A 56,276-nucleotide genomic window follows, 5' to 3' on the forward strand; every position below is an offset into this window, starting at 1 on the left:
TCTCCAAAATCAGCTTTGAATCCGATTTGCGCTCTTTTGGGAATCCCAATCCTTAAATCATCACCACGACCTAGCGAGGCACCCTTGCCTTGACGAGGAAATGCACCATAAATCAGTGGGAGGAAGGAGAACCGATGATGCCGGTGCTTGAAGCAAAGGCGATCCATACATCCATCGAGCGAGACTGGAAGCAGGTCTATGACTTCGCTTCCAAGCCTGAGAACATGGCGCGGTGGGCATCGGGCCTTGGCAGCGGCCTACAGAATGCGGGAGACCATTGGTTGGTGGATGGCGGCCCGCTCGGTGAAATCACGGTTCGCTTCTCCCCTCAGAATGAGCACGGAATCGTCGATCACTGGGTTGAGATGCCGTCCGGCATGATCGTCTACAATGCCTTTCGCATCGTTCAGAACGGCGACGGTGCAGAGGCCATATTCCTGGTCACGAGACTGCCCGGCATGTCGGAGGAACAATTCGAACAGGATTCTCGCCATGTCGAGACCGATCTCGGCAATCTGAAGCGGATCATGGAAGCAGAGATCAGCGCTTGATGCTGTGCTTGATGTTCCAGCGGTCGTGATACCAAAGCCACTGCTCAGGATGCTGCCGCACCCAGCTTTCCACCTTGTCGTTTAGCAGCTGACCCGTTGCCTGAACATCGACGGCCCCTGTAGCCGTGCGTGGGATCTCGATCCGCGGTTCGATCTCCAGACGGTAGCGATTGTCCGCCAAACGGATGCAGCGAGCGGGGTAGACCTCGCAATCGAACTGACGAACGAGCTTCGCCAACAGCGGGTTTGTCTGCACCGGATTGCCGAAGAAGCGTGTCATCAGGCCCTTCTGGAACTTCTGGTCCACCAGAACACCGATGCCTTTTCCCGCCTCCAATTGGCGCGCGAGCGCAAAGGAGGAACCCGCATGGGACGGCACAAGCTTGCCCATGCGCGCCGAGCGGAAGTTGAACACTTTTTCCGCAATGTATGGATTGTTCGGCGGACGGAACATCACTGTCACATTCAGGCCGAAGCCGGCACCTGCCACGGGAAGCAGTTCAAAATTTCCGGTATGCGCCGTGAAGACAATGAACGGGCGCGGATTATCCCGAAGATCCAGAAACAGCGGAATACCCGATACCTCGATCCGTCCCGGCTTTTCCGCTGCAGGATCGAAGTCAAACAATCGATCGAGGAAGACGTACTCGGCAGCGAGCCTGCCCATATGGCCCCAGCTCGCCAGCGCGATCTCAAGTCGCTCTTCCTCGGATTTTTCGGGAAAGGCATTGGCAAGGTTCACCAGCATCAGCTTATGGCGACCGGTCATCGGACCGATCTTGCGAACCAGCCAATCGGCAAAGCGAATGGCAGGATCCGCAGGCAGAAGCTTCAGCAGATTGAGAAAGCCGAACGTGATCTGCGCCAGAAACCACTGACGAAACTTCCGTGCGGCCAGCACAATCCGGGTGATGAACATCTTCACCGGATCAATCCATCCGCAACACGATTTTCCCGAAGATCTGGCGGCCTTCCATGCGCTCCAGCGCCTTGTCGATCTCGTCGAACGTCACTTCGGTATCAATCACCGGATGCACGATACCCCGCGCCATCTTCTGCATGGCGTTGGCCATGTTTTCCATGCGGCATCCAAAGGAGCCCAGCAGCTTCAGCTGTTGCTGGAACAGCATCATCAGATTGATATCGGTCGAAACACCAGAGGTGGAACCGCAGGTCACCAGACGACCACCGCGCTTCAGGCACAGCATGGAGCCGGCCCAGGTGTCCTTGCCGACGTGTTCGAACACCACGTCCACGCCCTTCTTCTTCGTGATCTTGCGTACCACGCCTTCGAAACGGTCTGTACGGTAGTTGATCACGTGATCGGCACCGAGCGCCTTGGCCTTCTCGATCTTGTCATCGGAGCCAACCGTGGTGATCACCGTGCAGCCCATTTTCTTGGCCAGCTGTATTGCGGCGCTACCAATGCCAGATCCGCCAGCGTGAACAAGGATCGTCTCGCCCGGCTCCAGCTTGGCATTGTCGAACAGCATGTGCTCCACGGTTCCGAAGGTCACAGGCGCAAGAGCAGCCGCGACAGCATCAACGCCCGGAGGCGCCGGGACCAGCTGGCGGGCCAGGATATTGATCTTTTCCTGGGCAAAGCCATCCAGATGGAAGCCGTGCACGCCCTGGACATGTTCACAAAGGTTATCGCGACCCTCGCGGCACGGCTTGCAGAGACCGCAGGTGCGCGCACCATAGACCGATACCAGTTGACCCGGCAGAACGTTGGAAACACCCGGACCGATGGCTTCGACCACGCCGGAAGCTTCCGCACCGATCGTAAGCGGCATCTTGCGCTTGGCAAATGCCATGCCGCGCCAGCCCCAGACATCGATATGGTTCAGCGCAACCGCCTTGACCCGAAGCGTCACTTCACCCGGTGCCGGGGCTTCCGGCTCAGGGATGTCGGTTGCTTCAAGACGGCGATCATCGATCAGTTGCAAAGCGCGCATGAGATATTCCTTCGCCAGAAGGCGTCAAAACTGTTTTGGCAGAATAGCCTGAGTTGAACCGGCTTTTAGGCTGGCTCAGCCGTCATGACAAGACTTGCGTTCTGACCGCCGAAACCAAACGAATTGGAAAGCACGGCAGAAACCTGCTGATCGCGCTTCGTGTTCGGCACCACATCCAGAACGATGGCCGGATCCGGGTTCACATGGTTGATGGTTGGCGGCAGTGTTCCCGTCAGCATGGTCTGGATCGAGAACACGGCTTCCACCGCACCGGCAGCCGTCAGCGTATGGCCGATCATCGATTTGTTGGACGAACAAGGAATGCCGTCCTTCAAACGTTCGCCGAACACCGCCAGCATCGCGCCGTATTCCATCTTGTCGTTTTCCGGCGTCGAGGTGCCGTGCGCATTGATATACCCAATGCCGCTTTCATCCATGCCAGCATCTTCCAACGCAGCGCGGATCGTCGCAATGGCCGGACCACCATCCGGTGAAGACCGTGTACGGTGGAAGTGATCGGCCTTTTCGCCGCAACCCTTCAGGATACCCAGCACCTTTGCGCCGCGCGCGACGGCGGATTCCAGCGATTCCAGAACAAGCGTTGCCGCACCTTCCGCGATGACGAAGCCATCACGATCCTTGCTGAACGGCTTGGACGCCTTTTCCGGCGGGTCGTTCTGCGTGGACAGGGCGGACAGCAGCGAGAAGCGGATAAGAGCTTCAGCGCTCACCGAGCCGTCGGTCGCAACCGTCAACGCACGATCAGTCCGGCCCTGACGAATGGCTTCTACGCCAAGCTGGATCGCGGTTGCACCGGATGCACAGGCTGTGGACAGCGTGACCGGCAGACCGCGCGTGCCGAACATGTCGGAAAGGCGCTCCGAAATAGAACCGAATTGAACGGCCTCGAGAAAGGCCGGATCTGGCCGTTCACGCATGGCCGCCAGAAAACGATCATAGGCATCAGCTTCCGCCTGCGGCGGCGGCGCACGATCGGCAAGCTCGAAACGCGCATTCCATTCCGGCTCTACCGGCGGCGCTGCCAGAAACAGCGGCCCGTTGAAATCTCCTGACAGACCAGCCTGAGCCAGCGCTTCACGCGTCGTTTCGCGCGCAAAGGCAAACGACCGCTCAACAGCGTTTTCCCGCGGGATCTGGATGAAATCCACAGTACCGCTGATGCGGGTGGAAAGCCCCTCCGTCGGGAAGCGCTCGATTTTGTGAATGCCGGATTTACCGGAGGTCAGTGCAGACCAGTTATCCTGCAGCCCCTGCCCTAGCGAGGTGATGACACCCATGCCGGTTACGGCGATAATGGGACGGCCCAGGTGATCCTTGAATGCGTTCGTGCTCATCATCGATTCCTCAACCGTTCGCCGAAAGGACGGCAAGTCCCTCGCCCCGGATATAACCGACCGTGGTCACCACAGCCTTTGCCGCGGCTCCCTGCATCTTCGTTTCGTGATCCGGATCGAAGGCCGGAATGGTGGCCTTGCCATCCAGCGCGAGTGCCGCAAGCGCCAGGCCAAGCGGGAACTGCGCTTCCATGGCATGACCCGTCACGCCACCAAACCCGCGAATGGCCGCGCCTTCGAAAGAGGACTCAAGAACTGATTTTTCGCGTGCGGCGAGATCGCTCATTCCCGTCGATCCGGAGAAGACGACCACGTCATCGCCGAGCTTCGGCGCAACCTCCGCCGCAAGCCGCTGCAGCCGCTTTTCGAGACCACCATCGTCTCGCGATCCACGGTCGGCATCGATGGCATCGACAATCGCGTAGATATGCGCACCACGCGCCTCAGCATACTGGCGGGATTCCAGCACAAGGAATGCGCCGACAGAGCCCATGATCATGCCGCCACCTTCGCTGCCATCACGGGTCCAGAGCGGCTTCCAGTCGCCGGTCTGATGGGCGCGAATGCCTTCGACAAGCAGAATGATGTCGGCGCGCTCAGCCACGAAGGCACCGCCCACCAGCGAATGGGTGGACTGGCCGGACTTGATGCGATGATAGGCCGTTTCGACGGCGGAGATGCCCGCCGCTTCTTCGCCCATGAAGGTGCGGGATGAACCGGTGACCTTGTGGACGATGGAGATATTGCCAGCCAGCAGGTTGGAAAGCTGGGCAAGAAACAGCGTCGGACGAAGCTCGGTTGTCAGCTTCTCATTCAAAAGACGCTCGCGGTCGTTGCGCTTCAGCGCCTCATCAACGATCAGGCTGTCGACTTTGATATCACGCTCGCCGCCGCCGGCAGCCACGATCATATCCATCGTGCCGCAAGCTTCCGCGTTTTCCTTCAGACCTGCATCTTCCAGCGCAAGACCGGCGGCGAACACACCGAGACGCTGCCAGTTTTCCATCTGACGCTGATCACCGCGCTTGGGGATCTGCTGCGACCAGTCGATTTCCGGCATCGGGTGAACAGGATAAGGCTTGAAGCGCTCGCTATCCACCCGAGGCGGAAGAACTTCCGCGCCGCTCAGCAGGGCCACATGCGGCTCCTTGCCGACACCACGGCAGGTGACGATACCGACGCCGGTAATCACAACGTCATTGGCTGACTTGCTCATCTCAGGTTCAACCTTTCAGATGCGCATGCCCTTATTGGGCGGCAAGCGCACTCAACAGCCCAACTTCAGCGGCGCGCTTGCGCACGATGTCCGCAAGAGGCACTTCCTCAAATGGCATGGTGCGCAGCTTGAGCTGTGCATCGCAGACCTTCTTGCCGGCAGACGAAATCTTCGCCTTGGTCACGGCGTAGCCAGACCCTTCGTGCTCTAGAAACGCCTCGATAACGAGAACCGCCTCAGGCTCAACGAATGTCCGCATCTTTGCGCCATCAACAGACATCAGGAATGGCATCGCGGCAAAATTGGAAGCGGCAAGAATCATGAAGCCGCTGGCCTGGGCCATGGTTTCAATCAGAAGAACGCCGGGCACTAGCGGCATTCCAGGAAAATGCCCCTCGAATACGGGGCTTTTTGCCGGAACGACGGACCGTGCCTTGAGCGTTCTGGATGACAGATCGACCGCTTCAATGCGGTCGATCATCTGGAAATATTCAAGAAGCATACGCTCCCTCAGCCAGGGCTTTTCAGCCCTTTGCTGCCCTCAGTTCGTCAATCTTGGCGCAGAGGTTCTTCAGCACGAAATACTCTTCCGTGGAAACCTTGCCTTCGTTGACTTCCTGCGTCCACTGCTCGAGCGGGATCTTGATGCCGAATTCCTTGTCGATCGCAAAAACGATATCGAGGAAGTCCAGGCTGTCGATGCCCAGATCGTCGATCGTGTGGCTTTCCGGCGTAATGGTTTCGCGGTCGATCTCGCTGGTTTCAGCGATGATGTCGGCGACTTTATCGAATGTAGCGGTCACGCTCATATCCTCTGAATTCTGTCAGTCAGGGTTCCACATAGGGAAAACCGACTGCAATGCCAATGGCCTGCTGAGTGCGGAGCAATATTTTGCACCGACACTGTTGCCTAAACATCAAATTGCACGGGTAATGAGGCAGCACCTCAGCCCGCAATGCCTTCCACCAAAGCCGCACGAATGACTTCGAGCACGGAATCCGGCTTTATACCTGTCGCAACTGTCTGGCTCGGCAGGTTATCCCACGCACTCGGCGGAAAACCACGCCCGTCCGGCTTCTGGATCGTCTGGCCGTCAGCAATGCCGCTGCAGACAACCCGAATCGCACCTGCACGCGTCTCGAACAGATCCGGACGGACGAGATAGACGGCGGCACAACTATCGTGCACCACCATGCCATCACCGACGCGACCTTTGTAGAACTCGATGTAGAGCTGCGAGATATCCGACAGAAGCTTGACGTCCGGGCGACCGCTCTCAACCATTTTTGCCAGATAACCGCTCGTCATCACGGTCTTCATTGTGACATCGAGCCCGATCACGACCACCGGCCAGTTTGCGGTCATCACCACATCTGCCGCTTCCGGATCGCCATGAATATTGGCTTCCGCCGCCGGCGAAACATTGCCGTTCACGTCGAAGGCGCCACCCATGATGATGACCTGCTTGACCAACTGGGCAATCTCCGGGTCAGCCTTCAAGGCAAGAGCCAGATTGGTCATGCGTCCAACGGCTATGAGCGTAACCTCTTTCGGATTGGCGCGGACGGTATCGATGATGAACTGGTAGGCAGGGCGAAGATCGGCCTGGCGCGAAACAGCTTCCGGGACTGCAACGTCACCGATTCCGTTATGTCCGTGAATGGCCGTCGGCCAATAGCTGCCGCCGCGCGCAGGATCGAATGTCTCGCCAGCCCCTTTGGCAACCGGAGCCGCGATATCCCAGGCTTCTGTCAGATAGAGCGCGTTCCGTGTCGTCAGTTCGATCGGCGCATTGCCAAACACAGTCGTGACGCCAATCAGATCGATCTGAGGATGACGCGCCAGAAAAAGCAACGCCATGGCATCGTCAATACCGGGATCCGTGTCGAAAATGACCTTGTTCATTTGATAATTCCTGAATTCGAATTTGCCAGCACAATAGCGTCGGCTGGTATCGGCGCAAGCATGTCGTCTTGCAGACCTTCGCCTTTTACCGGCATTGTCCGCCGCAATTCCGTGAATGGACGATCTTGCGCCAGTGCTGATTGAATGACAGAAGGCGGCAACGCCCGCCTCAATCACCGAGCCATTCCCGTGCACGACATCGCCACTCACCTGCTGCTGTTCCTGTTTCTTGCCGCAATCGTCGCAGGATTCGTTGATTCGATTGCAGGGGGCGGCGGACTGATTACCGTTCCCTGCCTGCTTCTGGCAGGGCTTCCGCCTCTGGAGGCACTGGCGACGAACAAGGTGCAAGGGCCCTTTGGCGCGGCTTCGGCAACCATAGCTTACGCACGGAAGGGACATGTGAAGCTGTCAACACAGTTACCGATGGCGCTGATCGCATTTGCGGCCGGCGGCATCGGTGCACTCATCGCCTCGCATGTGCCGGGCAAGTTTCTGGGCGCAGCCATTCCGTTTCTTCTCGTGGGGATCGCGCTGTTCTTCGCGTTCAAGCCCAATCTCTCCGATCAGGATAGCACCCGCCGGATTTCACCCGCCATCTTTGCCGTGACTGCCGTCCCCCTCGTCGCGCTTTACGATGGCGTATTCGGGCCGGGCGCTGGCTCGTTTTATATGCTGGGCTTCGTGCTTCTGGCAGGTTTTGGAATGTTGAAGGCAACAGCGCATACCAAGCTGCTGAACCTCGGCTCCAACCTTGGTTCACTCGCAGTTTTCGCGATCAATGGAGCGATTCTCTGGAAGGTAGGGTTGCTGATGGGCGTTGGTCAGCTCATCGGCGCGCAGATCGGCTCCAGTCTGGCAATGAGAAGCGGCGCAAAAATCATCAAGCCGCTGCTAGTCATCTCCTGCGTCGCGCTCGCCACCAAACTGCTGGCAGATCCTACCCATCCAATCCGTGTCTGGCTGGGCTTCTAGCCCTTCATTTTCAGCGGAAGCCCCGCGGCGATGAAGAAGACGTCATCGGCCTTGGCAGCCAGCATCTGATGTAGGCGACCGGCATGATCACGAAACTGTCGTGCCATTCTGTTGTCCGGCACAATGCCAAGGCCCACTTCGTTCGAAACGAAAATGAAATGGCCTGCTCCAGCAGCGAGACTATCAACGAGACGTGCGCTTTCGACTGAAACATCGCGCTCGGCCATCATCAGATTGGTCACCCAAAGGGTCAGGCAATCGACGAGAATCACGCGTTCTTCGGACTGTATGCCAGCGAGCATTTCGACGAGAGCCATCGGCTCTTCATGCGTCGTCCAGTGCTCCCCGCGCTGTTCACGATGCAGCGCCACCCTTTCGCGCATCTCGTCATCATAGATTTGCGATGTCGCGAGATAGTGGCGATCAAGTCCAGACTGGAGAGCAACGTTTTCTGCGAAACGGGATTTTCCGGAGCGTGCGCCACCAAGAACAAAAGTCACGCGCAACCGCGTCGATTCGGTCATTTATGTATACCTGAAACGAAAACACCCACGATTGGCTTACGAAAGCGGCACATTCGTAGCGAAAGAGGTTGCCGCCGGGCTCATCGTAGCCGAGATCGCAGGTGTGTGTGGGGATATGCTAGCACAACAGACAGGTTGTTCAAGGGCGCTTTAGCATCGAGCCGCACCGAAGATTTGTTTGGCTCCGGTACGCACTACCTGCCGGAGCCCGAGCGGAAACAACCGCGTCAACTGCATAGCGTGCAAATCGTTACCGGCTGGTTATCAGTCGAAACAAACTTGCATCTTGCAAGTACCAATCCAGCCAAATGGTGCATCAGGATTTTGCGAGGCTTTATACAAGAATTTATCAATTCGAGGTGAGACTTAGCCCAATTTGCTTTTGGTCAAGGCTGAATCAGGGCATTGTACAACCGCGGTGGATAAACTCGACATTCTGCGATGAGCAGCAACAGAGGGAGTGATCAGGCAATGTGGTATGGTGCAACCGGCGCAAGCGCGCTCTTGGCCTACTTTGCATTTGCCGCTTCCGCCCAGGCTTCCGAGTGCGGCCGCGTCTCGATTGCGGAAATGAACTGGAATTCGGCTGCCATTGCCGCACAGGTCGACAAGCTCATTCTTGAGGCGGGTTATGGTTGTGATGTGGAAATCGTTGAGGGTGACACCATCCCAACGGTCAAAACCATGATTAACCAAGGCACTCCGGACATTGCGCCGGAACTCTGGGTCAATTCCGTCAATGCAGAACTTAACGTAGCCTATGCATCCGGCCAACTTGTGCAGGGAGCCGAGATCCTGGCCGACGGAGCCGTGGAAGGATGGTGGATACCGAAATATGTCGCGGATGAACATCCGAACCTGCGAACTATTGCTGATGCACTTGCAAAGCCGGAGCTCTTTGCAGAAAGTAACGAAAACCGTCCAGGCGTCATTCATAGCTGTCCTCCCGACTGGAGCTGCAACATCACGACGGAAAACCTGTTTCGGGCGACGGGTGCAGAAGGCAAGGGTTTCGCTCTAAAGCCTGCTGCATCCGCCGAAGAATTCAATGCTGGCCTTTCGAAAGCGCTGAATGAAAAGCGCGGCTGGCTGGGCTACTACTGGGCCCCGACGGCCATTCTGGGTGAACACCCCATGGTCAAGCTGTCGTTCGGCGTTCCCTTCGACCAGCTTGAGTGGGATGAGTGCACGTCCCGGGCCGGATGCGCCAATCCGAAGATCAATTCCTATCCCGTGTCTCAGGCCTTCACCATCATATCGAAGGGTCTGTCGGACCGGGCTCCTGACGTTGCCGATTATCTACGCAATCGCAAATGGGGCAACGCGACGATCAGTTCATTGATGGCTTGGCAGGCTGAAAACAACGCCAGCAACCGCGATGCCGCCCTGCATTTTCTTCGCCAGAACCTCGATATCTGGACCAGATGGGTTCCGGTTTCAGTTTCGGACAGGATAAAGCCAACCCTGTAGGAGCGATATGTTGAGGCCGTGGATCGTTCGCCGTATTCTTTGCTTCGATTCGGCAAAGAATGCAGACGGAACATGTTCATGAGCACTGTGGCGCCCATTGGGAACCGTGAAAATGTGGCAGATGCACTGGCATCCATGACACAGGATAATGAGAACTGGCTGAAGTTGATGATGGAAAACCCGTCCTCGGACGACGTGCTTCTCGACGGTCTGCATCTTTATCTCGACCGGGCAGCGGCAGGGCGTTTCGTCAACACTCTCAAGCTTCAAAAAACGGGAGAATGGATCGGGGGAATGGCACCCGCCCGTATTCAGATCAGGTTGAGCGAGGCTGCGAAATCGAGCCAGCATCCCGCATTTACGGCGTTCCGTGAGGGTTACAACAAGTCCGGCGGTTTGCGGCGTGCCTATCCCGCTGCCAAAATTTGATCTGAGAAAGAATATGCGCGGGAGAAGTTTTTCTGCCCCTCCCGCAGCTCAATTCTTAGCGAGCGGCGCGCTCTACCTTGCGACCGGCGTCCTGCGTGGCGTTCACGGTATTGGCGGCATCCTGGCCAACGCCGCGGATCGTGTTGCCGCAGGATGCGAGCGAAGCGGCGGTTGCCATGAGAGCAGCGATAACCGTAACTGTCTTGAGCGTCATTTTGAAAGTCTCCGAATTGAACGACACAGAACCGGAAAATTATGTTTTCCGGCGCAGTAACGCGCGGAATGTGAAAAGGTTCACGGTGAAGTGAAACAGTTTTCAGAAGCCCGTCAGATTTTCCGGAAACCATCTCTTTGTCGTTAACGATATGTTTGACGGATAGCACCATCGTCGCTTGCACATGCCTTCGACATTCATATGAGCGGAAGATCTGATGACGGCGCCGAACCCTGCGAGACTCGTTGTACTGACTGCGGGCGGCCTCAATCCGCAGGTCATGATCAACGATCTCCACGCCCATTTCCCCAACCTGACCGTGATTCAAGAGAATTATGAGAGCAAGACCGATGTCCTGAAGCGCCGTGCTCGAAAGCTTGGTTGGCTGCAGGCAGCAGGACAACTGGGCACCATGATCGTATCCCGCCTGGGCAAGCGCATCACACAGCAACGGACCGAAGACATCATCAAGCAATACGGGCTGATATCGCAGCCGTTATCGACGGTGCCTGTAACGCGTGTCTCATCCCTCAACGATCCAGATGCGCACGCCGCCATCCTCCGCGCAAAGCCTGACCTCCTCTTTTCGATCTCTTGTCGGCTCCTGTCTCGCAGCACACTGGCGGTCATTCCCTGCCCCATCGTCAATTTCCACGCCGGGATAAACCCGAACTATCGCGGGCAGATGGGAGGGTACTGGGCACGCGTGGAGAATGACGAAAACAATTTCGGAGCGACCCTCCACTATGTGGATGCAGGAACGGATACTGGCGATACGCTCGCTGAGGTTCGGGTAAGACCGGCAGCAGACGATACGATCTCCACCTACCCCTTGCTGCTCACCGCAGCCAGTATCGATCCTACGGTTCAAACATTGACCTCAGTCCTTGATGGCGCCGCAAAGCCTTACGCGCCATCAGGACCTTCCCGCCTGCGTTTTCCGCCGCCCCTGTGGACATATCTTTTCAATGGCGTGACCAAATCAATCTGGTAAGACTCTCAAACTCGCAAAATTTTGCAGCCGGTTGTCAAACTTGATCCAGGTCAGTCTCACGCAGGTTGCAGGGAGTATAAGGATAGTCAGGCAGAACGCCTATCCACACTGTCGAACACCGCATGATGTGGGGTGACGACATATCTTTGAGGCTTCTAGAAATGCATTATGACTGGACTGGAAATGACCATCGTCGGCGTGTGCTGTTTCGCCTCGGCTGGGCCTTTTTATCCGTCACCGCCGTCTTTTCCGTGGCAATTTTTCACTACACGTGACGGACAGGTCTGGAGCATAATCAAGCTCACGTGATGAATTACCGACATCTGGAGCATTGTCGGTCGCTAAAGTCGAGAATGCTCCGAATTGTTATCCTCGAGCCGAAAGTGTCAGGCGTTGAGCTGGGCGTAGGATTCGCGGATCGAGTCTGCAACGGCCTTTGCTGGGATCGAAAGATCCGGAGCAACAACCATCCTGACATCAAATGACATCAATTCTGGAAGCCCATCCTTTGGCCCCAGAATAGCCATCTCATCCGAGACGTAAGACCGAGCCATCGGAGCAATCGCAAGATCGGATACGATAGCAGCACGTTGGGCCATGGTATTCGCGCTCAAATAAGCAATCCGATAAGGGCGCCTCATATCTTCCAGTCTGTTCAGCGCCTCCTGCCTCCACAGGCAACCATCTTCCCAGATAGATAGCGGCAATGGGTCACGCATATGTGCCGTTCCGCACCTTGCACCGACCCAGACAAGCTTATCCTCGAAAACAACCTCGCCCTCTGTCGGCAGAGGACGCCAGACGCTGTTCATCAATACGAGATCGAAGCGCTGCTCCTCCATCTGGCGACGAAGCCGCACACTCCCATCGACCGTGACATCGACCATGATACCAGGGAACTTTGCGGCAAAGTTCTTCAAAATGCCCGGCAGCAAACGTTCCGCAATGTCGTCCGGCGCGCCAAGCCGGACCACGCCGGAAAGCTCCGGCATGATGAAGCGAGACACGGCTTCGTTTGAGAGAGCGATCAGCCGCCGCGCATAGGTTAGCAAAACCTCGCCTTGGGGAGTTAGCGCCACGGATCGCGCGTCTCTCAAGAAGAGCGTGGTCCCCAGTTGGTCTTCCAGCTTCTTGATCTGCATCGAGACGGCGGAAGGCGTTCGCAGGACAACTTCAGCCGCAGTCGAAAAATTGCCGGTATCAGCAATCGCGACAAACGTTCTCATCACATCGTTATCGAGAAGCGGCAGAGATGCACGGAACGGCCCGTTCATTGTGACAACTTTCAGAAATCCTTATATTTAAGATAGTATCATTTCGAGCGGCTGATAGTCAATTCTAAGCCGACCATGAGTCACATCACAATTATTGATGATTTCAATGAAAACAATCGAATTGTAGAAAGAATTAAATAAGCGCATCGTTCTTTTGCACAAGCCCGGAAAGGAGCATGATCATGGCTTTCGCAAGCTCGCAACCCACATCATCGTCAATGACTGAAACTTTTGTAAGGGGCAGTTTCCTGTCGAAAATCATCGGCAAGACCTCAGCAGCAATTGCGGCCCACAGAAAGCGCAAGGCGCTTGCCATTCTTGAAGCGCTGCCAATAGACGTTCGCAAGGATATTGGCTGGCAAACGGGCAACTGAGACAGAGTTTAATCGGAATGCCCTACAAATATGCAGGAGGATGAGGCTGCCTCTCTCCCGACATCTTGTGTGTCGCAAATGAATGTATCAATGACGTATTTGAAACATTCAAGGCAGCCTCTTTCACGCGAGGAATAGGAGCCTTGCCACGGAGCCCCTGCAATGACCATCAAGCCCCCGGTCAAAAAACGTACGCTGGTTTTCTTCCTGATCCCGGAGTTTACACTTCTTCCGTTTTCGGCGGCTGTCGAAACCCTCCGGATTGCCAACAGGATGTTGGGATACAAGGCCTATGACTGGCGCCTGGCCTCCGCCGATGGGCAAAAGGTCTACTCCTCGAGCGGAATTGCATTGGAAGTCGATTCCTCGCTAGCCGACGAGCGACGCAACCTGAGCGGAGAGCAGCGACCGAGCATGGTGTTGATCTGTTCCGGCATCAATGTCGAGAGCTTCAACAATAAGTCCGTTTTTGCTTTCCTGCGAGAAACCTACAATCGGGGCGTTTCCGTTGGCAGCCTCTGTACGGGCGCCCATGTGCTGGCGCAGGCGGGGCTGCTGAACGGCAAGCGATGCGCCATCCATTGGGAAAACCTGCCCGGCTTTGCCGAAGCCTTTCCCCAGGCCGAAGTCTATGCCGATCTCTATGAGGTCGATGGCAATCTTTACACCTGCGCAGGCGGAACGGCCTCGCTGGATATGATGCTGAACCTGATTGGTCAGGACTTCGGCGAGACGCTGGTCAACCGGGTTTGCGAACAACAGCTGACGGATCGCGTCAGAAACCCGCATGATCGTCAGCGGCTTCCCTTGCGCGCGCGACTGGGTGTGCAAAACAACAAGGTTCTGCAGATCATCGAACTGATGGAGAGCAATCTTTCGGAACCATTGTCGCTCATTGATATCGCCGACAGTGTTGACCTTTCACGCCGGCAGATCGAGCGCCTGTTCAGTCAGGAAATGGGGCGTTCCCCTGCCCGCTACTATCTGGAAATCCGCCTCGACCGCGCAAGGCATCTTCTGGTTCAATCCTCTATGCCAATCGTGGAAGTGGCCGTCGCCTGCGGTTTCGTGTCGGCATCGCATTTTTCGAAATGCTACCGTGAGGTCTATAACCGCTCGCCGCAGCAGGAACGCGCGGAACGCAAGCTGGTGTCGAATACGCCGCGAACACTGGTTCCGGCTTGAGATGACATGAAAATGGCCGCACCTGCCGGTACGGCCATCTCATATAACTCACCCTGCCGAAATATCAGGCGGCGCTGCGGCGCGCGGCAGCCTGATGGGACTTGATCTGCAGAAGCGTGTCGAGGTTCTGGTTCACGCGGCAATAGAATTCTTCGTCGATGAACGGCCTCAACATGAAGTCGTTGCCGCCAGCCTTCAGGAAGCGGGCCGATAGCAGGCGATCTGTCGAGGACGACACGCCGATGATACGCAATTCGTGGGAGCCACGGACGGAGCGGATGCGCCGTGCCAGTTCGAAACCATCAATGTCGGGCATGTTGTAGTCTGTCACAACCAGACCGATATCCGGGTTCTTCTTCAGAATATCGATGGCCTTGGCGCCGCTTTCGGCAACGCTGACGCGGAAATTGTAACGCTTTAGGCGGGTCGAGAGGAGAGCGCGCGCCGTCGGACTATCATCCACGATCAGCACATGGTGACGATGGTTCGTCAGGAAGCGGCAAACGGATTCAACAAGCATCTCGACTGCGAAGACATTGTCTTTAAGAATGTAGTCAACGATGTCCTTCGCCAGCAGTTTCTCACGCGTGTGCTCCTGGAAGGTGCCGGTGAAGACAATGGTTGGAATGTTGAGATCGACAAGATAGTTCAGCGCCTCTCCGTTTTCGGCGCCTGGCAGATTAATGTTGGAAATTGCTAGGGTGACAGGCACATCCGACAACTCGTTAGCCATCATGAGGTCTTCATAGGTCCGGCAGATTTCTGCATCGATCCCGAAGATTTCCTTTAGACGTTGACGGATCATAGAGGTAAAGACGTTCGAGTCTTCGGCAACAATGATCCGAGCATCCGGAAACTGCTCGCCTGTATACTGCATGCCGGATACGCCCAGATAAGTCATCGTTTGCCCCCTAGCTCCTTGACTTCCAGTAGGCTAAAACATCGGGACTTGAAGAAACATTAAGCGCGCAAGACCAGCTGCGATGAATTCAACAAAAAAGCGGCCGCTAGAGGCCGCTTTCCCAAATATGGTCAATCAATTCTTGATCAGGCGCGCAACGCGGCATTATCCGGATCAAACGGGCTTTCGCCTAAGACTTCCGCATCATAGACTGTGCCAAGAATCTTCACTTTCAGCTGGCAACCCAGTTCGGAGTGAGACGGCTTCAGCATCGCAAGTGCGAGAGATTTTCCGACGCGCCAGCCATATCCGCCGCTCGTGACGCGGCCTACCAGTTCGCCGGCCTGATCATAGATCGCCTCGGAACCGCGCGCATCGACATCCGTCGTGCCCTTTACCTCCAGAGTGCTGAACACCCACTTCACACCATTTTCTTTGTAGGCGACGACAGCGTCCCGACCTATGAAGCTTTTCTCAGGTTTGATGAAGCGGTCGAGCCCGGATTCATACGCATTGTATTCGATGGAAAGCTCGCGCCCCATGTTGCGATAGGACTTCTCGACCGCCATGGAAACCATGGCACGGATACCAAACGGCTTGATGCCAAACTCGGCACCGGCTTCCATCAGTTTGTCAAAGATGTAGGCCTGCATCTCGATAGGATGGTGCAATTCCCAACCCAATTCACCGACAAAGTTCACGCGCAGCGCATGCGCCGTCGCAACGCCAACGGAGATCTGCTTGCCTGTCAGCCAAGGGAAATCCTTGTTCTCGAGGCTGGTGCGGGTCAGTTTCTTCAGCAATTGGCGAGACTTCGGGCCTGCCAGAACCAGAACGCCGTATTTCTGCGTGATCGGCTGAAGAACGACGGAGCCATCCTGCGGCGCAAGACGGTACAAGAGATCGTGGTCATGCGCCTCCAGGCCGCCGGCAGATACCATATAGAAGCGTCCTGGTGCCCACTCATAGATCGTGAACTCGGCACGAACTCCGCCCGCAGGCGTCAGGATATGCGCGAGCGTAATGCGACCCCGCTTCTTTGGAATGGCGTTGGCGAAGATGCTTTCGAGCCAGTTACGAGCACCCGGCCCAGAGACCTCTATCTTGGCGAAGGGCGACATATCCAGCACACCGACATTCGTGGTGACATTCTTCACCTCGTTGCCCACATGCTCCCAATAGTTCGACCGGCGGAAAGACCACTTTTCGACGTACCGGCCGTCTTCGAGCGGCGGCGCGTAATTGTGGTTGGTGATGACATCCGCGCCGACACCCTTTTCGCTCTCCGGCAGTTCATAACCTTCCGGAGCATACCAGTTTGCGCGCTCCCAGCCGTAGAGCGAACCGAAGACGCCACCCAGCTTCTTGAGCCGATCGTAGATCGGTGTCGTCTTCAGCGGACGGGCAGCGGCACGCTCCTCATCCGGATAGTGCATGGTGAAGACATTGGCATAGGCCTCCTCGTTCTTGGCGATCAGATAGCCTTCCGTCGCATAGGGACCGAAACGGCGCGGGTCCACACCCATGAGATCGACGGTCGGCTCGCCATCCACGATCCACTCGGCCAATTGCCAGCCCGCGCCGCCTGCCGCAGTGATACCGAAAGAGTGGCCTTCGTTAAGCCAGAAATTCTTGAGGCCCGGAGCGGGCCCAACAATGGGATTGCCATCAGGTGTATAAGCGATGGCACCGTTATAGACCTTCTTGATGCCGACTTCGCCGAAGGCCGGCACACGAGCGATTGCCGTTTCGATATGCGGCATCAGGCGATCGAGATCTTCCTGAAACAGTTCGTACTCGCTCTGGTCGGAAGGACCATCGACATAACAGACCGGAGCACCCCCCTCGTAGGGTCCGAGGATCAGGCCGCCCGCCTCCTCGCGCATATACCAAGCGGAATCGGATTCGCGCAAAACCCCCATTTCTGGCAGGCCTTGCTTACGCCGCTCCTGAATAGCCGGATGCGGCTCGGTGACAATGTACTGGTGCTCGACTGGAATGACCGGAATGTTGATGCCGACCATTTCACCCGTCTTGCGAGCAAACGAGCCGGTGCATGAGATGATGTGCTCAGCGGTGATTTCACCCTTGTCGGTCGTTACCTTCCACAGACCATCCGCCTGCTGTTCGATACCCGTGACGGTCGTATTGCGGTAAATCGTGGCGCCGCGATCACGCGCGCCCTTGGCAAGCGCCTGGGTCAAGTCTGCTGGCTGGATGTAGCCGTCATCCGGATGCTGGATTGCACCGAGAAGCCCCTCGGTCTCACAGAGCGGCCATACCTCCTTCACCTGTTCCGGTGTCAGGATGTTGACCTTGACCCCGATCGTTTCGGCGATGCCCGCATAATACATGTACTCGTCCCAACGATCCTTCGTCCTAGCGAGACGAATGTTGGAGACTTTCGCAAAACCGACATTCATGCCGGTCTCTTCCTGCAGTTCCTCGTAAAAGCGGACCGAATACTTGTGCAACTGGCCGACGGAATAAGACAGGTTGAACAGGGGCAGCAGACCGGCGGCATGCCAGGTGGAGCCAGAGGTCAGCTCCTTCCGCTCGATGAGAACGACATCGCTCCAGCCCTTCTTTGCCAGGTGATAGAGCGTCGAAACGCCGACAACGCCGCCACCGACGACGATCGCCCTCGCATGTGATTTCATCGAAAAACCCCTCTGATGAAGCCCGAACACTAAGCGCGTTCTCCGGACCAAATTGCATCGGCCGACTATGCAATCTGATGCGCGCTACCAAACGCCTGATTACGACATGCGTACGGCTTGCCGCGACGCATCCGCACTTTCCATTTGTCAGCCTGCTGGCGCGTCGCCGGCTCCTCGATCGTGCAAATCCGTGGGCTCGTACTGCTTTTCTTTTTCCGAGGTTGGCGCACGCATGGTGTAAAGCGTGCCATGAACGTTGATGTCCTGCTTTGTATACGGAATTTCGATCCCTTCTTCCTCGAAACGCCGCAGGATTTCGGCACGTAGCGCGTTTCGAATGCCCATCCCGTCGTTTATATCTGCGACATGAAAACGCAATTCGAAGTCAAGCGACGAAGCTCCAAAGCGCAGGAACTCCACGTGTGGCTCCGGATTACGCAAAATCTGCGGCGTGGATCCGGCAAGCTCCAGCAAGAGTTCGATGACACGTCGCGGATCCGTTCCATAGGCAACGCCGACGGGGATTTCGGAACGCTGCATGCGGTTGCGGTGCGTCCAGTTGCCCACGGCCGCATTGATGAGATCAGAGTTCGGCACGATGATCGATTGCTTGCGGAAGGTCTCAATCTCGGTTGCACGAACCGAAATGCGCTTCACGATGCCTTCGGTCGTACCAGTAATGATGTGATCGCCGACCTTGAAGGGGCGTTCGACCAGAAGGATAAGGCCCGATACAAAGTTCGATACAATGTTCTGAAGGCCGAAACCGATACCGACAGACAGTGCAGAGGCAACGAGCGCAAGGCTCGATAGATCGATCCCTGCGGCGGACACGCCGATCACAACGGCAAGACCAACGCCGAGATAACCGATACCCGTCTTGACCGAGTTGCGCACCCCCGCATCGACCTGGCTTCGCGCCATCACGTTCCGGTCGATCCAGCGCTGCGCGAACCGCGTCACCAGATAGCCAGCCATGAACAGCAGGACACCGACAAGAATTCCGATCAGCGAAATATTGATGTTGCCGATCGAAATCTGCGTCAATAGACGGATGGCGGCAGCCTTGATGTCCTGCGTCTGGAAACCCCAGGTCAACAGGATGACAGGAACGACGATAATGACCGAAAAGGCATAAATGCTGAGCCCAGCCACCAGCCCGATCTGGTCGAGCATGATCTCGTTGGCCTTGAAGCGCGAAGCGACATATTTGCCGACTGACGTACTGGCAAAAGCGCTCTGCTTACCGACGGCCTTGCCTGACAGGATGCCGATGTAACCTGTAACGACCAGAGCACCGGTTAAAACAATCTGTGTCGAAAAAAAGCGTGCCAGGCCCACATAGCCGGAAAGCGCCGCCAGAAGAAGCGCGATGCCGAGCACCCTCAAAGCGAGCGGAAACCCTCGGGGCCACGAGCGACCGGGTGCATCGGGATCCTTGTCCTCGGCCAACACCGGCTTGAGGAATGACATGGCCAGCAGGATCACACCGATCAAGACCGACGCAATCAGGCTCTTGGCAATGGACAGAACGACCGGCGAGTTCAACACTTCGCTGACTTCCGTCAACGCGAAATCGAGCCCGTTGATCAGAGCCATCGCGAGGATCAGCCAGAACAGGACATTGGCACCCTTGTTCGATACACGAATGAGCCGCCAGTGAGGATGTTCTGGCCCCAGGACGAGATAGCTGAGGCGGGCTACGAAAACGACCACCCAGATGAAACCAAGGAAAGTAGCCACAAGAGGTCGGATGTCGGTCCGTAGAACGCCGAAACTGTCCATGAAGAAAAACGTGGACAGCATGAAAGCCGTCAGCGAAAAAGTCTGCAGAACGAGCGACCAAAAGGCAAAGGACAGGCGCGTGATATAGGGCGGATTATCGATCGCCGGATCGCGCTTGACCATCTTTCCCAGCATGCGGTAGCCGCCTGCGAGGAAGAAGAGAGCGGCACCGATAGACAGGAAGACGGCGCTCAGCAGTTGCAGCTTCTTGAACTTCCAGGCGAAGCTCAACCAACTCGCCATCGTTTCTCGAAACGTTTCGACCTCATGCCAGAAGGTAGAGCCTGCATCGGTCAGCATTCCCCAGGAGAGATCTGTATGTTTGAGCAGCGCATCCGAGAACAATCTTCGACGCTGCTCGGTGATCTTGGCAGAGATTTCCTTTGCACCGTTCCAGATTTGCCCGAACTCGCTGGAGAAAGCGGTCAGTTCCCCCCTCTCCGTTGCAAGACGGGTGCGCTCTTCGGTGACAACCGCCGCTTCCGGTGGCTGCCCGTCCTGCGGCGGCTCTCCAAGCTCTTTTACGCGCGCATTGATTTGATCAAGCCGCTGCTTCAGGCCACCCAGATGCTCACTGAGCCGCGTGACAAGATCATCCGCCTGAGCTTTGAGTTCGGCAAGCTGCATGTCATCGACGTCCTGCGCGTTCGAACGCGCAGTGATCGATTCCAGTGCCTTTTTCGCTTCGGTAATCGTCGCCTGGGTCTTGGATTTAGGTGCAGCACTCGCGGCAGTCGCCGGTGCCGCTTCGGGCGCGCTTTGTGCCAGGGAGTTGGACGGGCTGCCGACAAGCGCCAAGGTCACTAGCGCTACGGCAACGAGGCCCCGGAAAGCGTTTCTGCAAGATCTCTCATTCAGCCGCAATGGTGCAAACCTCGAAAAACAGGATGGCGGAAGCGTTACTGCTCATCGGTAGGAACAGGAACTCGTCTGATTCGCAATGGACCGCTCACAAAGCCAAAGCAACGGGCAGAACTAAGGCACAGACAAACCGGGGAACAAAATCAATCACAAGCCGTTGACCAGCCATCGAACATCGAAACGAGGGTAAGGTCCATGGAAAACGCAGGTATCGGCTGGCTCGCAGCAATCATCATCGGCGGCATCGCCGGTTGGTTGGCAGAGCAGTTCATGAAGAGCAATATGGGCGTTCTGATGAACATTCTGCTCGGTATCGTCGGCGCCGTTGTTGCAAACGCTATCCTGGGCGTATTCGGGGTCGTCTTGGGCGGCTGGATCGGCTATTTGATCGCAGGCTTCATCGGTGCTTGCATTCTCATTGCCGTTGGTCGTGCTATCAGGCGATAGGGGACCGCTCAGTTCTGATTTGAAAGATAAGGTCGGGCAAATGTCCGGCCTTTTCCATTGGTGGCTAGGGTAATTTCGGGATATCGTCCCAGACGCCACATTCCAGAGCCAGTCCCTCGACTGCGAGATTATGGTCTTCCCGTTGCGGCAATCCTGAAATAGTCACCGCGCCGATACAGCCTACCCCCGATACCCTGATGGGAACGCAGCCACCATGAGGCGCAAAATCTGCAACAGGCAGGCCCCACTTGCTTTCAAGCGTTGCTTGCTGCTGCGCCAGATCAAGACCGATCGCATAGCTTGAACGGTGAAATCTCAAAACAAGATTGCGCTTGCGGCGGATCCAATGCTCGAAGTCCGGCTTGCCACCCGGCAGGCTGGTGAAGAATGCCTGCATGCCGTTGATGTGAACATCAATGGCCAAGACATGAGACCGTGCCGAGGCAATGTCCCGCAACCGCGACCCCAGCGACCAGGCGCGCGCCAGATCGAAGCGGTCAAACTCCAGCAGTTTTTCCTGACTGGCGACAATTTCGAGATCGTTTTGTGTCGTCATATGCATGCTCTCCTGTTGCAGCGAACAGTAAGGCAGCCACAGACAATTTTCGATGGGATGAAATTGCATTTTTTCTAGAGTTGAAGAATCCCGGATTTTCGGGCGTTATGGCGGTCTCTCTCCATTTTTCTGCAAGCTGCATCTAACTTTTTTCAAGAGGGCGCTAGACAAGCTCAAAAGACCTCGTTATACGCCCCTTCACACCGGCGGCGAGCACAACACCAAGCGCTAACGGGGATGGGTGATTAGCTCAGTTGGTAGAGCAGCTGACTCTTAATCAGCGGGTCGTAGGTTCGAGCCCTACATCACCCACCAAATATTTCAAATAATTACGCTGATGATGAACTTTTTTTCCTACTAGCGGGAAACCTTTGCGAGTTCGCTTTGCGTTCTCGCTCCACGAAGAACACGCAGTTCCTTCATAGGTCTGGCTTATTTTCCATATCTCGTCTGACACGCCGATTACATGCATGCTCGACCCATTTTGGACTACATGAAGAGCCTGATGTGTCTCGGACTCAACGTTATTTCTACTGCTGAAAACAAAAAGCGTATGGCAGCCTGACAGGTCTGCTTTCATGCGCTTTCATCGATGCTCAAAGAGCGATGTGTATTGAGGCTCAGGCGCGGGCGTCCACTGCGGCCTGGTCAACCTCTTCCAGGAACAGGCGCTGCAACTCCATCTGCACAGCATTCATGAAAAGACCCGCCTGATGGGAAACCTCTTCCGCAGAGGTGCCGAGCCGCGAGAGACAGGCAGAGAAATCGGCCATCTGGCTGCGCCAGTAGTGATTGGCTTCCTCGCCATGAAGGTTCAGCAGAACCTGAGCACAACGCCGTATATCCGCCATCCGCCGGTCGGCGGGAAAATGTGCAAGCGTCATGACCTCTCCTGTACGCGAAACGCCCGAATCAACTGAAGTACCTGCACACAATCGCCTGAAGTGGTTCTCAAATTCTAAACACGGTCACCTCATTTGAAGTGATGTATCGCTGCGGCACGCTTAGCCGCGCTGAATTGACCTCACGTAACGTCAACACCAGGGCTTGGAGATTTCCGTTACGCGATGCACAACCCCTTCCCTCACGAGTTGTTGACCGATCGATGAGCCGTTGCGCATGACGACACGCAATTGTCGTCCGGCGCCATCTTCGTTCTTGTTCGGCCAGTCCGTCAGTTCGAACGGTCCGGCATTCAACAGGTCACGCAGCCGAACCTTGGCAGCGAAACCCTTGGAGCGCTCCTGCGGGCAAGCCGCATCTTCCGTTCGTGGCGCTGACACATCTGCCAGCCGGATCTGCTGCTTGCGGAACCAGAAGGTGGCGCCATCGACAACGCAGTTATCGAGGCCGGAGGTGCCACAAAAATAGAAGGTTCCGCTGAAGCTTCTGCCAACCAGATCGGCAGGCACGACCTTTGCCAGTTCGCCCGCTGGCTTGGTGGTCGGCGCCGGAATGTTGGCTGGCGGGATTGGTCCACCGGTATCCTTGCCAGATGAGTTCGCAGGCGCACTTGCAGGCTTCAAGTTCCAGGATGCCGGAAGCCAGCGCCGGACCGTCTGCATGTTTTCGGAAATGGCGATCCCGCCACCGACCACCGCCAGCGCTGCGAGCCAAGGCCACAAGGCACCACGCGCTTTGGAGCCGGTACTGGATTTGCGACGCTTGCGGCGTGCCTTGCCTGATGCAGCGGCCATGGTTTGCACCTCACAACTTGAATCATGTGCCTCGGACCATAGCGAAACAGGTCTCACGGTTTCGTTAAGGGCGTCTTTACCCTGTTCACGGCCGTGGCCGAAACCGCAATCGGATCTCCGCCATCCACAGCTTGTTCGGCGAGCCACGATGGATCGAGTGAAAAGGCGTGGGGCCGAGACCCGCCATTCCGTGTGGCCTGAGGCGTGCACTGATGTTGCTGACCCTTGCCAAAAAATCCCAAGGAACAAGCCGGAAGCCGCAACGTTAGGCCCCCAGTCATTACGGTAGGCAGCACCATGCAATTGAATACGGCATCCTCTTCCGAGTCTCTTCAGGCTCAGACAGAAACCTCGCTACACAAGAGCCCTTCGAGGATTTACTATGTCCACCCCTTGGCGCTCCACGGTCTGGATCAGTGGCGGGAAATATTCACTCATGCCGCCGAGCTGGGATTTGATACCGTACTTTCGGCACCGCTCTCACAACGAGCCCGGAGCGGCAGTGTTTTTGTATCCAGTGACCTGGACGCTGCTGATAGTCTACTGGGGCTGCCAACGGATCTGAAGCAGGCGGTGAGCGAACTGACAAGCAGGGCGCGCGCGAAAGGCCTGCGTTTCATGATGGATATCGTGCCAGACCGTATCGCTGCCCCGTTCAGCGAGGCTGCCCCCGTCTCGGATCCACGCCTGTCTCCGCTGACAGCCGGCGGACAATCGATCTCCTCACTGGCAGCAGACGCGCAGGAACAGCACGTTCGGCGCTGGGAAGATCGGATTGGTGCCCTCGTGGAAAGCGGGATCTCAGGATTCCGCTGCCTCGGCCTGAACCGCCTCCCTCTATCGGTATGGAACCGACTGACGGTGGCTGGCGAAAACGCCGATTTTCTCGCATGGACGCCCGGAACTGATTTTGCACTGCGTCAGCAGCTTGCGGACAAAACGTTTGCAGGCTGCTTTTCATCGCTCGCATGGTGGGATCTTCAAGAGCGCTGGTTTCTTGAGGAGCATGCAATTCAACGAAACCTAGGTGCTCAGATTGCCTTTCCCGAAGCGCCCTATGGCAAACGCGTAGCGCACGGCATCGATAGTGTCGAAATCCGCCTGCGCCGCGCAAAGCTTCGTCTTTCGCTGGCTGAGACTTTGGGTCAAGGACTGATGATCCCCATGGGTTTCGAATTCGGAGACCCCGTGCCTCTGGATCCGACCCATGGATCAGGTCAAGGGTTGCGACGATTGAGGGCGGCCTCACGCTACGATCTGCAAAGGGAGATCCGTCAAGCAAACCACGCGCTTGAACAGCGGAAACCAGCCCCAGCACCCTACCTGCATCTCGTTTCAACCGGCAAAAGCCAGACGCTGGCCCTCCTCCAGTCGGATCAGGAAGATCTTCGCGTCTCCAGCCGTGTCAGCGTCGTGCTGGCGAACACCGATTTTCGCCGCCCGGCAAAGGCACCGCTTGGCGCCGTGCAGGAAGCAGCTTCAGGCTTCCTGCCGCTCCGAGACGCAAGCAATTCAACCGTCGAGGCGACGCAGCTTAAACTGCTGAAGCCCGCTGAGCTTCGCATTCTGGAAGGACACACATCGCAACTGATAACGGGTGTCCTGAACGTTGCGAATGCTGCTGAAGCAGCACAAAGCCCGCGCCTTGCGATCGAAAACATCACGCCGACGGTGGATGGAGGTCGGTTCCCCATCAAGCGCATTGCGGGCGAGACCATCACCGTCGAGGCCGATCTCTTCGGCGATGGGCATGACCCGATCTCTGCTGCGCTTTTCTGGCGTGCCGCTGATGAAGAAGGCTGGACAGAGGTTCCCATGCGCCTCGTCCTCAACGACCGTTGGCAGGCAGAGTTCGCCCCGCAGCGCATGGGGCGTCATGAATTCGCGGTCGAAACCTGGCGAAACCCGTTTCAGATCTTTCGATATGAGTTCGGCAAAAAGCACGAAGCGAGGCTGGATCTGAAACTCGAAATTCAAGAGGGAATACTGCTTGTGCAAGCGGCCCGGGACCGTGCGGAGGGTTGCTTGCGGCAGGATCTGGAAGATTTGGCAGCCAGACTGATCGGAGGGAACGAGCAGGTCCGGACTTCCATTCTGCTGACACCTGACACTGCTGAACTGATGGCAAAGGCAGACAGCCGGCCTCACCGTGTTCGCTCTGCGCCAATGCCTGTAGAGGTGGAACGGAAAGGCGCAGCGTTCGCAAGCTGGTATCAGATCTTCCCTCGCTCACAGAGTGGAGATCCCAATCGCCACGGCACATTCGATGACGTGATCAAGCGTCTGCCTGCCATCCGGGACATGGGCTTCGACGTTCTTTATTTTCCGCCCATTCACCCGATCGGAGAGACCAACCGCAAAGGGCGGAATAACTCGCTGATCGCGGGACCGAACGACCCCGGCAGCCCGTATGGCATCGGCTCGGAGGCTGGTGGCCATGATGCGATTCACCCTGAACTGGGTACCTTTGACGATTTCCGCCGACTGGTGGAGGACGCCAGGCGTCATGGTCTGGAAATCGCGCTTGATCTGGCGATTCAGGCATCCCCCGACCACCCCTGGCTGAAGGAGCATCCAGGCTGGTTTGACTGGCGGCCGGACGGCACCGTGCGCTATGCCGAGAACCCGCCGAAGAAATACGAGGACATCGTCAATGTCGATTTCTACGCAAAGGACGCGGTGCCGGGGCTATGGATCGAACTGCGCGATGTCGTGCAGAAGTGGGTTGACCAGGGCGTCAAGCTGTTCCGCGTCGACAACCCGCATACAAAGCCCTTCCCCTTCTGGGAATGGCTGATTGCCGATATTCACAACCGGCACCCAGACGTCATCTTCCTGTCGGAAGCCTTCACGCGCCCCAAGGTGATGTACCGGCTGGCGAAGGTCGGCTTCTCGCAATCCTACACCTACTTCACCTGGCGCAACACAAAGTGGGAACTGGAAACCTACATGCGCGAGATCACGACGGAAGCGCCAAAGGATTTCTTCCGCCCCCACTTCTTCGTCAACACGCATGATATCAATCCGGACTTCCTGCAGAACGCCCCGCGTCCGGCGTATCTCATCCGTGCGGCGCTGGCAGCGACCCTCTCCGGTCTCTGGGGCGTCTATAACGGGTTTGAGCTTTGCGAAGGCCGCCCCGATGTAAAGCGCAAAGAGTATGCGGATTCGGAGAAATACGAGATCCGGGCCTGGGATTACGATCGCCCCGGCAACATCAAGGGTGAGATCGCACTGCTGAACCGCATCCGTCGCGAAAACCCGGCTCTGCATTCCCATCTCGGCCTACGCCAGCTGATCGCGTTCAACGACAACATCATCTTCTATGAGAAGTCGAACCCTTCCCGAGACAACGTCCTGCTGATTGGGGTGAGCCTGGATCCACACCATGCGCAGGAGGCAGATGTAGAGATACCGCTTTGGGCATGGAACCTACCGGACCATGGCACGCTTAACCTGGAAGATCTGATCGGCGGTCAGAAATTTTCGCTGACCGGCAAGTGGCAGCATCTGCGGCTGGAGCCGCATTTGCCCTTCTCGATCTGGCGCGTGCGATAGGAACAGGGAGCGTAACCGTGGACATGATGCAGACCCCCCATGGACAGCAGTCCGACCAGAACCTGCTCTGGTACAAGGATTCCATTATCTACCAATTGCACGTCAAATCCTTCTACGACAGCAATGGCGACGGGATCGGGGATTTTCGCGGCCTGACCGAAAAGATCGATCACATCGCATCACTCGGCGCGACAGCGATCTGGCTCCTGCCCTTTTTCCCGTCCCCGCGTCGCGACGATGGTTATGACATTGCCGATTACGGAGAAGTCAGCCCGGACTACGGCACGATGGATGACTTCCGCGAATTCGTGGCGGCTGCTCACAGCCGCAATATCCGCGTCATTATCGAGCTCGTCATCAACCATACATCGGACCAGCATCCTTGGTTTCAGCGCGCGCGAAATGCGCCGGAGGGTTCCCCGGAACGCGATTTCTACGTTTGGTCAGACACGGATCAGAAATTTCCCGAAACACGGATCATCTTCCTCGATACCGAGAAGTCGAACTGGACCTGGGATCCCGTGGCGGGCGCCTATTACTGGCATCGGTTCTACTCGCATCAGCCTGATCTGAACTTCGACAATCCGCAGGTTCTGGAAGAGCTGCTGAATGTCATGCGCTTCTGGCTGGAAACCGGCATCGACGGTTTCCGTCTTGACGCAATTCCCTATCTCGTTGAACGCGAGGGCACGATCAACGAGAACCTGCCCGAGACGCACGACATCCTGAAGAAGATTCGCGCTGCACTCGATGCGACGCATCCGGGAAAGATGTTGCTGGCGGAGGCGAACCAGTGGCCGGAGGATACGAGCGAATATTTTGGCGAGGGTGACGAGTGTCACATGGCGTTCCATTTCCCGCTGATGCCGCGCATGTATATGGCGATCGCGAAGGAAGACCGCTTCCCCATTACAGATATCATGCGGCAGACCCCGGAGATCCCGGAAAACTGCCAATGGGCCATCTTCCTGCGCAACCATGATGAGCTGACGCTCGAAATGGTGACGGACGAGGAGCGCGACTACCTCTGGAATACCTACGCAGCGGACCGCCGCGCCCGCATCAATCTCGGCATTCGCCGCCGTCTTGCTCCCCTGATGGAGCGGGACCGGCGCCGCGTCGAACTGATGAACGGGTTGCTGCTCTCCATGCCGGGAACGCCAGTGCTCTACTATGGCGATGAAATCGGCATGGGCGACAACATCTATCTCGGAGATCGTGATGGCGTGCGCACGCCTATGCAGTGGTCACCGGATCGAAATGGTGGCTTCTCACGCGCAGATCCCGCGCGGCTTGTTCTGCCCCCCGTCATGGACCCCCTCTACGGCTACGAAGCGCTCAACGTCGAAGCACAGAGCGTGGACCAGCATTCGCTGCTGAACTGGACCCGCCGCATGTTGGCCCTGCGCGGTCGCCATCCAGCCTTCGGTCGCGGTTCCTTGCGTTTCCTCACCCCGGGCAATCGCAAGATTCTTGCCTATCTGCGCGAATACAATGGCGAAACAATTCTCTGCGTCGCCAATCTTTCTCGCCTGCCGCAGGCCGTGGAACTGGATCTGGCCGAATTCGAAGGGCGAGTACCCATTGAACTCACCGGCATGTCGCCCTTCCCGCCCATCGGTCAGCTGACGTATCTTCTGACGCTCCCGCCGTTTTCCTTCTACTGGTTCCAGCTGGTAGCAGAAGCAGACGGTCCAGCCTGGCGTACAGAGCCGCCGCAGCAGATGCCAGACCTTCAGACGCTGGTTATCCGCCGCGACCTGACGGAACTGATTGACGAGCCCCGGCTTTCGGAAAGCCTCTCGCGCTCGATTCTGCCGGAATATCTGGCAAAGCGCCGCTGGTTTGGCTCGAAGGGCGAGAGGCTGAAGCAGGCGCGTCTGGTCTCTGCAACGCCTATGGGTACCACACACAATATTCTGCTGGGAGAATTGGAAGCCGAACTGGAAGGTCACACGGAGACCTATCTGGTTCCGCTCACGCCTGTCTGGGACGATCTTGCGCCATCGGCACTGTCACAGCAGCTTGCACTGGCGCGCATACGTCAGGGTCGGCGCGTCGGTTTCCTGACGGATGGTTTCAGCGTCGAAGCAATGGCGCGAGGCGTCCTTCGTGGCTTGTGCGAGCGCTCCACCATCTCGGGAAGAACTGGGACGCTGGAATTCATCGGCACGGATCAACTCGATTGCATGAGCATTTCGGATGATCTGCCCGTGCGGTGGCTGTCGGCCGAGCAATCCAACAGCAGCCTCATCATCGCAGACATGGCCATGCTGAAGCTTATCCGACACATATCGCCCGGCATCCACCCGGAAGCGGAGATGACGCGCTACTTGACACAGGTTGGTTACAAGAACACCGCGCCGCTTCTGGGAGAGGTTGTTCGCACCTCGCCGGATGGCGAACGCTTCACGCTGATGATCGTGCAAGGCGCCATCCGCAATCAGGGCGACGCCTGGACATGGATGCTGACCAACCTTCGCCGCGTCCTGGACGACATTGCCATAAGCCAGCCGGACGCGGATGCGCAGGCAGATCTCACGCGTCCATTGATCAATTTTACCGCGACACTTGGCCAGCGTCTGGGGGAGCTTCACGCCGCTCTGGCACAGGACACAGACGACGAAAACTTCGTTCCTCTGCCCGCGCTCGAGGAAAACTGCGACATCTGGCGCGACAGCGCAGTCGGCCAGATCGAGAGGGCGCTTGCCATTCTCGAAGAGGACGTAGACCAACTGGAGCCCAATGTTGCTGCCATGGTACGCCCTCTCTTGGCTGAACGGCAGCACCTGCTGGATCTGGCCCATCAACTTTCGCGCTCGGCCGAAGGTGCCATGATGATTCGCAATCACGGTGACTTCCACCTCGGCCAGGTTCTCGTTGCAGAGGATGATGCCTACATCATCGACTTCGAGGGCGAACCGGCCCGAAGCCTCGCGCATCGCCGCGCAAAGACGATTCCCTTGCGTGACGTGGCAGGCCTGCTGCGCTCGCTCAGCTATCTCGCGGCAACGGCGGAACTGGAAACCGAAGCTGTGGCAGAGACACACACACCAGAGCGCGGCGAAGTTATCCGCCGCTTTGTGGAAGAAGCTGAGCAGCTTTTCCTAGAGCAGTATCTGCAGGCAATCGGCAATTCGAAGAACCTCCAGTTCGATCCGGTGAAGCGCCAGCAGATGCTCGATCTCTACCTTCTGGAGAAGGCAGCCTACGAAATCGCCTACGAGGCCCGCAACCGCCCCAAATGGTTGCCCATCCCGCTCTGCGGCTTCGCGGCCATCGTTGAAAGATTGTCAGAAAGATCAGCATGAACATCGAACGCTCCGAATTGACAGCCGGTCTTGACCCCTATGCTATCGAGGCCTTGATAGCCGGACAACATGGCGACCCGTTTTCCATCCTCGGGCCGCATGATGGGCCTGGTGCACGGATCGTCCGGGCCTTTTTCCCGGGCGCTGAGGGCGTGGATCTGGTGGAAACGGCCAGCGGTCGCGTGCTGGCCCGGATGCACCTGATCCACCCCGCGGGCCTCTTCGCAGATTCGGTTCCGGTCGGTGCCGCCTATGCGCTCAATATACATTGGCCAGAGGCCGATCAGACAACAGAAGATCCCTACGCTTTTCCTCTGCTGCTGGGGGAGCTTGATCTCCATCTCATCGCTCAGGGGACGCATTACGCCCTGGGCCGCACTCTTGGGGCGGTCGCTATGGAAGTGGATGGCATATCCGGCGTTCGCTTCTCGGTCTGGGCGCCCAATGCACGGCGGGTATCCGTGGTCGGCGACTTCAATTCTTGGGACGGGAGACGCAACCCCATGCGCCTTCGCCGTGAGGCAGGCATCTGGGAGCTGTTCATACCAAGGATTGGCCCGGGGGATCGCTACAAGTTCGAGATCGTCAATCGAAACGGCAACCTTCTTCCGCAGAAGGCCGACCCGGTTGCACGCGCCAGCGAAGCGGCCCCCGCAACCGCATCCATCGTCGCCTCCAGCAAGCCGTTCCAGTGGTCGGACGACGACTGGATGCAGAAGGCAGCTGAGCGCCGTTCTGGCGAAGGGGCGATGTCTGTCTACGAAGTCCATCTTGGTTCGTGGGTACGTATCCCGGAAGAAGGCAACCGCTGGCTCGACTGGATAGAACTCAGCCAGAGACTGGTGCCCTATGTGGCAGACCTTGGTTTCACGCACATTGAACTGCTGCCAATCATGGAGCATCCCTTCGGCGGATCATGGGGCTACCAGCCACTCGGTCTTTTCGCTCCGACCGGCCGATACGGTACGCCCGAAGATCTCGCCTATTTCGTCGACCGCTGCCACGCTCATGGTATCGGTGTCGTTCTGGATTGGGTACCTGCGCACTTTCCCACGGATGTCTGGGGTTTGGCACGCTTCGACGGAACCGCGCTCTATGAGCATGAAGATCCTCGGGAAGGCTTCCACAAGGACTGGAATACGCTGATCTACAATCTCGGGCGCAATGAGGTGAAGGGTTTCCTGATTGCAAGCGCCATGGAGTGGCTGGAGCACTTCCACATCGATGCCTTGCGCGTCGATGCCGTCGCCTCGATGCTGTATCGGGATTACTCGCGAGAGGCCGGGGAATGGATTCCGAACAAATATGGCGGACGGGAGAACCTTGAATCGGTCGAGTTCTTCAAGCATCTCAACAGCATCATCCATCAGCGATGCCCACATGCCTTCACAGTCGCCGAGGAATCCACCGCTTGGCCAGGCGTAACCCGCCCGGTGGAAGAAGGCGGCCTTGGCTTCGATTTCAAGTGGAACATGGGCTGGATGCACGACACGCTCCATTACATGCAGAACGAGCCGATCTACCGCAAATATCACCACGGCATGATGACCTTCGGCATGGTCTACGCCTACTCGGAGCGTTTCATGCTGCCGATCTCGCACGATGAGGTGGTGCATGGAAAAGGCTCCCTGCTTGGCAAGATGCCGGGTGATGAATGGCAAAAACTGGCAAACCTGCGCGCCTATCTCGGCTTCATGTGGGCGCATCCAGGTAAGAAGCTGCTGTTCATGGGGAGTGAAATTGGCCAGAAAACCGAATGGAATCACGATGGCTCTGTAGTCTGGGATCTTCTGGATGATCCGCAGCATGCCGGACTTCAACGCCTCGTCAGAGACCTGAACACGATCTATCGCGACAACGCAGCCCTCCAGTTCGGCGATCTGCATTCGGAGGGGTTTGACTGGATCGTCGGAGATGATGCCGAAAACTCGATCTTCGCAATGCTGCGGACAGACAGGAGCGGCAATAACCAAGTTGTGGCTGTATCGAACTTCACGCCCGTCCCGCGAACCGGCTACCGCATCGGTGTCCCCGTTTCAGGATGCTGGAGAGAGATCCTGAACAGCGACGCTGCGGTCTACGGTGGCAGCAATCACGGGAATGTAGAGGTCTGGAGCGAGCCTGTACCCAGCCATGGACAGCCGCAATCAATTATTCTGACCCTTCCACCGCTCGCAACAATGTTCCTGCAACTGCGGCAGGAAGAGCGGTCCAACATTTAGTCTCGGCATCTGACCGCTAGCGGTATGACAGCGAAGGCAGCTACACTATTCGCTGCCTTCATTGCCAATACCGCCCGGTTCAGCTATGGACGGCTGAGACGTATCTTCGCACAGCCGCTTTGCACTATATCGCAAGCTGCTTTCGACGATGGACAAACCACTTTCCTCGCGCACGATAAGCGACAGGTGAAAGTCGGTTCGATCGCGTATCTCGTCGCGTGCCATATCGATCAGGATGCGAGAAGCCTCCTTAATCGCTGCCAGGCAAGACGGAAGCTCCAGTTCAACTTCTTCCGTCTCCTGGCCTACCTCATCACGAAATCTGAAACAAAATCGAGTCATGGTGGTGCCTTTATCTCCAGAGACCAAATCAGGAGATCGCTCGATTGTTCCGCATTTCAGAAAACTGTGTTGAAGCATGAACTCATTGATTCGTCTATCTTTTGTCCACGAAAGGACTAAAGCCTGCTCCTAATAAATCACACTTGTGATTGGTTAACAGGTTTCATAGAAGCACGCATTGAGATGTCGATGTGTCTGCCCGATTCGGACCTGGGTTGGGGCGGCAGGCATCTGAAAGGAATGGGAGAGCAAGGGGGCATACATACGGATGCGCGGCGCTATGTAGGATACGCTAATGAATCTTGAATCAATCCTCGACTGTCAGGAACGCGGGTCACGGGCACGCATCCTCGGGTCTCATCGGACAGAAAACCCCTACAAATCAAATCGAAATGCGGGTGAACTGGAAGACGAGACCTCACTCCTTTATGAAGCCTGGGAGTTCGGCTGGTCGATTGAGGACTGCATACGTCAAATCGGGACAGGCTTTTACCTTTCGTTAAGGAACCAATCAGCTTTGGCTGCGGGAAAGTTAGTCGATACTTGAGAAGCGTCAAACACAGACGCTATCAAGCCGAAGCCGACATGACGTCGGTCAGGGGCTCGCGGACCCCCTACTCATCATGAGTTGGTGAGCCCCGTTTTCGGTCCGCACTTTCTTCGAATTTATTTAGCTCAGATCAGTTCGCGTACGCTCGAACGCGTCTACAATAAGTAAACCGGCGGGCGCATGCGCGGTTAGTGGCAGAACCAGCTCCAGACTGCTGCATGAAGCGCTGCACATCTATAGTAAACTCAAACCAAAAAACAAAAATCCCCGGCGTTGCCACCGGGGACTGTTTGAATTGCAAGCTTGCGAGGCGCAGATTACTCGGCGTCGCCTTCGGCAGCCTTCTTCTTGGCAGCGGCCTTCTTCTTCGGAGCCGGAGCTTCTTCGCCCTCAGCGCCTTCAGAAGCTTCTGCCTTGGCAACCTTCTTCTTCGGAGCAGCCTTCTTCTTGTCCGCCTTGGAAGCGCCTTCAGCGTCTTCTTCGTCGTCGGCCAGAAGCTCTTCCTTGGAAACGGTCTTGTCCGTTACGTCGATCTCGCTCAGGAGCTGGTCTATAACCTTTTCTTCGAAGATCGGAGCGCGGAGCGAAGCAGCTGCACCCGGCGTGTTGCGGAAGTAATCGAGGATCTCGCGCTGCTGGCCCGGGAACTGCTGAAGCTGTGCGTAAAGCGCGCGCTGCATTTCCTCTTCGGTCACTTCAACGCCAGCCTTTTCGCCCAGTTCGGAGAGAACCAGACCCAGACGGACGCGACGCTCGGCAAGCTTGCGATACTCTTCGCGGGCTTCTTCTTCAGTCGTGTCTTCGTCGGCGAAGGTCTTGCCCGACTGAGCCAGATCGGTGTTGATCTGACGCCAGATGTTTTCGAACTCGGCATCAACCAGCGAAGCAGGTGTTTCGAACTTGTATTGTTCGTCCAGCTGGTCGAGGATCTGACGCTTGACCTTCTGGCGCGTTACGTTGCCGTACTGGCCTTCGATCTGGCCGCGAACGATTTCCTTGAGCTTCTCAAGGGATTCGACGCCCAGCTTGGAAGCCAGTTCATCGTTGAGTTCGATGGCGGACGGAGCAGCAACTTCCTTCACGGTGATGTCGAAGGTTGCTTCCTTGCCAGCAAGGTTGGCAGCCGGGTATTCCGACGGGAACGTAACCGTAATGGTCTTTTCATCGCCGGCCTTGACGCCGACGAGCTGGTCTTCGAAGCCCGGGATGAACCGGTTGGAACCGAGAACCAGATCAGCATCTTCGGCAGCGCCACCGTCGAATGCGACGCCGTCGACCTTGCCGAGGTAGTTCATGGTTACGCGATCGCCGTTCTCAGCAGCACCGTCCTTCTTTTCAAAGGAGCGAGCGCTTTCAGCGATCTTCTCGATCTGTTCGTTGACTTCGTCTTCCGAAACTTCAACCACTTCGCGCGTGACCTTGATACCCTTGGTCGGCTGAAGTTCGATCGGCAGAATGACTTCGTAGGAAAGCGTGAATTCCAGATCGGCCTGAGCGGAGAGGATCTTCTCGGCTTCCGCCTCATCCTCTGTCATCTTGATGCTTGGCTGGGTCGCAGACTTTTCGCCGCGCTCGGAGAGAATCGCACTTGGACGGTCACGAACAATCTCGTTGACCAGCTCGGCCATGATCGACTTGCCGTACATCTTCTTCAGGTGAGCAACCGGCACCTTGCCCGGACGGAAGCCGTTGATACGAACCTTGTCCTTGGCATCAGCCAGGCGCTCGTTCATCTGCTGTTCCATGTCCTTGGCCGGGATCACGACCTTGATTTCGCGCTTCAACCCTTCAGCGAGCGTTTCGATAACCTGCATTGTCATACCTTCATATTCATGCGGCGGTGCTCACACTGCCGTGGTTTCATGAGCACGACGCCGGTCTCGCCGGTCGTGGCTTTTATGCAATCTCGTTGCGCTGGGGTCTCATGCGCCGATAAGCCAACGAGCTTCCGGCGACAGACTGCGCGATCTTTTTGGTGCGGGTAGAGAGACTTGAACTCCCACGCCTTGCGGCACCAGAACCTAAATCTGGCGTGTCTACCAATTTCACCATACCCGCGCCCCAAAACCGCGTCGAAATCCTCGCAGAGGCCTTCCGGAGCGCGCGTCTCTATAACAACCGTTTTTCTGCCACGCAAAGGAAAAATGACAAAGATCGTGGTGATCGCACCAAACCCCCAGATTTCATCGGGTGTAACATTCTAGAGACCTCATCTACCTGAAATCACCTGGCCATGCATCTGAGGCATGCCTTCTATACGCATATCGCGCTGCACAATCCAACAGCCTCCGCGTATAAGATTGTTCAACAACGGGCCTTGAGCCCATGTGCTTCGGCTGATCGCTTGTCCTCCTCCCATACGATCGTCGCAATGGCCTAGCGACCTCCTCCCATTCGCCGGCCAACCCCCATGACGCCGCCGGTCCTCCTCCCCCGGCAGGCGTTATGCGTTTCAGAGCATCCATAATGCATTCGCTCAGGCAAATTGCCCACTTTTTCGCCACAAATCCTAACAAATTTGGCGGATGCATGCGTTTAGCGCATGGGTGGCATACGGAGCGAGCACTGTTCTTTTTTGCACCGCAGCATATACTGAACTTAATCGATTGAGAGGCGATCAACCGCCTCACCTAATCAGGAAGGATAGGGCCATGAACATCGCACGCTCGCTTAACAACTGGCGCAAGTATCGTCAGACCGTAACCGAACTCGGCCGCATGTCGGACCGCGAATTGACTGACCTTGGCATTGGCCGCTCGGACATCCGTCGCGTTGCTCGTAACGCTGTTGGCATCTAGGATTTCTGGGCGATCTGTCCACAACGTTTTAGCACCTGCTACGCTATAAATAGCCTCCCGGAAGGGGGGCTTTTTTATGGGCAGATCGCAGCGCCGCCCGTTATTTTACTGCTCATTAAAACAGCGAAGATGCAAAATTTAGCATCACAGTGCACAAATGCATAGCAGTCGCCCGCTTTTTGCACTGCAATGTACTAATGAGAGAATGTATAAGAGATCCATAGCCAAGGCGAACAGCGCCGGGCCAAACCAAAGCTAAGGATTACGACAATGAACCCGATTCGCCTCGCAAAGAGCTGGATCAGCTACCGCCGCACAATGAACGAACTGAGCGGCCTTTCTTCTCAAGCTCTGTCTGACATTGGTCTGACACGCTACGATATCCGCAACGTCGCTTCGCGTTCTTTCCGTTAATCGGAATGCGCCCTTCGGCATGATGCCGTTGGAGCTAGATATTGCTGATGATGCATGGCCCCCTGGCGAACGCTCTGGGGGCTTTTTGCTGCCCGGATGATGGTCTCGAGAGGCGATGAGAAGTCCTCACCGCCTCGGACATTATTGATCGGCGATTTCCGTTCGATCGACCAGCTTCAGCGTGTGGTCCGGCTGAACTACAAAGGTCTCAGCATACTTCTCCCCGCCGTCACGAACGGTCTGCGCAACGGTTGTGCCAACCATATTGATGCTGAGGCGACCTTCACTCGCATGGCTGAGATCGGCGGCAAAGGCGAGTGTGCTGATACCGATGACGAATGCGAAACCGGCAGCGATAATTTTCTTCATGATCCGTTACTCCTTTCGAAGTCGGGGCACCCTGAACGGCCCCCGGCAGGCAGAGCAAATGCGTCTGCCTGCTACCGATCTGGTCCTATCACGATGGCAAAACAACGGCAGAAGCGTTCACCTTTACGTGCTTTGGCAGGTTGCGCTTCAGTGAGCGCGTGGCGATGGCCTTTTGTTTAAAAAGTCTATCTCCGCCGCAAAAACGGATCCTCACAAGCGCTGGCCATTGATGCCTCGTATTCGGAAATCAGACGGCTGCACAGTTCGGACACGGATGGAATATCATCGATTGAGGCAACACCCTGCCCCGCAGACCAGACATTCTTCCAGGCCTTGGCTTCGTTTGCCATGTCCATGGGGCCATGCGACACGAGATTGCTTGGATCGAGACCAGCCGCAACAATGCTCTGGCGCAGGAAATTGGCGTTCACGCCGGAAATTGCATCTGTGTAGATGATATCCCCAGCCGCGGCATTCCGGGTCATGACCTTCTGGTCGTCGCTGACCATGGATTCTTTGGTCACCAGGAAGCGCGTTCCGAGGTAAGCGAGGTCCGCGCCCATCAAGCGAGCAGCGGCAATCTGCGCCCCGGTGCTCATGGCGCCAGAAAGCAGGATGGTGCCGGAAAAGAATGAGCGGATCTCGGGGATCAATGCGAATGGGCTCATCGTGCCCGCGTGCCCGCCCGCCCCTGCACAGACAGCAATAATGCCATCGACACCGGCTTCCGCAGCTTTTTCTGCATGCCGGCGATTGATCACGTCATGAAACACAAGCCCCCCATAGGAGTGGACGGCATTGACGACATCCGGCACCGCGCCGAGCGATGTGATGACAACCGGAACCTTGTGCTCCACCACAGCACGCAGATCGGCTTCAATCCGCAGATTTGAGCGATGGACAATGAGGTTGACACCAAACGGAGCCGCATGCGGCGTATCAGCAAGTCCGGTCCGGATCTCGTCGAGCCAGGCGACAAACCCATCGGTCGTGCGCTGGTTCAGCGCGGGAAACGTTCCCAGCAGCCCGGCCTTGCAGGTTTCAACAACGAGATCGGGACCCGAAGCCAGAAACATGGGTGCAGCGACGACGGGCAAACGCAGGTCGCGAAGTTGCGCAGGAATTGGCATCGGTCCTCCCAAGATCGATTTTTTCAATGCGCATGTTATAAACCGCAGTTTACGTAAACGGCAATAGGGATGCGACGCTGCGTGTCGTCGTGGGCACGTCGCGAACTGCAAAGGCTGATCAGAACAGTCTACGCTCACCCATCTTGAACCAGGCTTTGGCAATCTTGCCGTCCTGAACTTCGTAGATGCAAATGACCTCGACCTGACCTTTGCCCTCGGGGAAATTGCGGGTCACCAACTCATGATCAACGACAGTATTTCCCATCACAATGCGCGACAGGAGTTCTCCGTGCAGGTCCGGCTCCAGGAAGCGCTCGATGTGCCGCTTGCGGATATCTGCTCGTCCCACGCACAAAGTGTCATTCGGAAACGCAAGATAGTGGCAGTCATCTGCCCACCAGCGCATGAACTCGTCTATGTCTTTGCGGTTATAGGCATTGAGTTGCGACGAAATAACCTCTTCTGCACCCGGAATAGATCGCATGCCTGCTCCTCAATCTTCTGAAACGAAAACTCATCTTCGTTTCAAGTTTTAAAGGTCAGGAATAGTCTGGGATAGTGGCACGGTCTACTCTGTCACCATGCAGAGCCGCCTCCGCGTGGTCGCATCGGCAAGGTTTTCAAGACAAAAAAATAGCCCGCTGCTGGTACAGCGAGCCAACATTTGACACCGGCGCCTCAGTGGCCGCGCGCCGCGGCCACCATTTCACGAAGCTGGTCTTCACTGCGAACACCCTGCCGATAAAGCTCGATGGTGATTGCTGCGAGACGATTGGTCTCTTCCTGATCATCGAGAGGGCAAATCTCCGCTTTCAAACGCTCGAAAACCTGCTGGCACTTCGCCAGATCCTCCGAGTTCAAAGGCTCCTGATTCCGCCTCGTTTCACTCCTGATCATAACTTCTCCTGCACTGCATGTGATAAGACCACTTTGGCGGCACGCACGGGCTCGCCTACAACATTCCTGTTCAGTGATCTTTGATATGGATCGCCTTTGGCGAACAAACCCGCAGCAAAATGCGGGCACGACGACTCGTGACGCAAAACTGGCTAGATGATCGAAATCATTGACGAGATCGCCCTTGCACGTACTCCGACAGGTATGCGTGGCTGAAAACAGCACGAGAGCGGGCGGTCGCGCTGCGCATTGGACCTGTGGCTGTACTTTTCATTAACCTTCTCCCGCTCGGTCCGCCATAACGGTCGTCACGAGATTAGGTTCCGAAAAAACTTGAGCTTTATCCGATTTTGGCAGCGCGCCGTTGGAACCGCGCTACAGGAACAGTTCACCCGAGGCGATCCTGACCGCTTGTCCGCCGATCCTGGCCCGGAATATCTCGGCATCCTTGATGTCAATGTGCAGGTGAATATAGGACGGACGGCCCATCTCGACGCCCTGCTCGATCAGGATCGGATGGTTCCCATCGGGCAATGCATCGAAATGGTGGATCGCGCCGGCCATGGCAGCGACAGCACCGCCAGTCGCAGGATCTTCGGGGATTCCCATGTCTGGGGAAAACATACGTGCATGGAATTTGGCAGCATGGTGTACGCCAGCCCGACAATAGACATAGGCAGAGGTCAAGCGCCCCTCCACAAAGGGGGCGGCGCGCTCCCAAAGACCCGCATCAAATTCCAGCGATTGAACTGCAGCGAGATTATGGACGGGCATCATGAGGAAGGGAACGCCCGCGCTCCAGACCGACGGAACATGATTCTCGAAACCCAGATCAGATAGCTTCAGGCCAAGCGCATCCGCCAATCCCTGGCGATCAAGATTGAGGTCGATCGGCGCGGGCTTTCTCGGCAGGTCGAACTCCGCAAATCCGGCCTGGCCTTCGGAAAGGCTGACGGCGCAACGAACCGGTCCGACAGTCTCTTCCAGCATGAACACCGTATCGAGCGTGGGTGCAGAATCAGAGCGGTTCATCTCTGTCAGCGCAATGGCAGTACCCACTGTCGGATGTCCAGCGAAAGGCAACTCACGTCCTGGCGTGAAGATTCTCAGCTTTGCAGCATGGGCGGGATTCTCTGCCTTGTGAACGAAAACCGTCTCCGACAGGTTCATTTCACCCGCAACCGCCTGCATCTTTTCGGTAGACCAATCATCGCCCCCGAAAACGACCGCCAGAGGATTTCCAGCCAGACGCTGGTCGGTGAAGACATCGTACACTACGTAACGCAAAACCAAGATGAAGCCTCCTGACATCCGCGAACCCAACGGGCTGCTCGCTGCAAGTTGGTCGACAAACTGTCCGAAACCTCCGCCGTGTTCAACCCGTGAACGTTATCTTCCAGAGAAAACAGATTGAACCGCGACACGCGTGAGATCGTCCATGGAATTGGCGAGCGAAGACCAGGAGTCCGGTTTGACGGCATAGACCGCATCAATCTCGGACAAGGTTTCGCTATTCATATGAACAGTCACACGGTCCAGGATCTCTGCATCGCTCCCGGGCAAGTAAACCGCCCTAAAGACGATGCAACGGCCGTTCGAATAGGCCGCAGACAATTGGCCTAGACCCGTCGCCTGCGATACATCAAGGCCCGTTTCTTCCCTGAGCTCGCGGTTCATGCTGCCCATGACGTCGCAATATCCATCGACAACATCCGAGGGATCAAGCGATCCGGCGGCAAAACAGATGCGCCCGGCATTCGCCGTGTACGCCGCCATGCGGATGAGGATCGCGGAGCCATCTGTGGATACAGGAATTGCCGCGCCGAACAGCAACCGGATCTTTGCGCGGTCTTGCTGGCGACGCCACCAGAGCAGCGTCGAGAAGCGCGTCATCCTGGCTGTCGCCAAAAGCCGGTCATCCTGCTGGGTGATGGTCTCCTGCAGCAGGATGGGACCGTCGAATAAGTGGTGATTGGCTTGCTTCTCAAGCGCCCACTGTGCCTCTATCTCGGCGTGGTGTGCCTCCCAAAGAGAATGCGGACCATCCTCCACGATCACATCAACTGCTGAAATCGGGAAGGCCTGGAGAGGCGGCGAAGGGAAATCGATCGAGTTCGGATTTGAATCAGTCATATGCCAGAGATAGCAGCATAAAAAGAGGCCCCGCAATCGCTCGCGAGGCCGTAAAAACCGATAATCAGGAAACGTTCAAGCCGCCTTGACTTCCGCGCTCCGGATCAGGCGGCCCAGACGTTGGATACCTTCCTCAATCATCTGCTCATTCGCGCATGAGAAGGACAGGCGAAGGGTGTTTTCGCCGGAACGATCCGCGAAGAATGCCTGTCCCGGAACGAAAGCCACCTTTTCTGTTTCGATTGACCGTGCCAGCAGTTGAGCACCATCGAGACCCTTCGGAAGGGTTACCCAGATGAACATTCCACCCTCGGGTTTGGTCCAGCTTGTGCCTACTGGCATATACTTGTCCAACGCGGCCAGCATAGCATCGCGACGCGCACTATAAGCCGCGCCGATCTTGGCGACCTGATCGTCGAAGATGCGTTCCGCAACAGTGGCAATCGCAATCTGATTGATCGTTGACGAATGGAGATCGGCAGCCTGCTTCATCAGGACAAGCTTGCGAATAACGCTCATGTTCGCGACGACGAAGCCGACGCGAAGGCCCGGAGCCAAGGTCTTGGAGAAGCTGCCAGAATAAATCGTCCGTGTATTTTCGATACTTCCCTTGCGCGCGATCTCGATGGCAAGTAGCGGAGAAACCGGCTCGCCATTGTAGCGCAGCGACTGGTAGGCACCGTCCTCGATCACGGCAATATCCAGTTCGTCCGCCAGATCGAGAACCTTCTCACGCCCTTGGCGGTCGACAGTTTCGCCGGTGGGATTTGCAAAATCGGCCGAGAGGTAGGCAAACTTGACCGCGCCCCCATTTTTGGCAGCCTGTTCGCGATAGGTATCGGGCGTACGGTTGCCATTCGGGTTCAACTGATCGTAATACGGCTCATAGGCGTTGAACGCCTGCAAGGCACCCAGATAGGTCGGCCAGGTCACGAGAGCCGTATCCTTCGGTGACAAAAAGAGCTTGCCAAGATAATCGAGCGCCTGCTGCGAACCGGAGGTGATGAAAACATTGTCGACCGTGCATTCAATGCCGATCTTCTTCATCTGGCCGACAAGCCATTCCCGCAGCGGCTTATAGCCTTCACTGACCGAGTACTGAAGCGCTGCATTCACCTGCGCGCTGGAAAAGATTTCAGCATAAGCATCCTTGAAGGCTGCATCGGGGAAGAGCGCCGGATCTGGAATGCCTCCGGCGAACGAGATGATGTCCGGTCGCTCAAGAAGCTTGAGCAGTTCACGAATTTCAGAAGCGCGCATACGCGTGGAGCGTGTCGCAAAAATATGATCCCAATCGAGCACCGATGTTTCCTCTTATTTCGTTTCGTTGTCAAATTTTGTACAACATATTCGATAGGTCAGCAATACTGACCTATCGAATATCCGACGACCCCTGGACGTAATGCTTAAGGTATTGTTTGCTCGCCTCTTTCTCCTCATTCAGCGAGCACGAAACCTCCCAAACAGCACGTTCCCTAGCAGAAAATCTTAGCTCGTGTGAAGAGCCCTGAACGCACAAGACGCTAATGGTTTCTTGAGAGAAGATGCATAAGATTCATGCGTATCCAATTATATGCGGTGATCATGAGACACACCTGGCCGGACATTCTCCAGATTACCTTATACAACTGCCCAAAAGCGAAATTGCTAATCCGGGACATGCTGGACGAGCTGTTCTTGCCGTGGCCGCATCTCATCGCCGGCATGGCCATCATTGTGTGCGCCGTCTATTCTGTCTGGCTCGGCGGTGATCGCTTCGCGACAGAAGCAGAAGCAGAAGCGGTAGCGGTAGCAATCATGATCGTGCACATTGCCTTCCGCATCGCAATTCATCGACACTATCTCAATTCGAGCTACACCGACAGGGAGCATTATTGGACTCGGCTCTTCTTTGTATCCGCTTTGGTCTCCGGCCTTGCCTGGGGCACCTCCCTCTCTCTGCTGATTGTCTCGGCGCCGGATCAGGTGAAATACCTGACGTTGACAATCGCCTGCGTCATCATCCAGTCGGCAACCGCGCGTGCATTCATGGCACCTTTGCCCCTGATCCTGCAGACGCTTGTGCTGGTCATAATGGTGGTGTCTACATCCGCGTGGAATGGAGACTGGGTCGTTGCGCCAGCGGCGGTTCTTTTCATTGCATTTCAGGCCGGTCATATGCGCAATCTAATAGCAATGCGGTTCCGCGAGTGGCAGGCACAGAAAGACAAGGATCATCTCCTGGCGCAGCTTGCGAAGGCCAATGACGATCTTTCCGAAGCGAATGAGGCACTGCGGAAGGCAGCGTTGACGGACGGGCTGACGGGTTTGGCGAACCGCCGCGCTTTTGATCTGCATCTGGAACTTTATTGCTCGCCCGATGCAGGCACCTTAGAGCCTGTCTCTTTGATTTTCTTCGATGTAGATCGCTTCAAATCATTCAACGATACGCATGGACACCAGGCGGGAGATCAATGTCTGGAAATCATCAGTCGCTGCGCAAGAGCCATGCTGACAGACACCCGGCAACTGGCGGCTCGCTACGGCGGTGAAGAATTCGCGCTCATCTTGCCAGGAACCAAGGCCAGCGAAGCGCGCAACATAGCTGAAGCTTTGCGCGAATTGGTGTGTCGCATGCCGATACCGGTACATGGTGAAGAAGTACATATCACTATCAGCCTGGGCATCGCGACGACTGAAGTCCAGAACAGGGTAGCCCCACGAACCCTTCTGGCGCGTGCAGATCTCGCTCTCTATCGAGCAAAGCAGCGAGGCCGAAACCGGGTTGAGGTGATCGAAGCCGCATCCGATGCAGAAACAAACGACGCATAGCAACTTCTAACGGCGACCTGAAATCTGTTCAAACACTCTGCGCCCGCCGAAAAATCCGGTAGAAGCAAAAGTCCATGCAGATGAGCTGCCGACTTTCCCTCGGAAGGATACCGACCCCCGCGCCGCCCAAAGGCACACAAGCGATTCCGGGGGTCGGCATTTTTTTAGTTGACCGACTTGTCGACCAGCTTGTTCTTGCCAATCCACGGCATCATGGCGCGCAGCTTGGTGCCGACTTCTTCGATCTGGTGGCTATCGTTCATGCGGCGAATACCCTTGAAGCGCGCTGCACCCGAACGGTATTCCTGCATCCAGTCAGAGGTGAATTTGCCGGTCTGGATGTCGTGGAGAACACGCTTCATTTCAGCCTTGGTTTCAGCCGTAATGATACGCGGGCCGGTCACGTACTCGCCCCATTCTGCCGTGTTGGAGATGGAGTAGTTCATGTTGGCAATACCGCCTTCGTAGATAAGGTCCACGATCAGCTTCACTTCATGCAGGCACTCGAAATAGGCCATTTCCGGCGCATAACCGGCTTCAACCAGCGTTTCAAAACCGGCACGGATCAGTTCGACAAGACCACCGCACAGAACAACCTGTTCGCCGAAGAGGTCAGTTTCGCACTCTTCCTTGAAGTTGGTCTCGATGATGCCCGAACGACCGCCGCCAACGCCGCACGCGTAGGAGAGAGCGAGTTCAAGCGCATTGCCGGAAGCGTTCTGGTGAACGGCAACCAGGCACGGTACACCGCCGCCCTTCTGATATTCGCCACGAACCGTATGGCCAGGGCCCTTCGGAGCAATCATGACAATGTCAACCGAGCTCTTCGGCTCGATAAGGCCAAAGTGAACGTTCAGGCCGTGCGCAAAAGCGATTGCAGCGCCGTCGCGAATGTTGCCAGCAATGTCAGCCTTGTATATGTCTGCCTGCAGTTCGTCTGGCGTTGCCATCATCAGAAGGTCAGCCCAGGCGGCAGCTTCTGCAACGGTCATGACCTTGAAGCCATCGGCTTCTGCTTTCTTGATGGTCGGCGAACCGGCCTTCAGGGCGATGACCACGTTCTTGGCGCCGGAATCCTTGAGGTTCAGCGCGTGTGCGCGACCCTGCGAACCGTAGCCGACAATAACGACATTCTTCGACTTGATGAGGTTAAGATCAGCATCCCGATCGTAATAAACGCGCATCTTGTGGTCCTTCCCTATGCGGTTTGTGTTCTGACTATTGTTTAAGCGTCCGAATGCGCACGACCGGCGCGTTCGGTATTCTGTGACGCGCCATGTAATGACAGGAAGGCATGAACTGCCTTCTCTGCCTGGCGCGCATTGTCTTTCAGGCCATTTTCACCCAGTAGCATGCGCACATGCAGATCCGAAACGATGAGGCCATAGAGTGTGTGGTAGGCACTATCGGCGTCTGGAAAGCGTAAGAGACCGGCACGACGGCCTGCTTCCATGAGGCCGATGGCACGGCGGTCGATCTGTCGACGGCCATGCTCTACCAGGAGGCGGCCCAGTTTCGACCCCTCTCGGCTGGCCTGTCCAATGGCAAGGCGATTTAGCGCGAGCGAAACTTCGCCGGAAAGAACTTCGAGCAGATCCCGGCCAAACGTCTCCAGATGTTCGCGGAGCAGATCCGCAGTCAAGCGACCGCCACTGCGTTCGAATGTGCGAACTTTGCTTGCCTGATAGGCGATCATCGCGGCAAGAAGACCATCGCGATCACCAAACCATTTATAGAGGCTTTCTTTCGAACAGTTGGCGGCACGGGCCAGGCCCGATGTCGTAAGTGCTTTTTCGCCACCATCCACCAAAAGTTTGAGCGCCTGTTCCAGAACGGCGTTCTGGCGCGGCGAAAACTCCGGCATGTCAGACAGTTCAGCGGTCACAGCTAGCTCACTCCTTGCAGTACCGTACGGTACGGTTCCGTCGTTTAATGTGGTTCCGGCGTGCGGTCAAGAGGGGTAAGCGTCAAGGCTGAGTTTTTTCTGTCTCATCAGCAGCGCCTGAGACTTGCATCGCAATATCAACCGGCAGTCATGTGGCCGAATACAAATAATGCGGCTGCCGAACTTATTGTATCCTGGCGGACGAATCCAAACGGAGGCATTCGAGATGAGACGCACACTTCTTGCGATCGCGGCATTCATTGCGATTAACACGGCGGCACAGGCCGCAGAAAATCGCTGTGGCTGGATCGTTAATCCAACTCCTGGCAATTACTGGCTGGACGACAAGGAAGGATCCTGGACGATCATGACGCAAGGCTCTGATGTCGAGGCAAAGGGCGCCGAGAAAATGCCGGATTTCTCCGCCGGACAGTTCGTCCGCACCAACGGCTACTACGGTTACGCCTGCACCTGCATGTCGGTGGATGTTGACCGGTCCGAAAAGCGCATCACGCAGATTTTCTCGGTCAAGCAGCTTACCTTGGCAAAATGTAAGGGCGACAAATCACTGCCGAAACCAAAGGTCGAGTAATCAGACACCATCCTCTGTACTATCAAAACGGGCGCGCGCTTTCCGCACTTCTCCGTGATGGCGCTCTGCCCAAATCAACACTTGAGAAAGCGCATTGAACAGGGAATGGCCAAGCTGCGTGAGGCTGTATTCAACGCTTGGCGGCTTTGTGGGAAAAACGGTACGGTCGATGTAGCCATCACGCTGCAGTTCCCGGAGTGTCTGCGTCAACATACGCTGCGAAATGTCGGGCACCAGACGGCGCAAGGCTCCAAACCTATAGGGTCTCTCCGACAAAGCGTGCAAGATCAGAATGGACCATTTTCCGCTGATCTGGCTCATCACATCACGGATGGGGCAATTGCTCGCATCCCATGCCACGTTTTTGCCCGTCAGCAAACTAATCCCAAATCCGGTAACCCGCTGGTCCACTATGGTTCCCTTTCTGTAACCTAGTCCCGAGAAACTGCCTTCTTTACAGCAGCCGGTCAATTCCTATTCTGTTGTAACTCTCGAAAAGAGACCAGAAAGTTTCTACTTGCCGATCGACCTGGCAAGTCTCTAATGGAAGGAATTGAAATGACGAAAGTTCTTGTAACAGGTGCTTCAGGTCAGCTTGGCTTGGCTGTCGTTGCCGAATTGCTAGCTCAAGGCAAGATTCCGACCTCTGACATTGTTGCCGCAAGCCGCAACGTTGACAAACTCGCAGATCTGGCAGCGAAAGGCGTGGAAACGCGACGCGCAGATTTCAATGATATCGCCAGCCTGGACGAAGCGTTCAAGGGGATCAACCGTCTGCTGATTATCTCAAGCGATGAATTGGCTCAACCCGGCAAGCGGCTGGAGCAGCATAAGGCCGCAGTGGCTGCGGCGCAAAAGGCTGGCGTGAAGCACGTAGTGTATACGTCGATGCCGAATCCAGACAAGTCAGTCATCAGCTTCGCTCCAGACCATTTGGGAACGGAAGAAGCGATTAAGGCGAGTGGACTTCGCTATACAATCCTACGCAATTCCTGGTACATTGAAAATTACCTCATGAACCTCCCGCAGAACCTTGCGGTCGGCACGTGGTATACATCACAGGCTGGCGGAAAGGTGCCGAACATTTCGCGTGCGGACTGCGCTGCCGCGGCTGCAGCAGCCTTGGCCACACCATCCGAAGCAAGTGTTATCTTCACCCTCACCGGTCCGGAATGCGTGACAGCGGAAGACGTTGCTAAGATCGTCTCGGATCTGACCGGAAAGCCGTTGAACGTTGTGCAAATCAACGATGAGCAATTGGCCGAAGGCGCGCGTAGCGCGGGTTTGCCGGAATTTGTGGTTCAGTTGATTGTGACCGCCGACGCCAACATTCGGGCAGGCAATTTTGATCTGCTCACCGACGATTTCGAAAGGCTCACCGGCCGCAAAGCGCAGACGGTTGCTGATTTCTTTCAGCAAAACAAGGCAGCTTTGGGCTAACCACATAAGGTTAGCCTTGAAGTCGGCGGCGGGTGCCCACCCCGTCGCCGATTTGCGTTCAACGGACGCTCAGATAGTTTCGCCACATGCGCGCCGGAAGCGCCTGACCGTCTCGGCCATTCCGTATACCAACGCATCCGCCGTTAACCCATGGCCAATTGAAACCTCCGCAAGACGCGGAATCCTACGCATCAGCGCTGGCAAGTTTTCCACAGTCAGGTCATGCCCCGCATTGACGCCAAGACCCTCTGCAAAAGCGGCATCGGCGGTCAGACCCAGCAGCTCAAGCTGGCGCTCGCCTTCCCGGGGGTTGTCGAAGCAGCCGCCGTAGGGACCGGTGTAAAGCTCGATCCGATCCGCACCGGTTGCTTTCGCTAGCTTAACGGCGTCCACGTCACCGTCCCCGTCGGCGAAAACAGAGACCCGCATGCCGCCCGCCTTGAGCCGCTCGATGACCAGCTTCAGCATCTCGCCTTGGGTCCTAAAATCGAACCCATGATCGGACGTCGCCTGGGTGGGATCATCCGGAACAAGTGTTACCTGCTCCGGTTGAACTTTCTCGCACAATTGAAGGAAATCCTCGCTGGGATATCCTTCGATATTGAATTCCGCTTTTGGAAATTCATCGTCGATCAAGGCCCGCAGGACCGGCAAATCGTTGAAGCGAATATGTCTCTGATCCGGTCTGGGATGCACCGTCAACCCATAAGCACCAGCCTGCAGGGCAAGCCTTCCCAGATGCCTGACGCTAGGCCAAGGCAAATCACGACGATTGCGGAGCGTGGCGACGGCATTGAGATTGACGGAAAGCTTCGCGGGCATTGTCATATCCTTGCGGTAAGTGCGGTTTTTTAGCCCAAACCTCCAATGATCCGCAATGGCGAACAGACCGTGGCATATGCTAAAAACTCAACAATCTATCATTTCTTGTGATGATAGATTGGTAGTATCGCATTTCAGCGAAGATGCTAAGTTGTAATCATAGTAACAGTATAGTGGGTACAAGGAGTATTTTTTATAATTATCTCGCAACTGCGAGATAATTCGCATGAGGAGGCAGAATTCGTGCGAAATACTATATTAGATACACGAGTAGGAACAGCATCAACGGGAGGGAATAGCGGCTACGACTTTCTACCGACGATGACCGACGTGTTGATCACGGCAGATGCACCATTGGCGATCGCCGAAATGGCAGATCTTTTTGGCGTGACGCATAGAACCCTGCATTTTTATGAAGAGAAAGGTTTGATAGCCCCGCACAGACTCGGCGCCATGCGCGTCTATGGGGTGGATTGTATAAGGCGGATGTCAATTATTTCTGCTTGCCGCGAAATGGGACTGTCGCTGGCATCGATTCAGGATCTCATGTTGCAGATCGCCGATGCGCAGACCCAGCAGGAAGCGGATCTCCTGTTCAAGACGGCTCTTGAAACGCGAAAACGCGAACTGGCAAGCGAACTATCCACCCTCCACCGACAACTCCAGCAGATCAGGACATTTACGGAGGGTGTTAGCCACGGAATACCCCGCAAGGATGAATGCCTGCCGACCCTGGCCGATCAGGAGCGAGATTGCCTTCTATTGCTTACGGAAGGATACAAGGGCGCTCCGCTAGCCGAACGTCTTGGGATATCTAACGCCCAACTGAGCGATCTGGAGGAGCAACTCATAACAAGGCTTGGAGTCGCCAACCGGTATCAGGCGGCAGCGAAAGCCTTGATACTCGGCATCCTAACCCATTGAGGAAAGACATCCGATGATATCTCTAGAGTATTTCGAACATGTAACGTGACGAATCCGAAGCGTAAGTGTACCGATGGAACCAGTTTCAAGCGGGGGCTATACGCATGGCTTATTTTGTTTCGCGATAGGCAACGCAATTCATAACAGGGCTCTTCCTGCTTCATTGCCTTCCAGCATCGCCCTTTCTTCCATTGGGGTCCGGGCGATTTCCACGGCATCCAGAAATAGCTTAGCATGGTAATGATTGCGCCGTTTGTTCTGCAACTGTGGAAAAACTGGTGACCGACGAGCTTTTTTCAAACGCGCACCCATGTCGATGCATTGGGCGTTTCCGTGCCTGCCTGCATCCCGTTCCTTTTACCTATAGGCTCAGCAAGCGGCGAAGCGGGTGGCAACCCGATTGACGGCATCGTCAGGTTGTTGAGCAGCGCCAAGCCTACACACATTTCTGCCCTGGCTGGCAAGCCCGAAGAGGAAATGATTGCGAGGCTCAAACAGGCAGGCTTTACAGCCGCAGCACCAGACCTGCAGCTATCGACGATTGCGCAGCAATCGGGCAAGGGTAACCGTGCTCTGGTGTCAACGCTCTCAAAAATGGAGTCCAAGTAAGTCCTTCAGTCAATCGTCCACTGAAGAATTCAGCGGACGATCGTGATCGTTTCAGCGGCGCGCGTAATGGCCGTATAGAGCCAACGCTCGCGCGTGTCTCGGAATGCCCAGCTTTCATCGAACAAGACGACGTTGTTCCATTGAGAACCCTGCGCTTTGTGCACAGTCAAAGCATAGCCGAAATCAAAATCATCGTACCGCTTCTTGGTGTTCCAGGGGATTTCCCCTTCCTCTTCGAATGCCTGCTTAAGCAGTTTGATCTTGGCGGCACCGCGATCCATATCGTCATCTTCCGGGCGGATCATGAAGTTGATGCCGGGCTTCACCGTCTCGCGCGACGAGCTCATCACCTGCCACAGGGAGCCGTTCAGCAAACCTTTGGCCGGATCATTGCGCAGGCACACGAGCTTGTCACCAGACTGCGGATAGGGAAGATTGAACCCCTTCAACTCGCGAAGGCGTTGGTTATAGCGACGCCGCGTCTTGTTCGTACCCACCAGTACCTGGTCGGCCTCCAGCACCAGTGACTGATTGACATCGTGACGGGAAATGACCCGCGCTTTGCCGTAATCCCCGTGCATGATCTCGCGGCCTTCGCGCACCTGCATGGCAAGCTGAATGATCGGGTTATCGCGCGCCTGCCGATGAATATCCGTCAGCAGATAATCCGGTTCCTGTTCCGTGAAGAAACCGCCACCCGTTACCGGCGGCAACTGGCCGGGATCCCCCAGAACAAGAATCGGTGTTCCGAAACTCATCAGATCGCGACCGAGTTGATCATCCACCATTGAACATTCGTCGATGATGATAAGCGCCGCCTTGGCTAGCGGACTTTGGCGATTGATGGAAAACATGGGCGCGATCGAGGTCTTGCCCGTCTCCTCGTCCTCGACGGCCTCTTCCCCTCGCGGTCGATAGATCAACGAGTGGATCGTCCTGGCATTCGAAGCACCCCGGGAGCGCAGAACCTGCGCTGCCTTGCCCGTGAAGGCCGCAAACAGCACTTCGCCATCCACGTTTTCAGCGAAGTGCTTGGCAAGCGTCGTCTTGCCTGTTCCGGCGTAACCGAACAGACGAAAGACCTGGCTATGGCCTTCTTTCAACCATTTGGAGACCGCCTTGAGGGCCTCGTCTTGCTGAGGTGCGAATTGCATGCCTCTCTTTCCGGGATTCGGAACAGAATAGCAACCTCAATTCCTCATGAAGCGGCTACTGCCCCCGCATCGGATCACTCGCCAGTTCGATGGGTTTGCCATGTGGGGTGGCTTCGGCCGCTCTTTGCCAACTCTGCTGAAGCGCAAGCAGCGTCGCCGAAGACGCAACATTCTTCTCGGACAGCAGATGACAGAGCGCGGCAAGCCAGGCCTCGAAGTATTCCGATCCGTCGGCTGCGCGACCCGGACGATGAACCTCACGCGACAGGCTGTCAGCCCATTCCTGCCAGCTGAACACACCCTTCTGATGAAGGTGAACGGTCATGGCAAAGGCCTGCGCCTGCCAGGGCTCTGAAAACACCGGGTCGCCTTCGCGCGACCGCGGCAGGCTAATCGACTGCGTCAGCGGGCTTTGGGTTTCATACAGGCTCAAGATAGCTCTCCCAGGCATCGACCGAAACCGTCAGGCCGGGTTCTGAACCCATGCCCCAGATCTCCTGCCCATCGAAGACGACGGTATATACCCATTGCGGGTTCTCGCCCTTTCCGTGAGCATTGTCATCGGGAAATACGAAAGATCCCTGCACCGCCTCAACAATGCCGACCTTGTCTCGGGCATAGCGCGGCAGGCGCGTGTGATGGGCAGGATGCTCATTGATGGTTCGAACCCGCTGGCCGACTGAGAACAGCGGAGCGCTTTCAACCGGCCTGTCGCAAGGACCACCCTTGGCCAGCACCGCGGCAACCTTGTCGGCGGTCAAGATACGTTTGGGTTGCGCCGCCTGCATTCTCGCATGGCCCTCCGCGACCTCGGATCTACTCGCGAAATCATGCCGTTCAAGCAGCACTTCCAGCGCCCGGATCCAGATTTCGTAGTAGCTGGCAGAAAGATAGTTCGCGGGGTGAATGCATTCGCGCGCGTGGCGGCTCTCATCAATGGACCACGCGCCAAAAGCACCACAGGACAGCGTGATCCCCAGAGCCCGCTTCTCCCATTCCGCATGAAAATACGGCTCATTGGCTTCAGGCGAGACTGGGCCGAACCCCATCTGGCCACCAAGATCGTGAGGGCCGTTCATTTCTGCCTCGCGGAGGGTGAAAGGGCCAATCCCGTTCCAATCATGGAATCGCGCGTCACGAGGTGCATGAGTTGTTCGACATCCATGTCGTCCGTGCCCTCTGGACGTTGTGGGATCACCAGATAGCGAAGTTCGGCAGTGGAATCCCAGACCCGGATTTTCGTCGTCTCAGGAAGCACGACATCGAACTCCGCAAGCACGCCGCGTGGGTCCATCACGGCACGAGACCGATAGGCCGGCGCCTTGTACCAGACCGGCGGCAGGCCGAGGACCGACCACGGGTAACAGGAACACAGAGTGCAGACGACAAGGTTATGCGTATCGCCGGTGTTGAAGACGGCACGCATGTGCTCGCCCTGTCGTCCCGTGAAGCCAAGGCTTGCAATCGCCGCCGTCGCATCGCGCTTCAACCAGTCTGCGAAGTCTGCGTCCACCCAGGCGCGGGCTACCACATGCGCACCATTACGTGGTCCGACCTTCGTCTCGTAGGTCTCGACGATGGCGTCGATTGCAGCGGGATCGATCAGCCCCTTCTGCGTTAGCACGGTCTCGAGAGCCCGGACGCGAGCCTCCATGTCGGAGTAGTGGTTGTCATGGTGATGATGGCCGTCGTGATGATCGTCTCGATTATCTGTCGTCACCGGCAGCCCCCTTTCTAAGCAGATGCAACTGTCCGGCAGATCATACGCAAGATCCTGCTCCCATGCCAATTTGCACAATTGATAGAATTGCGCTTGATTTTGATGGGTGAAGCACGACCATAACTGTACGAGATGAGGCTTCAATAATTTCAGGATTTTCCATGCGCGATGATTTGCCGACCGTCAGCTTTCCGACCACGATAACGGTTCCCGCTCTAGGGATCGGAACGTGGAAGATGGGAGAGGACCCGGACAAGGTGCCGGACGAGATGAGCAGCATTCGGGCTGCCCTTGAATGTGGCTGGAGCGTTGTCGATACCGCCGAAATGTACGGCGAAGGCGGAGCAGAACTTGTGGTGGGCGCAGCTTTGCGCGGCTGCCGCGAAAAGGCATTCGTGGTCAGCAAGGTCTACCCCTGGAACGCAAGCACACAAGGCGTGCAGGATGCCTGCGCCCGCAGCCTTGAACGGCTGGCCATCGACAAGATTGACCTCTATCTCCTCCACTGGCGTGGCGACGTGCCTCTGACAGAAACAGTCGCGGGCATGGAAATCCTGCGTCAGCAAGACATGATTGGTGCCTGGGGCGTATCGAACTTCGATGTCGATGACATGGAAGAGCTGTTTTCCATTCCGGGTGGAGAAAACTGCGCTGCGAACCAGGTTCTCTATAACGCGGCTCGTCGCGGCATAGAATTCGATCTCCTGCCATGGTGCCAGGAGCGCAGCCTGCCCGTTATGGCCTATTCTCCGCTGGGACAGGGTGATCTGCTGCACCACAAGGAAATCATCCGCCTGTCGAAAGCCTATCAGGCAACACCTGCGCAAATTGCGCTCGCCTTTGTGCTGGAACGCGATGGCGTTCTGGCAATTCCGAAAACCAGTCGGCCGGATCGTATTCGTGAACTGAGCGAAGCCGTGGATCTGGAGATCTCTGACGAGGACTGGGCGGAGCTGGATCGCGCACTCGCTCCACCTGCAGCCAAGAAACCGCTTGAAATGATCTGATCGAAAAAAACGGCGGGAAACGATCTCGCCGCCATCTTCATCTTATTCGGGAAGGATCAAAACTCTTCCCAGCTCTCCGCCGTGGCAGCACGGCCGGAGAAGGCGGCCGCCAGTTTTCGGCCAAGGCTGCGTGCCGGAGAAACCACCGGCTGTGTTGCAGCCGATCGTGTTGCGGGAGCCGCCACGACAACACCCTGGACCGGACCGCGACCGGAATTTGAGAGCCGGAACTGCGCCAGCAATTGCGCAAGCGATGCGGACTCCTTGGCCAGGGAATGGCTTGCCGCATTGGTTTCCTCCACCATTGCCGCATTCTTCTGGGTATCCTGATCCATCTGGTTTACAGCGGTGTTGATCTGCTGCAGACCCGAAGACTGCTCCTGAGCCGCCTCGACGATGGCACTTACATGGCCATTGATCTCGACTACTTCGGACGAGATCTTGGTCAGCGCCTCGCCAGTCTGCCCCACCAGAGCCACGCCAGACTGCACATGCTCGTTGGACGTGGTGATCAGACCCTTGATATCCTTCGCCGCGCTAGCCGACCGCTGCGCAAGTTCCCGCACCTCCTGCGCCACGACGGCAAAACCTTTGCCTGCTTCCCCCGCCCGCGCCGCCTCAACACCAGCATTCAGCGCCAGCAGGTTGGTCTGGAACGCGATCTCGTCGATGACACTGATGATGCTGGAAATCTCGGAAGAGGATTTCTCGATCTGCTGCATGGCAATGACGGCGCGACGAACCACCTCGCCGGAACGTTCTGCCTCCGCCTTGGTGTGCGCGACCAGTGAACCGGCTTCCTGCGCCCGACGTGTCGAGTCCTTCACGGCAGTCGTAATCTGCTCCAGCGCCGCAGCCGTCTCCTCGACTGAGGCCGCCTGCTGCTCTGTGCGCTTTGCCAGATCATCCGCCGAAGCACGGATTTCGTTGGCACCGCCATCGATTACACGGGCATTCTCTGCCACCCGCATCAGGGCATCCTCAAGCTTGGCGGCTGAATTATTGTAGCTCTGTCGAATGCCATCAAGGCTTGGCACGAAGGCATGGTCGATCCGGTGGGAAACGTCGCCTTCAGACAGGCGGGTCAGTGCTGCGGCAAGGTGATCCACCGCGAACTGGATATCGGACGCCTCCTGTGCCTTCTGGGCCTCACGCGCCAGTCGCTCCTCTTCGGAAAGACTGCGGTTGACCGCAGCTTCCGTTTCCAGTCGCATGCGCTCGACGGCATTGTCCCGGAACACCGAAACCGCCTTAGCCATGGCACCGATCTCATCCTTGCGATCAATGCCATCGACAGTTTCGGACACCTCACCACCAGCCAGGCTGATCATGCGGCGTTGAAGCCCTGCAATCGGTCTGTTGATGCCGCGCGTCGCAACGATTTGGGCACCCGCAAGCCCTAATCCGAAAAGAAGTGCCAAAGCGGCAAGCGTCATGAGGATCGTACTGTCTGCCTGTTGCTTCAACCCGTTACTGTCGTCGCGCAAGACGACGAGATTGGCATTGTTCCAGTTTCGCAGATCATCCCGCCACTGCTTCACCTTTTCATCCGACTGAGCGAGGAGTGCAATGGCCGACGGACGCTGACCAGCATCCAGCGCAGCAAATGCCTTGTCGAGAATTGCGAAGATCTCGACCACCCGCTGTTTGAAGGCGTTGATGTCGGCTGCGTCCTCCGGCGTCAGCGATGCAGCTTGGTCCAGCCGCTCATAGAGTGTTTTCTTGGAGTCTTCATAGGTCGACCGAAACTCCGCTCGATTGGCGGCCTCGTCTGAAAGCGCATATTGGTAGCCGGTATAGGGCGCATTCAGTAGCGATGTAACCGAGCGGAACATATCGCTGGAAGCAACCGTATCCTTCGTCACAAACGAATAGAACATATTTGCAGTGTGGCGATACTCGTAGGATATATAGGCTGCTCCTGCTATCCCGATCGCAGCCATCGGAACGAGCACAGTGTAGATTTTAGACTTGATCGACGCGTTCTTGAAGAAAGACATGGTCCCTCATGCTGGCCAAATTCAAACGTCGGCGGCATGAGCATCATGATCCAGCGCGCACCAAGGAAGCTGCAGGATCTCATTCCCGCAATTAACGTTAAGACTCTTAACAATCGCAATATCTAATAGATAATTCTAAACAGATGATTATGTGTCGCGTTGAAAGCCTCGACGCTGTACCTAGGCGGTAGTGACGATTTAGCTATTTGAGCCAGATGGCGATGGCTGCGAGTTTGACGAATCCCATGAAGTTGGC

General features: G+C 56.4%; 54 protein-coding genes and 2 tRNA genes. 21 read left to right on the forward strand and 35 right to left on the reverse strand.

Going from position 1 to position 56,276, the window contains the following annotated elements:
• Positions 1 to 137: 137 nt before the first annotated feature.
• Entirely contained in the window at positions 138 to 551 is a 414-nt protein-coding gene (locus MUU53_RS15485; protein WP_247261741.1) for an SRPBCC family protein, read from the forward strand.
• On the opposite strand, the gene MUU53_RS15490 is transcribed toward MUU53_RS15485, so the two are convergent.
• The 7 genes from MUU53_RS15490 to MUU53_RS15520 all read right to left on the reverse strand — a co-directional run bounded on the left by MUU53_RS15490 (position 541) and on the right by MUU53_RS15520 (position 6,986).
• Positions 541 to 1,476, reverse strand: a complete 936-nt coding sequence (locus tag MUU53_RS15490; RefSeq protein WP_247261702.1) for a lipid A biosynthesis lauroyl acyltransferase — start codon at positions 1,474 to 1,476, stop codon at positions 541 to 543. The two genes, MUU53_RS15485 and MUU53_RS15490, sit on opposite strands and share 11 nt — an antisense overlap.
• Before the next feature lie 4 nt (positions 1,477 to 1,480).
• Complete coding sequence (locus tag MUU53_RS15495; protein ID WP_247261703.1) at positions 1,481 to 2,509, reverse strand: zinc-binding dehydrogenase; 1,029 nt, start codon at positions 2,507 to 2,509, stop codon at positions 1,481 to 1,483.
• 65 nt (positions 2,510 to 2,574) lie between these two features.
• A complete protein-coding gene (locus MUU53_RS15500; RefSeq protein WP_247261704.1) occupies positions 2,575 to 3,864 on the reverse strand; it encodes a beta-ketoacyl-ACP synthase in 1,290 nt (429 codons plus the stop codon).
• A gap of 10 nt (positions 3,865 to 3,874) precedes the next feature.
• Complete coding sequence (locus MUU53_RS15505; RefSeq protein WP_247261705.1) at positions 3,875 to 5,080, reverse strand: beta-ketoacyl-ACP synthase; 1,206 nt, start codon at positions 5,078 to 5,080, stop codon at positions 3,875 to 3,877.
• 31 nt (positions 5,081 to 5,111) lie between these two features.
• The gene (locus tag MUU53_RS15510; protein ID WP_247261706.1) at positions 5,112 to 5,582 is read right to left on the reverse strand and encodes a 3-hydroxyacyl-ACP dehydratase FabZ family protein; all 471 of its coding nucleotides are present in this window, start codon (positions 5,580 to 5,582) and stop codon (positions 5,112 to 5,114) included.
• A 22-nt stretch (positions 5,583 to 5,604) separates the two neighbouring features.
• Positions 5,605 to 5,889 (reverse strand): acyl carrier protein, encoded by a 285-nt coding sequence (locus MUU53_RS15515; RefSeq protein WP_137137101.1) that lies wholly within the window; start codon positions 5,887 to 5,889, stop codon positions 5,605 to 5,607.
• A 137-nt stretch (positions 5,890 to 6,026) separates the two neighbouring features.
• The gene (locus tag MUU53_RS15520) at positions 6,027 to 6,986 is read right to left on the reverse strand and encodes a nucleoside hydrolase (RefSeq protein ID WP_247261707.1); all 960 of its coding nucleotides are present in this window, start codon (positions 6,984 to 6,986) and stop codon (positions 6,027 to 6,029) included.
• Positions 6,987 to 7,175: 189 nt separating this feature from the next.
• On the opposite strand from MUU53_RS15520, the gene MUU53_RS15525 reads away from it, so the two are divergent.
• Positions 7,176 to 7,961 carry a TSUP family transporter gene (locus MUU53_RS15525; protein WP_247261742.1) on the forward strand — a complete coding sequence of 262 codons (786 nt, stop codon included), beginning with the start codon at positions 7,176 to 7,178 and terminating at the stop codon, positions 7,959 to 7,961.
• On the opposite strand, the gene cobU is transcribed toward MUU53_RS15525, so the two are convergent.
• On the reverse strand, positions 7,958 to 8,485 hold the full coding sequence (gene cobU, locus MUU53_RS15530; protein ID WP_247261708.1) for a bifunctional adenosylcobinamide kinase/adenosylcobinamide-phosphate guanylyltransferase: 528 nt from the start codon (positions 8,483 to 8,485) through the stop codon (positions 7,958 to 7,960). The two genes, MUU53_RS15525 and cobU, sit on opposite strands and share 4 nt — an antisense overlap.
• Before the next feature lie 471 nt (positions 8,486 to 8,956).
• On the opposite strand from cobU, the gene MUU53_RS15535 reads away from it, so the two are divergent.
• Both MUU53_RS15535 and MUU53_RS15540 read left to right on the forward strand, forming a co-directional pair.
• Positions 8,957 to 9,955 (forward strand): glycine betaine ABC transporter substrate-binding protein, encoded by a 999-nt coding sequence (locus MUU53_RS15535; protein ID WP_247261743.1) that lies wholly within the window; start codon positions 8,957 to 8,959, stop codon positions 9,953 to 9,955.
• A gap of 78 nt (positions 9,956 to 10,033) precedes the next feature.
• Positions 10,034 to 10,384, forward strand: a complete 351-nt coding sequence (locus MUU53_RS15540) for a hypothetical protein (RefSeq protein WP_247261709.1) — start codon at positions 10,034 to 10,036, stop codon at positions 10,382 to 10,384.
• Between the two features lie 55 nt (positions 10,385 to 10,439).
• Here the strand turns inward: MUU53_RS15540 and MUU53_RS15545 are convergent, their stop codons facing one another.
• Positions 10,440 to 10,562, reverse strand: coding sequence for an entericidin domain-containing protein (locus MUU53_RS15545; protein ID WP_137137243.1), 123 nt, complete (start codon positions 10,560 to 10,562; stop codon positions 10,440 to 10,442).
• Between the two features lie 253 nt (positions 10,563 to 10,815).
• Here MUU53_RS15545 and MUU53_RS15550 point away from each other — a divergent pair, with 253 nt between their 5' ends.
• Positions 10,816 to 11,592 (forward strand): formyl transferase, encoded by a 777-nt coding sequence (locus tag MUU53_RS15550; protein ID WP_247261710.1) that lies wholly within the window; start codon positions 10,816 to 10,818, stop codon positions 11,590 to 11,592.
• Between the two features lie 386 nt (positions 11,593 to 11,978).
• Here the strand turns inward: MUU53_RS15550 and MUU53_RS15555 are convergent, their stop codons facing one another.
• Entirely contained in the window at positions 11,979 to 12,866 is an 888-nt protein-coding gene (locus tag MUU53_RS15555; RefSeq protein ID WP_247261711.1) for a LysR family transcriptional regulator, read from the reverse strand.
• A 182-nt stretch (positions 12,867 to 13,048) separates the two neighbouring features.
• On the opposite strand from MUU53_RS15555, the gene MUU53_RS15560 reads away from it, so the two are divergent.
• Positions 13,049 to 13,240 carry a hypothetical protein gene (locus MUU53_RS15560; RefSeq protein WP_247261712.1) on the forward strand — a complete coding sequence of 64 codons (192 nt, stop codon included), beginning with the start codon at positions 13,049 to 13,051 and terminating at the stop codon, positions 13,238 to 13,240.
• A 162-nt stretch (positions 13,241 to 13,402) separates the two neighbouring features.
• A complete protein-coding gene (locus MUU53_RS15565) occupies positions 13,403 to 14,425 on the forward strand; it encodes a GlxA family transcriptional regulator (protein WP_247261713.1) in 1,023 nt (340 codons plus the stop codon).
• A gap of 64 nt (positions 14,426 to 14,489) precedes the next feature.
• Here the strand turns inward: MUU53_RS15565 and MUU53_RS15570 are convergent, their stop codons facing one another.
• The 3 genes from MUU53_RS15570 to MUU53_RS15580 form a co-directional block, all read right to left on the reverse strand.
• Complete coding sequence (locus tag MUU53_RS15570) at positions 14,490 to 15,326, reverse strand: response regulator (RefSeq protein WP_137137110.1); 837 nt, start codon at positions 15,324 to 15,326, stop codon at positions 14,490 to 14,492.
• 146 nt (positions 15,327 to 15,472) lie between these two features.
• Positions 15,473 to 17,986 carry a GcvT family protein gene (locus tag MUU53_RS15575; protein ID WP_247261714.1) on the reverse strand — a complete coding sequence of 838 codons (2,514 nt, stop codon included), beginning with the start codon at positions 17,984 to 17,986 and terminating at the stop codon, positions 15,473 to 15,475.
• Positions 17,987 to 18,133: 147 nt separating this feature from the next.
• Entirely contained in the window at positions 18,134 to 20,575 is a 2,442-nt protein-coding gene (locus MUU53_RS15580; RefSeq protein WP_247261715.1) for a mechanosensitive ion channel domain-containing protein, read from the reverse strand.
• 252 nt (positions 20,576 to 20,827) lie between these two features.
• Between MUU53_RS15580 and MUU53_RS15585 the strand changes: the two genes are divergently transcribed.
• The gene (locus MUU53_RS15585) at positions 20,828 to 21,079 is read left to right on the forward strand and encodes a GlsB/YeaQ/YmgE family stress response membrane protein (protein WP_247261716.1); all 252 of its coding nucleotides are present in this window, start codon (positions 20,828 to 20,830) and stop codon (positions 21,077 to 21,079) included.
• Positions 21,080 to 21,143: 64 nt separating this feature from the next.
• On the opposite strand, the gene MUU53_RS15590 is transcribed toward MUU53_RS15585, so the two are convergent.
• Positions 21,144 to 21,635: a heme-degrading domain-containing protein gene (locus MUU53_RS15590; protein WP_247261717.1), complete on the reverse strand. Its 492-nt coding sequence runs from the start codon at positions 21,633 to 21,635 to the stop codon at positions 21,144 to 21,146.
• Positions 21,636 to 21,874: 239 nt separating this feature from the next.
• Between MUU53_RS15590 and MUU53_RS15595 the strand changes: the two genes are divergently transcribed.
• Positions 21,875 to 21,950 (forward strand) — tRNA-Lys (locus MUU53_RS15595).
• Positions 21,951 to 22,255: 305 nt separating this feature from the next.
• Here the strand turns inward: MUU53_RS15595 and MUU53_RS15600 are convergent.
• Positions 22,256 to 22,519: a DUF6074 family protein gene (locus tag MUU53_RS15600; protein WP_247261718.1), complete on the reverse strand. Its 264-nt coding sequence runs from the start codon at positions 22,517 to 22,519 to the stop codon at positions 22,256 to 22,258.
• Between the two features lie 150 nt (positions 22,520 to 22,669).
• Positions 22,670 to 23,332 carry a thermonuclease family protein gene (locus tag MUU53_RS15605; protein ID WP_247261719.1) on the reverse strand — a complete coding sequence of 221 codons (663 nt, stop codon included), beginning with the start codon at positions 23,330 to 23,332 and terminating at the stop codon, positions 22,670 to 22,672.
• A gap of 297 nt (positions 23,333 to 23,629) precedes the next feature.
• Between MUU53_RS15605 and MUU53_RS15610 the strand changes: the two genes are divergently transcribed.
• From MUU53_RS15610 to glgB, 3 genes are read left to right on the forward strand one after another with little or no spacing between them, the layout of a single operon-like run.
• Positions 23,630 to 26,890 (forward strand): alpha-1,4-glucan--maltose-1-phosphate maltosyltransferase, encoded by a 3,261-nt coding sequence (locus MUU53_RS15610; protein WP_377307198.1) that lies wholly within the window; start codon positions 23,630 to 23,632, stop codon positions 26,888 to 26,890.
• Positions 26,891 to 26,916: 26 nt separating this feature from the next.
• Positions 26,917 to 30,201: a maltose alpha-D-glucosyltransferase gene (treS, locus tag MUU53_RS15615; protein ID WP_247261744.1), complete on the forward strand. Its 3,285-nt coding sequence runs from the start codon at positions 26,917 to 26,919 to the stop codon at positions 30,199 to 30,201.
• Positions 30,198 to 32,423, forward strand: a complete 2,226-nt coding sequence (gene glgB / locus MUU53_RS15620) for a 1,4-alpha-glucan branching protein GlgB (RefSeq protein WP_247261721.1) — start codon at positions 30,198 to 30,200, stop codon at positions 32,421 to 32,423. Before treS ends, glgB begins: the two co-directional genes overlap by 4 nt.
• A 45-nt stretch (positions 32,424 to 32,468) precedes the next feature.
• On the opposite strand, the gene MUU53_RS15625 is transcribed toward glgB, so the two are convergent.
• Positions 32,469 to 32,843, reverse strand: a complete 375-nt coding sequence (locus MUU53_RS15625) for a DUF6894 family protein (protein WP_247261722.1) — start codon at positions 32,841 to 32,843, stop codon at positions 32,469 to 32,471.
• A gap of 217 nt (positions 32,844 to 33,060) precedes the next feature.
• Here MUU53_RS15625 and MUU53_RS23380 point away from each other — a divergent pair, with 217 nt between their 5' ends.
• Entirely contained in the window at positions 33,061 to 33,312 is a 252-nt protein-coding gene (locus tag MUU53_RS23380) for a CrpP-related protein (RefSeq protein ID WP_377307197.1), read from the forward strand.
• A gap of 320 nt (positions 33,313 to 33,632) precedes the next feature.
• Here MUU53_RS23380 and tig read toward each other — a convergent pair whose 3' ends face one another.
• Both tig and MUU53_RS15635 read right to left on the reverse strand, forming a co-directional pair.
• Complete coding sequence (gene tig, locus MUU53_RS15630) at positions 33,633 to 35,129, reverse strand: trigger factor (protein ID WP_247261745.1); 1,497 nt, start codon at positions 35,127 to 35,129, stop codon at positions 33,633 to 33,635.
• A 159-nt stretch (positions 35,130 to 35,288) separates the two neighbouring features.
• Positions 35,289 to 35,373 (reverse strand) — tRNA-Leu (locus MUU53_RS15635).
• 593 nt (positions 35,374 to 35,966) lie between these two features.
• Between MUU53_RS15635 and MUU53_RS15640 the strand changes: the two genes are divergently transcribed.
• Both MUU53_RS15640 and MUU53_RS15645 read left to right on the forward strand, forming a co-directional pair.
• Positions 35,967 to 36,113 carry a DUF1127 domain-containing protein gene (locus tag MUU53_RS15640; protein WP_082547150.1) on the forward strand — a complete coding sequence of 49 codons (147 nt, stop codon included), beginning with the start codon at positions 35,967 to 35,969 and terminating at the stop codon, positions 36,111 to 36,113.
• 270 nt (positions 36,114 to 36,383) lie between these two features.
• Positions 36,384 to 36,527, forward strand: a complete 144-nt coding sequence (locus tag MUU53_RS15645) for a DUF1127 domain-containing protein (RefSeq protein WP_082547149.1) — start codon at positions 36,384 to 36,386, stop codon at positions 36,525 to 36,527.
• 141 nt (positions 36,528 to 36,668) lie between these two features.
• Here MUU53_RS15645 and MUU53_RS15650 read toward each other — a convergent pair whose 3' ends face one another.
• The 7 genes from MUU53_RS15650 to MUU53_RS15680 form a co-directional block, all read right to left on the reverse strand.
• The gene (locus MUU53_RS15650) at positions 36,669 to 36,896 is read right to left on the reverse strand and encodes a hypothetical protein (protein WP_247261723.1); all 228 of its coding nucleotides are present in this window, start codon (positions 36,894 to 36,896) and stop codon (positions 36,669 to 36,671) included.
• A 185-nt stretch (positions 36,897 to 37,081) separates the two neighbouring features.
• On the reverse strand, positions 37,082 to 38,026 hold the full coding sequence (locus tag MUU53_RS15655; protein ID WP_247261724.1) for an NAD(P)H-dependent flavin oxidoreductase: 945 nt from the start codon (positions 38,024 to 38,026) through the stop codon (positions 37,082 to 37,084).
• A 118-nt stretch (positions 38,027 to 38,144) separates the two neighbouring features.
• Positions 38,145 to 38,510, reverse strand: a complete 366-nt coding sequence (locus tag MUU53_RS15660; protein WP_247261725.1) for a nuclear transport factor 2 family protein — start codon at positions 38,508 to 38,510, stop codon at positions 38,145 to 38,147.
• Between the two features lie 194 nt (positions 38,511 to 38,704).
• A complete protein-coding gene (locus MUU53_RS15665; protein ID WP_062554197.1) occupies positions 38,705 to 38,923 on the reverse strand; it encodes a hypothetical protein in 219 nt (72 codons plus the stop codon).
• 375 nt (positions 38,924 to 39,298) lie between these two features.
• Entirely contained in the window at positions 39,299 to 40,234 is a 936-nt protein-coding gene (locus MUU53_RS15670; protein ID WP_377307196.1) for a PhzF family phenazine biosynthesis protein, read from the reverse strand.
• Between the two features lie 78 nt (positions 40,235 to 40,312).
• Positions 40,313 to 41,056 carry an NUDIX hydrolase gene (locus tag MUU53_RS15675; RefSeq protein WP_247261727.1) on the reverse strand — a complete coding sequence of 248 codons (744 nt, stop codon included), beginning with the start codon at positions 41,054 to 41,056 and terminating at the stop codon, positions 40,313 to 40,315.
• A 75-nt stretch (positions 41,057 to 41,131) separates the two neighbouring features.
• Positions 41,132 to 42,358, reverse strand: coding sequence for an aminotransferase-like domain-containing protein (locus MUU53_RS15680; RefSeq protein ID WP_247261728.1), 1,227 nt, complete (start codon positions 42,356 to 42,358; stop codon positions 41,132 to 41,134).
• Between the two features lie 282 nt (positions 42,359 to 42,640).
• Between MUU53_RS15680 and MUU53_RS15685 the strand changes: the two genes are divergently transcribed.
• On the forward strand, positions 42,641 to 43,867 hold the full coding sequence (locus MUU53_RS15685; RefSeq protein ID WP_247261729.1) for a GGDEF domain-containing protein: 1,227 nt from the start codon (positions 42,641 to 42,643) through the stop codon (positions 43,865 to 43,867).
• A 164-nt stretch (positions 43,868 to 44,031) separates the two neighbouring features.
• On the opposite strand, the gene ilvC is transcribed toward MUU53_RS15685, so the two are convergent.
• A complete protein-coding gene (ilvC, locus tag MUU53_RS15690; protein WP_247261730.1) occupies positions 44,032 to 45,051 on the reverse strand; it encodes a ketol-acid reductoisomerase in 1,020 nt (339 codons plus the stop codon).
• 41 nt (positions 45,052 to 45,092) lie between these two features.
• Positions 45,093 to 45,731, reverse strand: coding sequence for a TetR/AcrR family transcriptional regulator C-terminal domain-containing protein (locus MUU53_RS15695; RefSeq protein WP_247261746.1), 639 nt, complete (start codon positions 45,729 to 45,731; stop codon positions 45,093 to 45,095).
• A gap of 247 nt (positions 45,732 to 45,978) precedes the next feature.
• Here MUU53_RS15695 and MUU53_RS15700 point away from each other — a divergent pair, with 247 nt between their 5' ends.
• Complete coding sequence (locus MUU53_RS15700; RefSeq protein WP_247261731.1) at positions 45,979 to 46,344, forward strand: DUF4087 domain-containing protein; 366 nt, start codon at positions 45,979 to 45,981, stop codon at positions 46,342 to 46,344.
• On the opposite strand, the gene MUU53_RS15705 is transcribed toward MUU53_RS15700, so the two are convergent.
• Positions 46,345 to 46,755 (reverse strand): winged helix-turn-helix transcriptional regulator, encoded by a 411-nt coding sequence (locus MUU53_RS15705; RefSeq protein WP_377307199.1) that lies wholly within the window; start codon positions 46,753 to 46,755, stop codon positions 46,345 to 46,347. It lies immediately after the preceding gene.
• 147 nt (positions 46,756 to 46,902) lie between these two features.
• Between MUU53_RS15705 and MUU53_RS15710 the strand changes: the two genes are divergently transcribed.
• Positions 46,903 to 47,784 carry an SDR family oxidoreductase gene (locus MUU53_RS15710; protein ID WP_247261732.1) on the forward strand — a complete coding sequence of 294 codons (882 nt, stop codon included), beginning with the start codon at positions 46,903 to 46,905 and terminating at the stop codon, positions 47,782 to 47,784.
• Positions 47,785 to 47,853: 69 nt separating this feature from the next.
• Here the strand turns inward: MUU53_RS15710 and MUU53_RS15715 are convergent, their stop codons facing one another.
• Entirely contained in the window at positions 47,854 to 48,606 is a 753-nt protein-coding gene (locus MUU53_RS15715) for a pyridoxine 5'-phosphate synthase (protein ID WP_247261733.1), read from the reverse strand.
• Positions 48,607 to 48,849: 243 nt separating this feature from the next.
• On the opposite strand from MUU53_RS15715, the gene MUU53_RS15720 reads away from it, so the two are divergent.
• Together MUU53_RS15720 and MUU53_RS15725 are read left to right on the forward strand one after the other, a co-directional pair.
• A complete protein-coding gene (locus tag MUU53_RS15720) occupies positions 48,850 to 49,530 on the forward strand; it encodes a MerR family transcriptional regulator (RefSeq protein WP_247261734.1) in 681 nt (226 codons plus the stop codon).
• A 333-nt stretch (positions 49,531 to 49,863) separates the two neighbouring features.
• Positions 49,864 to 50,139, forward strand: coding sequence for a hypothetical protein (locus tag MUU53_RS15725; RefSeq protein ID WP_247261735.1), 276 nt, complete (start codon positions 49,864 to 49,866; stop codon positions 50,137 to 50,139).
• Positions 50,140 to 50,168: 29 nt separating this feature from the next.
• Here MUU53_RS15725 and MUU53_RS15730 read toward each other — a convergent pair whose 3' ends face one another.
• The 4 genes from MUU53_RS15730 to nthA are packed head-to-tail and all read right to left on the reverse strand — an operon-like array spanning position 50,169 to position 52,947.
• Positions 50,169 to 51,293 carry an ATP-dependent DNA helicase gene (locus MUU53_RS15730; RefSeq protein ID WP_247261736.1) on the reverse strand — a complete coding sequence of 375 codons (1,125 nt, stop codon included), beginning with the start codon at positions 51,291 to 51,293 and terminating at the stop codon, positions 50,169 to 50,171.
• 55 nt (positions 51,294 to 51,348) lie between these two features.
• Positions 51,349 to 51,726: a nitrile hydratase accessory protein gene (locus MUU53_RS15735; RefSeq protein ID WP_247261737.1), complete on the reverse strand. Its 378-nt coding sequence runs from the start codon at positions 51,724 to 51,726 to the stop codon at positions 51,349 to 51,351.
• Positions 51,713 to 52,372 (reverse strand): nitrile hydratase subunit beta, encoded by a 660-nt coding sequence (gene nthB, locus MUU53_RS15740; protein ID WP_247261738.1) that lies wholly within the window; start codon positions 52,370 to 52,372, stop codon positions 51,713 to 51,715. Before nthB ends, MUU53_RS15735 begins: the two co-directional genes overlap by 14 nt.
• Entirely contained in the window at positions 52,369 to 52,947 is a 579-nt protein-coding gene (gene nthA / locus MUU53_RS15745; protein WP_247261748.1) for a nitrile hydratase subunit alpha, read from the reverse strand. Before nthA ends, nthB begins: the two co-directional genes overlap by 4 nt.
• A gap of 227 nt (positions 52,948 to 53,174) precedes the next feature.
• On the opposite strand from nthA, the gene MUU53_RS15750 reads away from it, so the two are divergent.
• A complete protein-coding gene (locus tag MUU53_RS15750) occupies positions 53,175 to 54,020 on the forward strand; it encodes an aldo/keto reductase (RefSeq protein ID WP_247261739.1) in 846 nt (281 codons plus the stop codon).
• 56 nt (positions 54,021 to 54,076) lie between these two features.
• On the opposite strand, the gene MUU53_RS15755 is transcribed toward MUU53_RS15750, so the two are convergent.
• A complete protein-coding gene (locus MUU53_RS15755) occupies positions 54,077 to 56,020 on the reverse strand; it encodes a methyl-accepting chemotaxis protein (protein WP_247261740.1) in 1,944 nt (647 codons plus the stop codon).
• Positions 56,021 to 56,276 lie beyond the last annotated feature (256 nt).

The sequence above is a fragment of the Affinirhizobium lemnae genome (assembly GCF_022968395.1).
Lineage (GTDB): Bacteria > Pseudomonadota > Alphaproteobacteria > Rhizobiales > Rhizobiaceae > Neorhizobium > Neorhizobium lemnae.

Coding starts and splice junctions, on each gene's coding strand:
- MUU53_RS15685 (WP_247261729.1), top strand. CDS start 42,641: ATGAGACACACCTGGCCGGACATTCTCCAGATTACCTTATACAACTGC.
- cobU (WP_247261708.1), bottom strand. CDS start 8,485: ATGACCGAATCGACGCGGTTGCGCGTGACTTTTGTTCTTGGTGGCGCA.
- MUU53_RS15700 (WP_247261731.1), top strand. CDS start 45,979: ATGAGACGCACACTTCTTGCGATCGCGGCATTCATTGCGATTAACACG.
- MUU53_RS15565 (WP_247261713.1), top strand. CDS start 13,403: ATGACCATCAAGCCCCCGGTCAAAAAACGTACGCTGGTTTTCTTCCTG.
- MUU53_RS15610 (WP_377307198.1), top strand. CDS start 23,630: ATGCAATTGAATACGGCATCCTCTTCCGAGTCTCTTCAGGCTCAGACA.
- MUU53_RS23380 (WP_377307197.1), top strand. CDS start 33,061: ATGAATCTTGAATCAATCCTCGACTGTCAGGAACGCGGGTCACGGGCA.
- MUU53_RS15655 (WP_247261724.1), bottom strand. CDS start 38,026: ATGCCAATTCCTGCGCAACTTCGCGACCTGCGTTTGCCCGTCGTCGCT.
- MUU53_RS15590 (WP_247261717.1), bottom strand. CDS start 21,635: ATGACGACACAAAACGATCTCGAAATTGTCGCCAGTCAGGAAAAACTG.
- MUU53_RS15650 (WP_247261723.1), bottom strand. CDS start 36,896: ATGAAGAAAATTATCGCTGCCGGTTTCGCATTCGTCATCGGTATCAGC.
- MUU53_RS15750 (WP_247261739.1), top strand. CDS start 53,175: ATGCGCGATGATTTGCCGACCGTCAGCTTTCCGACCACGATAACGGTT.
- MUU53_RS15515 (WP_137137101.1), bottom strand. CDS start 5,889: ATGAGCGTGACCGCTACATTCGATAAAGTCGCCGACATCATCGCTGAA.
- MUU53_RS15510 (WP_247261706.1), bottom strand. CDS start 5,582: ATGCTTCTTGAATATTTCCAGATGATCGACCGCATTGAAGCGGTCGAT.
- MUU53_RS15715 (WP_247261733.1), bottom strand. CDS start 48,606: ATGCCCGCGAAGCTTTCCGTCAATCTCAATGCCGTCGCCACGCTCCGC.
- MUU53_RS15485 (WP_247261741.1), top strand. CDS start 138: ATGCCGGTGCTTGAAGCAAAGGCGATCCATACATCCATCGAGCGAGAC.
- glgB (WP_247261721.1), top strand. CDS start 30,198: ATGAACATCGAACGCTCCGAATTGACAGCCGGTCTTGACCCCTATGCT.
- MUU53_RS15660 (WP_247261725.1), bottom strand. CDS start 38,510: ATGCGATCTATTCCGGGTGCAGAAGAGGTTATTTCGTCGCAACTCAAT.
- MUU53_RS15645 (WP_082547149.1), top strand. CDS start 36,384: ATGAACCCGATTCGCCTCGCAAAGAGCTGGATCAGCTACCGCCGCACA.
- MUU53_RS15535 (WP_247261743.1), top strand. CDS start 8,957: ATGTGGTATGGTGCAACCGGCGCAAGCGCGCTCTTGGCCTACTTTGCA.
- MUU53_RS15540 (WP_247261709.1), top strand. CDS start 10,034: ATGAGCACTGTGGCGCCCATTGGGAACCGTGAAAATGTGGCAGATGCA.
- MUU53_RS15605 (WP_247261719.1), bottom strand. CDS start 23,332: ATGGCCGCTGCATCAGGCAAGGCACGCCGCAAGCGTCGCAAATCCAGT.
- MUU53_RS15670 (WP_377307196.1), bottom strand. CDS start 40,234: ATGTCAGGAGGCTTCATCTTGGTTTTGCGTTACGTAGTGTACGATGTC.
- MUU53_RS15545 (WP_137137243.1), bottom strand. CDS start 10,562: ATGGCAACCGCCGCTTCGCTCGCATCCTGCGGCAACACGATCCGCGGC.
- tig (WP_247261745.1), bottom strand. CDS start 35,129: ATGCAGGTTATCGAAACGCTCGCTGAAGGGTTGAAGCGCGAAATCAAG.
- MUU53_RS15495 (WP_247261703.1), bottom strand. CDS start 2,509: ATGCGCGCTTTGCAACTGATCGATGATCGCCGTCTTGAAGCAACCGAC.
- nthB (WP_247261738.1), bottom strand. CDS start 52,372: ATGAACGGCCCTCACGATCTTGGTGGCCAGATGGGGTTCGGCCCAGTC.
- MUU53_RS15730 (WP_247261736.1), bottom strand. CDS start 51,293: ATGCAATTCGCACCTCAGCAAGACGAGGCCCTCAAGGCGGTCTCCAAA.
- MUU53_RS15665 (WP_062554197.1), bottom strand. CDS start 38,923: ATGATCAGGAGTGAAACGAGGCGGAATCAGGAGCCTTTGAACTCGGAG.
- MUU53_RS15695 (WP_247261746.1), bottom strand. CDS start 45,731: ATGCCGGAGTTTTCGCCGCGCCAGAACGCCGTTCTGGAACAGGCGCTC.
- MUU53_RS15710 (WP_247261732.1), top strand. CDS start 46,903: ATGACGAAAGTTCTTGTAACAGGTGCTTCAGGTCAGCTTGGCTTGGCT.
- MUU53_RS15500 (WP_247261704.1), bottom strand. CDS start 3,864: ATGAGCACGAACGCATTCAAGGATCACCTGGGCCGTCCCATTATCGCC.
- treS (WP_247261744.1), top strand. CDS start 26,917: ATGCAGACCCCCCATGGACAGCAGTCCGACCAGAACCTGCTCTGGTAC.
- MUU53_RS15550 (WP_247261710.1), top strand. CDS start 10,816: ATGACGGCGCCGAACCCTGCGAGACTCGTTGTACTGACTGCGGGCGGC.
- MUU53_RS15675 (WP_247261727.1), bottom strand. CDS start 41,056: ATGACTGATTCAAATCCGAACTCGATCGATTTCCCTTCGCCGCCTCTC.
- MUU53_RS15600 (WP_247261718.1), bottom strand. CDS start 22,519: ATGACGCTTGCACATTTTCCCGCCGACCGGCGGATGGCGGATATACGG.
- MUU53_RS15560 (WP_247261712.1), top strand. CDS start 13,049: ATGGCTTTCGCAAGCTCGCAACCCACATCATCGTCAATGACTGAAACT.
- MUU53_RS15755 (WP_247261740.1), bottom strand. CDS start 56,020: ATGTCTTTCTTCAAGAACGCGTCGATCAAGTCTAAAATCTACACTGTG.
- ilvC (WP_247261730.1), bottom strand. CDS start 45,051: ATGCGCGTTTATTACGATCGGGATGCTGATCTTAACCTCATCAAGTCG.
- MUU53_RS15575 (WP_247261714.1), bottom strand. CDS start 17,986: ATGAAATCACATGCGAGGGCGATCGTCGTCGGTGGCGGCGTTGTCGGC.
- MUU53_RS15625 (WP_247261722.1), bottom strand. CDS start 32,843: ATGCTTCAACACAGTTTTCTGAAATGCGGAACAATCGAGCGATCTCCT.
- MUU53_RS15505 (WP_247261705.1), bottom strand. CDS start 5,080: ATGAGCAAGTCAGCCAATGACGTTGTGATTACCGGCGTCGGTATCGTC.
- MUU53_RS15555 (WP_247261711.1), bottom strand. CDS start 12,866: ATGAACGGGCCGTTCCGTGCATCTCTGCCGCTTCTCGATAACGATGTG.
- MUU53_RS15570 (WP_137137110.1), bottom strand. CDS start 15,326: ATGACTTATCTGGGCGTATCCGGCATGCAGTATACAGGCGAGCAGTTT.
- nthA (WP_247261748.1), bottom strand. CDS start 52,947: ATGGAGGCTCGCGTCCGGGCTCTCGAGACCGTGCTAACGCAGAAGGGG.
- MUU53_RS15520 (WP_247261707.1), bottom strand. CDS start 6,986: ATGAACAAGGTCATTTTCGACACGGATCCCGGTATTGACGATGCCATG.
- MUU53_RS15585 (WP_247261716.1), top strand. CDS start 20,828: ATGGAAAACGCAGGTATCGGCTGGCTCGCAGCAATCATCATCGGCGGC.
- MUU53_RS15640 (WP_082547150.1), top strand. CDS start 35,967: ATGAACATCGCACGCTCGCTTAACAACTGGCGCAAGTATCGTCAGACC.